This window comes from Vibrio sp. 1557, assembly GCF_033340175.1.
GTDB classification, from domain to species: domain Bacteria; phylum Pseudomonadota; class Gammaproteobacteria; order Enterobacterales; family Vibrionaceae; genus Vibrio; species Vibrio alginolyticus.
Genome location: NZ_JAWOVZ010000002.1, coordinates 1 through 57,671, shown reverse-complemented (window position 1 = coordinate 57,671; position 57,671 = coordinate 1). Strand labels below are relative to the sequence as shown.

The following is a 57,671-nucleotide window of genomic DNA, read 5'->3' as shown; positions in this document are numbered from 1 at the left end:
ATCACTTGTGCTTTAGTTGAAAAGCTTAAAGTGTTTGGCTACGGCGCAAAGCTTCCTAACAACGTTCGTCAGATCCTCGTCGATTTTGATCGTGAAGAGCGTAAAACGCGAACAAATCAAGATGTCGCAAAACTCTGGGTTCAAGGTCTTATTGCGGTTTGGTTGATAGTCGCACTCGCTTTGCACTTAGCGGCTGTCGGCTTAATTGGCCTTTCTGTGATCATTTTAGCGACCGCATTTACTGGTGTCATTGAAGAGCACTCCATGGGGAAAGCGTTTGAAGAGGCCCTGCCCTTCACTGCACTGCTTGCAGTATTTTTCTCGATCGTTGCTGTAATCATTGACCAAGAGCTGTTTAAACCAGTCATCGATGCGGTGCTTGCCGTTGAAGATAAAGGTACTCAGCTAGCTCTGTTCTATGTGGCGAATGGCTTATTATCTATGGTGTCGGATAACGTGTTCGTTGGTACGGTTTACATCAATGAAGTAAAAACTGCACTCATTGAGGGTCTCATTACTCGTGATCAATTCGACTTACTGGCGGTGGCAATCAATACTGGTACTAACCTGCCTTCTGTTGCTACGCCAAACGGTCAAGCGGCATTCCTATTCTTACTCACATCGGCTCTCGCTCCATTAATTCGTCTGTCTTACGGGCGAATGGTTATCATGGCGCTGCCTTACACCGTCGTTCTTGCGATTGTCGGTCTAATGGGAATCATGTTCTTCCTAGAGCCTGCAACAGCTTCTTTCTACGAAGCTGGTTGGATTTTACCTCATAGTGGTGATCTGACTCCCGTAGTATCCGGTGGTCACTAAAATTTGAGTTGATTAGGAAACTTATCCACGATAAAAAGCTCTGAGTATTCAGAGCTTTTTCTATTTCAGACAGGAACAAAAACGTGACTATTTTAAATTCACTTAACCAGTTTTCAAAGGGACGTTTATCGTGGCTACTGCTTCTGCTATTCGTCGTTTTCTTTGAAGCATGTGCCCTCTATTTTCAGCACGTCATGATGCTTGCACCATGTGTCATGTGTATTTATGAAAGAGTCGCGATGATGGGAGTGGGCGTCGCTGCAATGGTTGGTATATTGGCACCCAAGAACCCAATTTTCCGCTGGCTAGGTTTGATAGGCTGGGGATTAAGTGCTTACAAGGGTTTGTTACTTGCGATGCAGCACGTTGACTACCAGTTTAATCCATCACCATTCGCGACTTGCGATTTATTCGTCACATTCCCTAGCTGGGCTCCGCTCAATCAGTGGGTTCCTTGGATGTTTGAAGCATATGGTGATTGCTCTAAGGTTGTATGGCAGTTCCTTGATTTATCAATGCCACAATGGTTAGTCGTAATTTTTGCAGGCAATTTAATCGCTTTGGCATTAATTGTAATTGCACAATTCTTCCCTGCAAAACGCGTTAATCCAATTCGTTAATCCTACTGACGCGTAAAAATTAACAAAAAGCCGACCATCTGGTCGGCTTTTTGTTAAGTGGATAGCGCGGCGATTCGACTTAGCCGCGTGATTGACCACAGCACTGCTTGAATTTTTTTCCGCTCTCACAAGGACAGAGATCATTGCGCCCGATACCTTTGAATGGGTTTAGGCTTTGAGCTTTATTGCCTACCATCAACTCATCCGCGCCCAGCGCGACTTCACCGACCATTAAATCAAGCTGGTCGACTAAATCTGTCAGGGCCGGTGGCGTTTCAATACCTGCGTCGCGCATCTGTTGCTGCGTTGCTGGCTCATCGATCGCCAGCATCAAAGTGGTCAGTAATGCTTGCAGCATACGCTGTAATCCATCATTGAGCTCAACGTCTTGCCACTGTTCTTCAATCATTGGCCAAACAGACATAAAGCCTTCGGCAAAATCAGCAAGTTGTTCAGGTTCTTTGCCTGTTAGCTCTAGCACGGAATATTCGTTTCGTTGAATTCGGTTATGCTGCTTGTGAATTTGCTCTTCCACAGCTGGTTGAATCGCTTTGAATCCCTCACCTAATAGCGGCTCTAACCACTTTTCAGGAGCGAGTGGTTTTGTCGTCAGATTCGCAGCTAACACTGCGCCTTCGATAAATAGGCAAGATTCATCGACGTGAACTTCACCTTTTTCAATCAATGTGTATTGCATGACATCTGGTTTCCCATAAATTTGGCGGCATTATACCTCAGAGCTCAAAAGCACGTAACCTAACGTTGTGTGTTTGACTGCATTGGGCGCTTCGACTCTTTTAATGACAAACTTAACTTACATCGCTACAATCGCCCTCCTTTTTACCACCAAACTGTATTAGGCAAGCTATGCGAGTTGTACTAGGCCCAATGGAAGGCGTTTTAGATCATTTGATGCGCCAAATCCTGACCGAGATAAACGACTATGACCTGTGTGTTACGGAGTTTGTTCGCGTAATCGACCAGCTATTACCCGATCATGTGTTTCACCGTTTATGCCCAGAGCTGTTGCAAGGTTCTCAGACTGCATCTGGTGTGCCAGTACATGTGCAATTGTTGGGACAAGAACCAAACTGGATGGCTGAGAACGCAATTAAAGCGGCAAATCTTGGCGCCAGAGGTATTGATATAAACTTTGGTTGCCCAGCCAAAATGGTCAACAAAAGTAAAGGTGGAGCAGCGCTACTCCAACATCCAGAGCTCATTCACCGTGTTGTTAAAGCTTGTCGAGAAGCAGTTCCAGAAGCCATTCCCGTAACTGCAAAAATTCGTCTTGGCTGGGAGAACCCTGAAGATTGCTTTGAAATTGTCGATGCCATTCAGTCTGCTGGCGCAAATGAACTGACCGTACACGCACGTACTAAACAAGGTGGTTATAAAGCTTCTGAGATAAAATGGGATTACATCAACCAAATTCGTGAACGTTTTGATATCCCACTGATTGCGAATGGCGAAATTTGGAATTATGAAGACGGTCAACGTTGCATTGAAACGACTGGCGTTAGCTCTTTGATGGTGTGCCGAGGCGCTTTCAATATCCCTAACTTAGGCAATATGGTAAAACATAACCACCAGCCAATGTCATGGCCCGAGGTGGTTGAGTTGCTCATCTATTACTCCAAGTTTGAGATGAAAGGCGATAAAGGCTTGTATTACCCAAACCGCGTAAAACAATGGTTCTCTTACTTACGTCAGGCTTATCCTGAAGCAAAAGACCTATTTAGAGAAATCAGAACGTTCAACAAAGCCGCACCAATTGTTGAGCATATTCAACGCTACCGCGATGACTTAAACTCTCAGGTTGCATAACTCCCGAACACAAAAAAGGACGAATATCTCGTCCTTTTTTGTATCTAAATCCTAGTAACAGATCTTATTTTTGCCGGTACTTTTGGCTTGATATAACTTTTCATCCGCCGCTTTAAACAATTCATCAAAGTTTTCTACTCGGCTCTCTTTACTAAACACCACACCGCCAGAGATCGTAAAGCCTTCTTTCGTTACGCGTGTCGAGCGCTCATCTATGGCCTTTTTTACTCTGTCTAAAATGAGTTTAATGCCCTCTGAATCTTCGTCATAAATCGCTAAAACGAACTCTTCGCCACCAAACCTTGAGGCAACATCGGTATGGCGAATATTTTCACGTATACATTTTGCAACAAGCTGAATTGCAGAATCACCGACATCATGACCATAGGTGTCGTTGATCTTCTTGAAGTTATCAATATCGAACACTGCTAAAGCAACCTGTTTTTTTGTCATCTTATTACGCCACACGGTTTGCATACCTCGACGATTCAATAAACTGGTCATTGGGTCTCTTGCTGCCAGTTCTTTAAAGTAACGTCGCTCGCTATGCATATTCACATAGAACAAGACGACGGTACTCAGCACGTAAATAAATAGTGCGACAATAAGGCTGTATTTTTCAAAAACCGCTAGGTTCTTAGCTTCATCCCAAAGGTTGTACTCGTAGTACATGCTGTGATTCGCACTCAATCGCTCTAATTCGACTGGTTTGATTCGTGTACTGTTTGAAGGAATGGATTGTAAATTGGAAACCAAATGAAACTGACCAACAAGACCTAGCGACGAAGCCATGAGCGTATTGATGTCAAAATCAATAGACAAAACACCTTGGTGTTCTCCTTTCTCATAGACGGGTACCGTCATACTAATGACTTGACCTTCCATCGAGTCCAACACTGGCCCTGGTCCAGCCAAGGTAATGTTCACTTTATCTTGCGCGGTTTTTTGCCAAAAAGGTCGGGCTTTTAGCGTTGACAAAAGTTCTCTCGTGAAATTTTTTGCGTAGGTATCGGGTGAGGAGATAACGTAACCGCGTTTGTCAATGTAATGGATTCCAACAATGTGCGATTCAATATCGTGCAGAAATGACAAGGACGGCGCAAAACCCGCCTTTTGTTCAGCTAACTGGTTAATCGTTGAACCTTGCTGGCATAAGCTTTCGTCCCCTACGATCATATAATCAAGGTCAACCGCAGGTAACCCTTCACTATAAACACTTTCGAGTAATAACACATCTATAGGCCAAAGATAACAAAGCCCTTCTTTGACTAAAGAATTATGTTCTTCAAACAGTGGGTTAGCGTAATTGGTATAGTTGGTGAAGCTGTAATCTAAAGCCGTGAGTACTTTAATACCGCGAGACATTGCACGCTCGATACGCGAATACTCAGAATCGATATAGCGGTTAACCGCATCATAGTAATTTTTCGTTGTCACGAGTAAAACCACTACAAATAACGCCAGAGGAAAAAAGATGACAAATGAGAGGCTAAATCGCCTTTGGTTTACCATTGAGTACCATACATATGAAAGGTCAATAGTCTCTTATGACTGCTATTAAATTGATACTCGTTATCTGGTGACGCATGCAATGCAGCACCAGATAACAAGAGACCAAACAAATGTGTGCGCGCTGTTTGAGACCGTTTATATATTAAAGGAGTTTAATCAATATAGAGTGTGGTGTCACTTTAGTCGCCATAATTTGCAGCTCTGTGCAGACATATTGACAGAGATATGACCTTTATAATCAACCTGTTCTGTGTCATCTAACAACGATATAACTTGGCTAACCTCCAAGCCCAGTTGCCACATAGGTAAATCGATTGAACATTCATTACCACTGAGATTAATCATTACAACGACTGCTTCACGACCCAGTACACGTGCGTACGCCAACTGGTTGTTAGTACAATGAAGCCATTGAATACAGCCCGACTGTAAAGGCTTACATTGTTTACGTATCTTGATCCATTGTTGGTAAAGCGATAGCCATTGTGAACTTTCAATTTCATTCCAAGGAAAACAACGACGATTATCCGGGTCTAGCCCTCCTTCTAGACCGACCTCACTCCCATAGTAAATACAAGGCGTGCCAACGTAAGTCATAAGCATTGCTAGCGCGATGTTCATTTTACGCTTATCACCATCAACCAATGTGATAAACCGAGCAGTATCGTGACTATCGAGTTGATTTAGCTGCGATAGCTGATTCGAAAATGGGATTTTTGCTCTGGCTTCGTCCAACCATACTTTAAACTCCAAACCATCAATGTTGATTGGATCGTACATAATGTCTTGTCGTGCGATAAAAGCTCGGACTGGATGAGCAAAACCGTAGTAGTTCATCGCCCCATCCTCTTGATCACCTTGCAACCACTGCGTTGCTTCAAAAAAGTGCTCACCTAACACATAAGCATTCGGGTTTACCGACTTAGTTGCATGACGAAACGCTGCCACATAATGAGCATTGTTTTTCGCGCCGTCCCCTTCGCCAAGCATATGGATTACATCAAACCGCCAGCCATCAACCAAGTACGGTGGCTTCAGCCAATACTTGATGACAGAATCTTCACTTTGGTAGATGTAGTCGCGCACCTGTTCATTTTCGAAGTTCAGAACCGGTAAGTTACCAATGCCTTTCCAACCAATGTAGTGATTGGTTTCGCCTTCGAAAAAGTAGTAATCACGGAGCTTTGACTGCGGATTGCCATATGCTCCTTCTCCTTTTTGTTGGATATCAAACCAAGGATGATGCACTGACGTGTGGTTAAACACCGCGTCTAAGACAATCTTCATATTCTTACCACGGATTTTCTCACACAGTTCAGCAAACTGATCGTTGGTGCCGAACATAGGGTCAACAGTGAAGTAATCAGTGGTGTCGTATTTATGATTACTTGGTGAAGAAAAGATCGGATTAAAATAAAGCGCAGTAACGCCGAGCTGTTCAAGATAGTCCAACTTTTGCTCCACACCTTTGAGGTCGCCGCCAAAGAATTCACGTGCCCCGGTATTTTGGTGAGAGCCTACCGCGTCTCCCCACGCCTTGACGACCGATGCAGAATCATACTGAACATAAGCGTGGCGAATATCAGACTCACTTTTACTAGCAGAAAAACGGTCAGGAAAGATTTGATAGAAAACTTGCTCTTGGACCCAGCTTGGTGGTTGATGCTCTACATTCAACTTAAAGTGGAACTCTTTGGGTGGAATACGCTTTTGTACGCCTCGTGCATCGAGCCAGTATTGCTGTCCGTCTTTGAGGAGCTTAAACACATAATGTGTGACATCTCGATCTTGATTTGGTCGAAACGATGCCTCCCATAGTAATAATTCACCAGCTGTTCCTACTTGAGCCATATCGACCAGATATTCTTCATTGTCCGGCTCAATACGCACATAGACGGAATCAAAATCCAATGTCTCGGTTTTCAGTCTGACTGTAACTTGCTCGTCATTAAAAGCTAAACCATCAATAGTTTGACTATGAAAAATAAATGGCAGGTTCATTATGGGCACTCCTCGTCATCGGATATGCCACTATGTTATTGAAGAATTAGAGACAAGAAATCCTCCCTGCGAGTTGACATATCAGCCAATTTTCGCAAGGAGGATCACACTTAGTAGGCGTAGTGACTTGTCGGATACCGCTTAGTTCAACAAAAGACTGTCATCTGCCAGCTCTTCACCACGCACTTTGGAGAACATATCCAACAAGTCTGGTACTTGCATGTTAGCGCGCTGCTCTCCAGCCACATCAAGCACAATTTCACCTTGGTGAAGCATTACGGTCCTATCGCCACATGCTAATGCGTCTTTCATCGAATGCGTCACCATCATCACGGTTAAATCGAACTCATCGACAATACGTTTAGTTAAGTCGATAACAAACGCCGCCATACGAGGATCAAGCGCAGCCGTGTGTTCATCAAGCAACAACAACTTACTCTCCGATAACGTCGCCATCACAAGGCTAACGGCTTGTCGTTGTCCACCAGACAGCAACCCAATGCTATCGCCCAAGCGGTCTTCTAAACCAAGACCGAGGATGCTAATTCGCTCTTGGAACAGCTTGCGACGTTTGGTAGAGAGCGCCAACCCCCAGCTGCGTTTTTTACCACGCATGTGCGCGAGAGCCATGTTCTCTTCTATCGTCAGTTCACCACAAGTCCCGGCCAATGGATCTTGAAACACTCGGGCGCATTGCGTTGCACGTTGGGCAACCGTCTGCTTGGTGACGTCTTTGCCATCAATGATCACCTGACCACCTATCATCGGCGTCTCACCTGTCACCGCACCAAGCAACGTCGATTTTCCTGCGCCATTAGAACCAATCACGGTAAGAAATTGATGCTCTGGAACCTCTAAAGAGACGCCTTTCAATGCACGATTTTCCAAAATCGTCCCAGGGTTGAACGTGACCTGAATATTATTTAGTTCGATCATAATGCCTCCCCAGAACCATTTTTTGATGCCGCTTGTTTAGCATCAGTAACGCGTTGTTTCGCTCTCATGCTCTGTTTTAGCTTTGGAGCAATAAGCGCCACAGCCACCAATACTGCGGTAACCAGGTTGAGGTCTGAAGCTTGTAAACCAAACATGCCAGAGCTCAAAGCGAAAGCCACTGCAAGGCGATAAAGTACCGAACCGATGATGACAGCAAATACCGCAACCCAAATTTTTCGCCCCGGAATGAGGGTCTGGCCCAAAATCACAGCAGCCAAACCAACCACAATGGTGCCCACGCCAGAGGTCACATCTGCAAAGCTGTTCGTTTGTGCAAACAACGCGCCTGCGAATCCGACAAAACCGTTAGATAAAGCCAAGCCAAAGTAGGTATAAAAGCCAGTGCTCGCCCCTTGCGCAGAAACCATACGCGCATTCACACCCGTGGCTCGTAAACCAAGACCAAAGTCGCTGTTCAGCAGGCGAATGACAAAGAAAGCGGAAAGAAGAACTAAGACCCCAACAACCAGAGGGCGAATAAACATCGCATCGCCCAATGCTTCAAACGGAGTGAGAATCGTATCCTCTCCAAGCAACGCCATATTAGGTTTGCCCATAATACGAATATTAATTGAAAATGCAGCGATCATGGTAAGAATGGAAGCTAACAGGTGTAAAATACCACACCGAACAGCCAGAAAAGCGGTTACCCACCCCGTCATACTACCAGCTATCATCGCCATTATTGTCGCAAGCCAAGGATTAATACCTGCGACAATCGCCGTTGCAGCCACCGCAGCTCCCATTGGAAAGCTGCCATCCACACTCAAATCGGGGAAGTCGAGAACACGGAACGTAAGATACACACCCAGAGCGACTAGGCCATAAATCAAGCCAATTTCGAGTGCACCAAAAAAAGCAAATGCAGACATAACTGCTCCTTTCTGCATGCTCAGGCTGGCTAATACCAACCTGAACGTAAGACTTCTAACGTATACTCCCCTTCTTCTCTAGCAGAATGCTCTACACGAGAAGTCTGGCGAGTATCAATTTTGGGGCAAGCCTCTACCAACCAGCGTGACGGTCTTTACCCCAAAAGAACGTTACTTATTGCATGCTTGTCGCACGTTCAACCACAGAACTTGGCAGCTTGATACCGAGCTTAGATGCTGCGCTTTCATTAATTACAAGGTCAGAACCCGTCGCGACTTTTACATCCAGCTTGCCTGGTTCTTGACCATCAAGAATCGCCGCCACATAATCCGCGGTTTGTACACCAACCTGGTAGTAGTCAAAACCTAAGCCTGCAATTGCACCCTTTTCGACATACGACGTCGCGCCACCAAATACAGGTTTCTTCGCTTGATTCGCTGCCACAATCATCCCTTCAATCGCACTTGCAACTGTATTGTCTGTTGGGGCGTAAAGAATGTCTGATTTCGCTGCAATCGCTTGAGTCGCAGACTGAACATCAGCACTTTTTAGTGCGGTCGCTTCAACCACTTGTATGCCTTTTGCTTTTGCGCTTTCTTTTAGTAATTCAACTAAAGTCACGGCATTAGCTTCACCGGGATTAAATACAACCCCGATGCTTTTCACCTGAGGAAGAATTTCTTGGATGAGATCGACATGCTGAGCAACGGGTGAAAGATCAGACAGGCCAGTTACGTTTTTACCTGGTTGTTCCATCGACTTAACCAATTTCGCACCAACCGGATCTGTTACCGCAGTAAAGACAACAGGAATAGAGCGAGTAGCCGACACCAAAGCTTGTGCCGAAGGTGTCGCGATGCCAACTAACACATCAGGATTTTCGCCGACGTACTGACGGGCAATTTGCACCGCAATCGCTGGATTACCCTGTGCGGTCTTATAATCAAATTCTAGATTTTTGCCTTCTTCGTAGCCTTTCGCTTTCAAACCATCAAGTAACCCTTGGCGCGTCGCGTCTAACGCCGGGTGTTCGACAATCTGTGAAACTGCGACAGTTGCAGTGGCGGCCAGTACATTGGTAGAAGAGAAAATAGCAGTAGCTGATAGAACGGCAGTGGCTAATAAACGTTTCGTTTTCATCATAACTCCTTGATGTGACTTCGTCCTTGTTTCACGAGCTTTCAATATGTGTATCGACTCGTGAATTCAAATGTTTGAAGGCGGTATTGTTGTGTTCATATAACTGTGCACTTCTTGCGCATCTTGTTTTTATTATTACTACTAAGTCTTAGTAAAGAAAAGAAAGATTTAACACTAAAGCAACATTTGTGATCGGGGGGACTTCTTCATCCGGAAAGAATCTTTGGTAAACAAAGCTTCGCTCGCTTCATCAACGACCGTCAAAGTAGGTAATAGAGGCAGGATCAAAAATGGAGCGGCCAGTGCACACTCCATTTCAAACAATTTAAATTAGAACCAACGCTCTAATGACGATTTATCGAGCTGGCGAAACGCTCGGTTCAATATTATCGCAAGCTCTTTGTAACGAGGGCGAGCTTTGACAGGCTCTAATGCAAAACCTGTTTCCACAATTTTTTGATGCAACTCCCGATACCAAGAGGCCAAAGAAGGCGGCAATTTCGTGTTGGATCGAGCACCAAGCCACCAAATGCCTTGAAGTGGCAAGCTAATCGCAAACAAGGCGACAACAATGGATTGAGGTAACGCGTGGTAATTGTTGAATGCCATTTGAGTGAGTACGCTGATCGCAGCAACGGCCGGCATGACTTTAATGCCAAAGCGAGTCGCCTTAATGATACGCTGTTCCGGAAATATGGCGCTTAGCTCTTTACGAACCGGCCAGATCTCCATGTAATTCTGGCCATCTTTCAGGCTATGGATCAATCCGACTTTATTACTCATACCGTTCTCTCACTAAAAAATAGTTGAACATTTCAACTGAAGGTACAAAAAATTGATGAAAGTTAATATTCTTTCAAATTTTTTTTGTTATCATTGCTTATTATCGCTATCCTTTGCAGACCCTCAATCTCATTGTTGCTGTTATTTACAATTTAAGCAACTCCGAGATATCTATCTGCACGGATCGCATCATAGTGATGGAAGGGTTCATCACTATTTCTTTATATGGAATTAGAACAATTTTTGACCAGGATTAGTACGCAGCCTTCTGGGTATCGGCTATTCTTGTGATTAATTTTTCATTCTTTAACTGATTTTTTTATCAGACGAATAACAGGTAGTCATACATGTCTAAGCTAGTTTTAGTTTTAAACTGCGGTAGTTCTTCTCTTAAATTTGCCGTTGTTGATGCCGAGAACGGCGACGAGCACTTGTCAGGTCTTGCTGAGTGTCTTCACCTTCCTGAAGCTCGCATCAAGTGGAAACTTGATGGCAAGCACGAAGCTCAACTAGGCAATGGTGCAGCTCACGAAGAAGCACTAGCGTTTATGGTAGAAACTATTCTTGCTTCTAAGCCAGAGCTTAAAGCTAACCTAGGCGCAATCGGTCACCGTATCGTTCACGGCGGCGAGCAGTTCACTCAATCTGCACTAATTACTGATGAAGTTCTAAAAGGTATTCAAGACGCTGCAACATTTGCACCTCTTCATAACCCTGCTCACATCATCGGTATCGAAGCGGCTAAGAAAAACTTCCCAGAGCTGAAAAACGTTGCTGTATTTGACACTGCGTTCCACCAAACTATGCCTGAAGAGTCTTACCTATACGCTCTTCCATACAACCTATACAAAGAACACGGTATCCGTCGTTACGGCATGCACGGTACTTCTCACTTGTTCATCACTCGTGAAGTTGCAGGCCTACTAAACAAACCAGTTGAAGAAGTAAACATCATCAACTGTCACCTAGGTAACGGCGCATCTGTATGTGCGATCAAGAACGGTCAATCTGTAGACACGTCTATGGGTCTTACTCCACTTGAAGGTCTGGTAATGGGTACTCGCTGTGGCGACATCGACCCTGCTATCGTCTTCCACCTACACGACGCTCTAGGTTACTCTGTTGATCAAATCAACACGATGCTAACTAAAGAGTCTGGTCTTCAAGGTCTAACCGAAGTGACTTCTGACTGTCGTTTCGTTGAAGACAACTACGGTCAAAAAGAAGAAGCAACACGCGCAATGGACGTGTTCTGCCACCGTCTAGCTAAATACGTTGCTGGCTACACTGCTTCAATGGAAGGCCGTCTAGACGCAATCACTTTCACTGGCGGTATCGGCGAGAACTCTGGCCCTATCCGTGAAATGGTTCTAAACCGTCTTGGCATCTTCGGTATCGAAGTAGATAGCGAAGCTAACCTTAAAGCTCGCTTCGGCGGCGAAGGCGTTATCACGACTGAAAACAGCCGTATCCCTGCAATGGTTATCTCTACTAACGAAGAGCTAGTCATCGCTGAAGACACTGCTCGCCTGACAGGTCTTTAATTGAATTCCTGGCTAGCCACTCGGCTAGCCAGATTTTCATTCAAACGAATTTCTTAGGGGCTCAACTCCTATTCTTCGAGCTTCATGGAATAAGAGTTGAGCTTTTATCCCCCAAATAGCTAAAGGTACTCTACGAATGTCTCGTACTATTATGCTTATCCCTACTAGCGCAGGCGTTGGCCTAACAAGCGTTAGCATGGGTGTTCTTCGCGCTATGGAGCGTAAAGGCGTTAAAGTTTCTTTCTACAAGCCAATCTGTCAGCCACGTTCAGGTGGTGATCAGCCAGATCTGACTTCAACTATCGTTGGTCGTAACAGCGATATGAAGATCGGTGAACCAATGGCGATGTCTGTTGCTGAAAGCCTAATCGGTAACGACAACATGGACGAGCTGCTAGAAACCGTTGTTGAACGTTACAACCAAATCAACAAAGACGCAGACGTTACGCTAATCGAAGGTCTTGTACCTACTCGTAAGCACCCATTTGCAAACCAAGTAAACGCGGAAATCGCGGCAACACTTGGTGCAGAAATCGTGCTAGTTGCGACTCCAGGTACTGATAACCCTGCGCAACTGAAAGAGCGTATCGAAGTAGCATGTTCTAACTTCGGCGGCACTAAAAACAAAAACATCTCTGGTGTTATCATCAACAAGCTAAACGCTCCTGTTGACGAAGCTGGCCGTACTCGCCCTGACCTATCTGAAATCTTTGACGATGCAGACAGCGCGAAACAAAACGAATTGAAAGTGATGGAAATTTTCAACACTTCTCCAATTCGTGTACTAGGTTGTGTGCCATGGAGCATTGATCTGATTGCGACTCGTGCAATCGACATGGCTAAACACCTGAAAGCAGATATCATCAACGAAGGTGACATCAACACTCGTCGCATCAAGAGCATCACTTTCTGTGCACGTTCTCTGCCAAACATGATTGAGCACTTCAAACCGGGTTCTCTACTTGTTACTTCTGCAGACCGTCCTGATGTTATCGTTGCTGCTTCTCTTGCTGCAATGAACGGTGTGGATATTGGTGCAGTACTGCTAACTGGCGGTTACGATATCCCTAGCGAAATCGAAGGCCTATGTAAACCAGCATTCGACACTGGTCTACCTATCTTCAAAGCACAAGGTAACACTTGGCAAACGTCTCTAAACCTACAGAGCTTCAGCATCGAAGTACCTGCAGACGATAAAGAGCGTATCGAGTTCATCAACGAACACGTTGCTGGCCACATCGACGGTAACTGGATCGAGTCTATGACTGAAGGCACTCAGAAGTCTCGTCGTCTAAGCCCACCAGCGTTCCGTTACCAGCTAACTGAACTTGCTCGTAAAGCAGGTAAGCGTATCGTTCTTCCAGAAGGTGACGAACCACGCACAGTTAAAGCAGCGGCAATCTGTGCTGAACGCGGCATTGCAGACTGTGTACTTCTAGGTAACCCAGATGAAATCCGTCGCGTAGCGGCTCAACAAGGCGTTGAGCTAGGTACTGGTGTAACCATCATCGATGCAGATGCTGTTCGTGAAAACTACGTTGCTCGCCTAGTTGAGTTGCGCGGTGCGAAAGGCATGACTGAAGTTGTGGCTCGTGAGAAGCTACAAGATTCAGTATTCCTAGGCACAATGATGCTTGAGAACGACGAAGTTGACGGCCTAGTTTCTGGTGCTGTTCACACTACGGCGAACACTATCGTTCCTCCGTTCCAAATCATCAAGACGGCACCAAATGCGTCTATCGTATCTTCAGTATTCTTCATGCTTCTGCCTGATCAAGTACTGGTTTACGGTGACTGTGCAATCAACCCAGATCCAACTGCTGAACAGCTTGCTGAAATCGCTATCCAATCTGCCGACTCTGCAGCAGCATTCGGTATCGAACCACGCGTTGCAATGATCTCTTACTCTACTGGTGAATCTGGTAAGGGTGCAGACGTTGATAAAGTACGTGAAGCAACAAAACTGGCTCAAGAGAAACGTCCTGATCTTATCATTGACGGTCCTCTACAGTACGACGCTGCTATTATGGAAAACGTTGCTGCTTCTAAAGCACCAAACTCTCCAGTTGCAGGTAAAGCGACAGTATTTGTATTCCCAGACCTAAACACGGGTAACACAACTTACAAAGCGGTACAACGTTCAGCTGACCTAGTATCTATCGGTCCAATGCTGCAAGGTATGCGTAAGCCTGTAAACGACTTGTCTCGTGGCGCGCTAGTAGACGACATCGTGTACACCATCGCTCTAACAGCTATCCAAGCAGACCAAGAAGCTAAATAATAGCTTCTTACATCTAGTTGGATATAGATACAAAGCCCTCGATTCGTCGAGGGCTTTTTCTATTGCTGGCCAGAACACTTATTTATTTTTTATACCAATCACTGCACAACCTATAATTACTGGTGCACAAAGCTTTTCTCCCTATCGCCCTCCATACCTAATCGACATTGCTCGTGCTTGTTCTTACACCGATTGACCCACTCCCCAAAATGCATTGGCTCCAAAGCAGCACGGTCCCTGTTCAATTTATCGACATTATTTACGTTTTAGCTAAACTTTTTTGCTAGGAAATACGTAAAAGCTACTGCAATGCACAAACTCATTGACTGCTAAGGAATATATATGAAGGATTTCATCAATACATCACTGATAAAGTTTGGTTTAGCTGCGTTTCTGATTAGTTTTTCTTCATTCAGCTTTTCCGCCCCGAGTATTAAAGGCGTCGATCAAGATATGTCCGGAGGAACGGTGACCGCTGAAATGGCTCATGCTGATGACAATGGGTGGATGGTTGTCCACCGAACAGACGAATCAATGAAGCCTGGTCCTGTTATCGGCTACGCTCCGTTAAAAATGGGAAAGAATGAAAACGTAAATGCAATTTTGATGGAACCAGTAGAATCAGGCGATATGCTGATGTTAATGGTCCACGGAGAGAAAGGTGGCATGAAGACTGGTGTGTTTGAGTATACGCTCGGCGCTAAAGAGGACGGTCCTGTAAAAGTGGACGGAAAGCTAGTGATGGACATCGTACGCGCTAAGTAGGGTGGCGATGAATGAAAAAGTAAACTTCCTACTCCCGGTATTTAGATGACACAAAAGTACTCAACGGCATTGCTAACCGTTAAGTACTTTTTCATTTGCGATGGAAGCAGCAAACTAGCCAATCCTTTCTCTTCCATGAGGAGTATTTAGGTCTAAATCAGGCCCTTTTGGTACAACTTGCGTCGGATTAATCCCAGTGTGGCTGAAGTAGTAGTGGCGTTTAATGTGATAGAAATCCGTCGTGTCTTCAACGCCTTCAACTTGATACAACTCTTTTAAGTAGCCTTGTATATTTTCGTAGTCTGCGATGCGCTGCTTGTTACACTTGAAATGCCCCACATACACCGCATCAAAACGAATAAGAGTCGTAAACAAACGCCAATCAGCCTCAGTAATTGTGTTCCCTGCTAAGTAACGATGCGTCGCTAAGTGAGCATCGATTTTATCTAACGCATTAAACAAAGAATCAAACGCTTCTTCATACGCCTCTTGTGTAGTCGCGAAGCCACAACGATACACTCCGTTGTTGACATTCGGATAAACAAAATCGTTCCACTCATCAATAACGTGTTTTAGATGATCTGGATAGTAGTCGTCGTGATTCCCTGTTAACGCATTGAATTCCGAATTGAACATGCGAATGATCTCTGACGACTCGTTTGACACAATAGTATTGGTCTTTTTATCCCAAAGTACAGGCACGGTTACGCGGCCCGTGTAATCGGGTTTGGCCTGCGTGTAAATTTGATACATGCGCGTGTGACCAAACAATGGCTCAGGAAGCCCCATTTGCCAACCTTGGCTGAGCATATCAGGGCAAACGACCGTGACATCAATATGTGGTTCTAAACCTTTCAGCTTGCGGAAAATGAGGGTTCGATGTGCCCACGGACAAGCAAGAGAGACATACAAATGGTATCGACCGGACTCTGGTGTAAACTCCGCATCAGGGTCGTTTTTAACCCAGTTACGGAATCCGGCATCTTCGCGCACAAATTTGCCACCATTTGATTTTGTGTCATACCAGACATCTTGCCAAACACCTTCAACCAACTTACCCATGATTGCTCTCCTCTCGTTCTGTTTGTGTCTATATTAGCGTTTCCTATCAAACAGAGAATCATCGAACTTAGGACATCATGTTCAAGAAATTCGAATGTATAAATCAGACACATAAAAAAAGCGCGACCCGATGAAGGTGTCGCGCTTAAGCCCGTCACAGGCTGAATTTATACACTAACGTGTAAACAAGATACCGCGTGAACGTCATTACCTAAAATGGTTGGCTTTGTCTTCGCACACTCTTCGGTTGCTTGTGGGCAACGAGTGCGGAATACACAACCCGACGGTGGGTTGATAGGTGAAGGAAGATCACCCTCTAGCATTTGGATTTTCTTATTGCGCTCAATATCCGGGTCCGGGATCGGAACCGCAGACATCAGCGCACGCGTATATGGGTGCTTAGGATCAGCAAACAGAGCCTCGGCCTCGCCAAGTTCCACGGCATTACCTAAATACATAACTAAAACGCGATCTGAAATGTGTTTAACGACAGACAAGTCATGCGCAATGAATACCAGAGAAAGCCCTAACTCTTTTTGAATCTCTTTAAGTAGGTTAACCACCTGAGCTTGAATAGATACATCAAGCGCCGATACTGGCTCGTCACAAATGATCATCTTAGGCTTAAGGATAAGCGCACGCGCTATCCCGATACGCTGACACTGACCACCCGAGAACTCGTGTGGGTAACGGTTAATCACGTTAGGTAATAGGCCAACTTTCGCCATCATCTCTTTAACGCGATCTTTCACTTCCTGCTTAGACAGTTCTGGATAGAATGTCTCAAGAGGTTCAGCAATGATATCACCAACAGTCATACGCGGATTCAGCGATGCCAATGGGTCTTGGAAAATCATCTGAATTTCTTTACGCGTCTCACGGCGCTGAACGCTTTTCATTTTAGTAAGGTCTTGACCCAACCAAACTACTTGGCCGTCAGTAGCTTCAACCAGACCAATGATGGCACGAGCAAACGTCGATTTACCACAACCTGATTCACCTACTACACCAAGCGTTTCCCCTTCGTATAGTCGAACGTTCACGCCATCTACCGCTTTCAGGCTCGAAGGCTTTGACCACGGCCATGCCGACTTTGAGGCAATGCTGAAGTGAACTTTCAGCTCAGAAATGTCCAGAATTAGTTTTTTGTCTACTGCGTTCATTTGTTCCAAGCCTCCCATTCAGAAAAACATGCACGCTGACGACCATCACCAAATGGTGTCAGAATTGGCGCCTCGCGCTTACAACGATCCATCACACGGTGACAGCGCTCTTGATAAGGGCAGCCCGGCGGTAGACGAAGCAAGTTTGGTGGATTACCAGGAATGGTCGGCAGAATTTCACCCTCAGTATCGAGGCGAGGAATCGCCTTCAGCAGCCCCTCCGCATAAGGATGGCTTGGATTGTAGAAAATTTCGTTTACGTTGCCGTACTCCATAGTACGGCCTGCATACATCACCAGCACCTTGTCACACGAACCTGCAACCACACCAAGGTCGTGCGTGATCATGATGATCGCTGTGTTGAACTCAGATTTCAGCTCATTCAACAAGTCCATGATCTGTGCTTGTACCGTCACATCAAGTGCTGTTGTTGGCTCATCGGCAATAAGCAGTTTAGGACGACATAACAACGCCATCGCGATCATTACACGCTGACGCATACCGCCTGAAAACTCATGCGGGTACATCGTGATACGCTTACGCGCTTCAGGGATTTTTACCGCTTCCAGCATGCGTACTGATTCTTCAAATGCTTCCGCTTTGCCCATGCCTTTGTGCAGCATAAGCACTTCCATCAACTGATCACTCACTTTCATGTAAGGGTTCAGTGATGTCATTGGGTCTTGGAAGATCATTGCGATCTGTTCCGCACGCACTTTGTTCAGTTCTTTTTCTGGTAAGTTTAGGATTTCTTTGCCTTCAAACTTTGCGCTACCAGAAATAATACCGTTCTTAGCCAAAAGGCCCATGATTGCGAATACGGTTTGAGATTTACCTGATCCCGACTCTCCAACGATACCTAAGGTTTCGCCTTGGTTGAGAGAGAAGTTCAAATCGTTTACTGCGGTTACGATACCATCTTGCGTGGTGAATTCGACGCGCAGATCTTTGACATCTAATAAGCTCATCATTGCTTCCTTAATCTTATCTTTTAATTATCTGTCTTTTGGATCCAGCGCATCGCGCAGGCCGTCACCAACGTAGTTGAAGCAGAATAGCGTCACAACCATGAACACTGCTGGGAATGCCAGCTGCCAGATTGCTACTTCCATTGTCTGTGCACCTTCTTGTAGAAGAGCGCCCCAACTTGTCATTGGTTCCTGAACACCAAGACCAAGGAATGATAGGAATGATTCCGTTAGAATCATACTTGGGATAAGCAGCGTAGAGTATACCGCTACAATACCCAGTACGTTAGGTACGATATGACGAGTAATGATTTTCCAGTTGCTTACACCACACACATGTGCCGCTTCGATAAACTCCTTGCTACGTAGACTAAGAGTCTGACCACGTACGATACGCGCCATATCTAGCCATGCGATAGCACCAATCGCAACGAAGATCAGCATGATGTTACGACCGAAGAATGTTACCAGTACAATCACCAGGAACATAAACGGTACCGCGTATAAAATTTCTAGAATACGCATCATTACGCGGTCAACTTTACCGCCGATGAAACCAGATGCTGCGCCGTAGAGCGTACCAATCAGTACCGCTACAAATGCACCCATAACACCTACCATCAACGAAATACGACCTCCAATTAGCGTACGCACGTATAAATCACGGCCTAAGCTGTCAGTACCAAACCAATGGTCAGCATTCGGTGCAACGTGCATCGCGTACCAGTCAGTATCATCAAATGTGTACGGTGCGATCATTGGCAGGATAATAACGGCCAACGTCATTAGAACAAGAAGGAATAAGCTCACCATCGCCGCTTTGTTGCGCATGAAACGGATACGAGCATCTTGCCAAAGACTGCGACCTTCAATCTCCAAGTTTTCGGAGAATTTCTCAATCGCTTCTAGGTTTTCTTTTTTCGTTAACATAACCAAACGTCCCTGTTAGTAGCGAATTTTCGGGTCAATCATTGCAAGTAAAATATCTACAATCGCGTTGAATAGAATGAATAGGAAACCAATCAGAATGGTTACCCCCATTACTAGCGAGTAGTCACGGTTAAACGCAGCGTTAACGAATAGTTTACCAATACCAGGCAGACCAAAAATGGTTTCGATAACAACGGAACCGGTGATGATACCTACGAAAGCTGGACCCATGTAAGAAACAACAGGGAGAAGTGCCGGCTTAAGAGCGTGTTTGATAATGATATAACGGTAACTTAGACCTTTAGCACGTGCCGTACGAATAAAGTTACTGTTTAGGGTTTCGATCATCGAACCACGCGTAATACGAGCAAAGGTAGCAACATACAGTAGCGACATACCAATAACAGGAAGCACTAAATACTGCCAGCTACCATCTTGCCAACCGCCCGCAGGGAAGATATTCCAGTGAAGCGAGAATATGTAGATAAGCGCAGGCGCTAATACGAAGGATGGCATTACGACACCAAGCATCGCAGTCGACATAATGGTGTAATCAATCCAAGTATTTTGCTTGAGCGCAGCAATGGTACCGACGGTAACCCCCATTATCAAAGTAAAGATAAAGGCGATGAAGCCCACTTTAGCCGAAACAGGTAAGGCAACCGCGATCAGCTCGTTTACTGAGTAATCAAGGTATTTAAATGACGGTCCGAAATCGCCTTGGATAACATTGGTCAAATACGTGGTGTATTGTTCAAATACAGGTTTATCCAAGCCATATTTAGCTTCGATATTTGCCATTACTTCGGGTGGCAATGGACGCTCTGTCGAGAAAGGGTTTCCCGGTGCAAAGCGCATAAGAAAGAAAGATACGGTGATCAAAACCAACATTGTTGGGATCGCCTCAAATATCCTTTTTGCGATGAATTTAAGCATAAACTCACTCTTTCAGTCTGTGACAGTTAAATTAAAGAAGTCGTCCAATTCTTTTGGACTAAAGATAGGCGCTACATGCAATTTCTCACATGTAGAGCCTCATTTTTATAGTTCTATCGAGTTACGAATTACTCTGTGATGTAGAGATCTTTAGAGTAAATCTTGTCTTCCGCGTTATTTACTGGGAAGCCACCAACTTTCGGTGATAGTAGACGTGATTTCACGTACTGGTAGATAGGTGCGATTGGCATATCTTTTGCCATCAACTTCTCTGCTTCTAGGTAAAGCGCTTGACGCTCTTCGTCAGAAGTTGAAGCAAATGCTTTGTTCATGATCGCATCGTACTCTTTGCTGTCGTAGTGAATACCACCAGTAGTGTTATTACTCATCATCAGCGTTAGGAAAGATGAAGCTTCGTTGTAGTCGCCACACCAACCTGCACGAGCAACCTCAAAGTTGCCAGAATCTTTGGTAGATAGGTAAGTTTTCCACTCTTGGTTTTCTAGCGTAACGTCTAGACCAAGTGTCTTCTTCCACATTGAACCCAGTGCAACCGCAAGTTTCTTGTGGTTCTCTGATGTATTGTATAGAAGGTTAAATTCAAGAGGGTTGTCTGCGCCGTAACCCGCTTCTTCCAATAGACGCGCAGCTTCTGCGTTACGCTCTTCTTGCGTCATTTTGCCGTATGCAGGAATTTCTGGGTTGAAACCTGCCGTAATTTCAGGTGTTAGGAAGTAAGCTGGCTTTTGACCTTGACCTAAAATCGCATCGGTCACAATGTTACGGTCAATCGCATAAGAAATCGCTTTACGCACACGAACATCATCAAACGGCTTTTTCTTCGTATTGAAGATGTAGTAGTAAGTACATAAGTTACCGGTTACAGACACTTCTTGTGGGTGCTCTTTCTTCAGACGCTTGAAGTGCTCTGTAGGCAGCTCGTTCGTGAAGTCGATTTCACCCGCTAGGAAGCGGTTCATTTCCGCTACTTGGTTCTCGATTGGTAGGAAAGTAACTTGGTCAAGCGTCGTGTTTTCGTTGTCCCAGTACTGTTCGTTACGTTTTAGAACCAAACGCTCGTTTACAACCCAGTTGTCAACAACATAAGCACCGTTACCTACAAAGTTCTCTGGCTTCGTCCATTGATCGCCGAACTTTTCAACAGTTGCTTGATGAACAGGTTTCACTGTCGTGTGGCCCATCATCATTACAAAATATGGTACTGCAGTATCTAACTCAACCACTAACGTGTGATCGTCAACCGCTTTAACACCTAACTCGCTCTTATCTTTTTTACCCGCAACAATGTCTTTTGCGTTCTTCATCTTGGTGTATTCCATGTACCAAGCATATGGAGAGGCGGTTGCTGGATCGACTGCGCGTTGGAAGCTGTAAACGAAATCACCTGCAGTGACAGGATCACCGTTTGACCATTTTGCGTCTTCACGTAAGTGGAAAGTGTATGTTTTGTTGTCTTCAGTTTCCCAAGATTCTGCAACACCAGGGATAGTGTTACCGTCCGCATCTTGGTTTACAAGGCCTTCAAGAAGATCGCGAATCACGTGGGATTCTGGAACACCTTGAGATTTATGAGGGTCTATTGTCGCAACTTCTGTACCGTTACCACGCACCAATTCTTGAACAGCAGCAAGTTTTGGCTCTTTAGAATCAGATTTAGCTTCAGGGGCTGGAGCCGGAGCAGGCTCAGCAGCTTGTTTCTCCGCAGGCTTTTCACCACAACCAGCTAGAGCGAGAGAAAGACCAGCACCAATAAATAAAGCGCGCGTGATTTTATTCTTATACATGCGTAAAACTCCAAATTTTTTCGTTAGCATCCATGACTTCTTTGTAAGGGCCTGGAACGGTCAGAGTTTTAGATTTTTTTAGTGCACTTTCTGAGCACAAAAGTCTAAAACCTTACAAAGACTGCGGCACACATTAGCAATCATTGAAGTAATTTGCCATAAAAATGTAGCAAAAAAACCAATAATGCTGACTAAACCACACATATCTAGCAGTAAACTCCAACCCCAAAGCATTCACCAGCCAAATAAAGACCAGAAGCGACATTTAACAGGCGAAACTTTCGATTAATCTGAGTTTAAACCATTTACTAGCATCTTATGCTAGATATTTACACATCATTTAACATTTATGACAAATCAAGTCTAACAAATAATTGTTTATATATTGGGCAAAAAACTTTTATTGTGAAGAATATCACCAGACAAAAGATAGGAAATATTGAAACAAAGTGAGCAATACAATGAAGATAAATACAAAAAAAGCTAAGTACCATTAGCACTTAGCTTTTTTCACTAGAATGCGGGTTAGTTCTATTTTTCCCAACGCTGTGCAGCTTGATGATCGGTGTCGCGCGACTCAACCCAACGATCTTCATTCGTCGTACGCTCTTTTTTCCAAAATGGAGCTTGGGTTTTCAGATAATCCATGATGAACTCGCACGCATCAAATGCCGCGCCGCGGTGCGCACTGGAGACGCCCACAAATACAATTTGGTCACCGCTATCCATGTCTCCGACACGATGAATCACGCGTACACCTAATAGTGGCCAGCGAGACTCAGCTTGATCGCAAATGTAGCTCAAGCTCGTCTCTGTCATCCCCGGATAGTGCTCTAGATGTAAACCAATGACATTATCCCCAAGGTTCATATCTCGAACTTTACCAACGAATGTAACGACAGCGCCGGCAGCCGTCCCTTCAGATAGACGTTGATATTCTTGCTCAACCGAAAAGTCTTCAATTTGTACAGAAACACGAGAATCCATCTTAACCCCCAGTTACCGGCGGGAAAAACGCAACTTCGTCACCTGCTTTTACTTGTGTATCCAGAGGGACGATAGATTGGTTCACTGCAGCAAGTAGCTTTCCTGGCTCGAGTGCTAAATCCCACTTGCCATCTTTCTCAGTGCCTTCTTCCACTAGATGTGCACGAATTGATTCAACCGTTTCAAACGGCCCGTCTAACTCAACACTGTCGATGCCAATCAGCTCGCGAGTTTGAGCAAAGAAAAGTACTTTAATCATGATTCCACCTTAAAGTGACCAGATTTACCACCCGTTTTCTCTAATAGACGAACTTGACCAATGACCATGTCTTTTTGTACTGCTTTACACATATCGTAAATCGTTAGAGCAGCAACGGAAGCTGCCGTGAGCGCTTCCATTTCCACACCAGTTTTACCCGCAAGTTTACATACTGATTCGATGCGAACTTTGTTTTCTGCTTCGATAGCTTCCAGTTGAACTTCAACTTTAGAGAGTAGTAGCGGATGACAAAGTGGAACCAAATCCCAGGTTTTCTTCGCAGCTTGAATACCAGCAATACGAGCCGTCGCAAATACATCACCTTTGTGGTGCTGGCCAGAGACAATCAGTTGAAGTGTTTCTGGGGCCATGTGAACAAATGCTTCAGCACGAGCTTCACGAACCGTCTCCGTTTTTGCTGACACGTCAACCATGTTTGCTTCGCCAGAAGCATTGATATGTGTAAATTGGGTCATTGTTTTTCCTTCGCTTTTAGGAAAGGTTATACAGATAGGTGTGGCATGAAGTTACAAGGGCGATGACTTGCATCCAACTGCTGTTTAATAATTTTTGTCCAGCCTGTGCGGCACGCACCAGTTGAACCTGGCATTGCGAAGATCACGGTGTGGTTAGCAAAACCTGCAATCGCACGAGACTGAATAGTTGACGTACCGATCTCTTCGTACGACACCATACGGAACAACTCACCAAAACCTTCAACTTCTTTATCAAATAGAGGCTTAAGTGCTTCTGGCGTGCTATCACGTGAGGTGAAACCTGTACCGCCAGTAATCATGATCGCTTGTACGCTTTCATCAGCAATCCATTGAGAAACAATCGCGCGGATCTTGTACATATCATCAATAACAATTTGCTTGTCTACTACGTTGTGACCCGCTTCTTGAGCATGTTCAGCAAGGTAACGACCAGAGGTATCGTTTTCTTCAGTACGAGTGTCAGATACCGTTAGAACGGCAATATTTGCAGGTTGGAATTTGCTTTCAGCGTGACCCATTTGTTCACCTATTCTCTTAATTAGCTTTGATACGCTTGGTATCGATTCGGAAAAAGTTAGAGCCAGCTTATCAGTGAACTCGCTCTAAAAATTGAATGAAGTTAGCCGCCGATAGACGCGAGGTGTGGCGTCATACCAGTATTGCCATCATGCAAGAAATGGCTTACCGACTTGGTTTGTAACTGCGCCTGGATACGTTCAATAAGCTCACTCTCTTGCTCATCACGTTCCAAAAGATCACGCAATTCTACACCGTGGTCTCCAAACAGACATAGGTGCAGCTTACCCATCGCAGAAACGCGCAGTCGGTTGCAGCTTTCACAAAAGTCTTTTTCATAAGGCATGATAAGACCTATTTCACCCTTGTAATCAGGATGAACAAATACTTGCGCAGGACCATCATTATGCGAGCGCACTTTCAGCAACCAACCATTTGCAATTAGCTGGTTACGAATTGCCACTCCGGATACATGGTGCTTATTAAATAGCTCATCCATCTCACCCGTTTGCATCAACTCAATGAAACGCAGTTGGATTGGACGATCTTTTATCCAGTTAAGAAACGCTGGCAGCTCGTGATGGTTCAGATCTTTCATCAACACCACATTAACTTTTACTTGCTCATAACCGACCTCGAACGCACGTTCGATACCATTCATGACTTCAGTAAACTTATTTTCACCTGTGATTTGATGAAACATACGCGGGTCAAGGCTATCCACACTGACATTAATGTGGGTTAAACCCGCTTCACGCCAATCTGCGACTTGTTTTGCCATGCGATAGCCATTGGTTGTCGTTGCAACTTTTTGAATGCCAGGCGTCGCCGCTACTGAATGGATAATGTCGGTAAAATCTTTGCGTAAGCTAGGCTCACCACCAGTGATGCGCACTTTTGACGTGCCACAATCAGCGAATGCTTTTACGACCCGTTTGATTTCAGGGAGAGATAAAAAAGACGAGTTTTTATTGCCCGAAGGCTTATAGCCATCAGGAAGGCAATAGGTACATTTGAAATTACATACGTCGGTCACAGACAGACGCAAGTAATAAAACTTACGATGAAATTTGTCTTCGAATTGTTGCGCCACGGAACACCTTTCCAAACACGGGAGGCATGGCCATTTCCAATCATGCCCTTGTGACAGTATGCCACTGGCTCAAAACGCTTATCCAAGGACTTAGCAATAGTGAGCTCGGAGTTATGGCAACCAGAGATATGAAATCTCTGATAGCTTTGCGGTGTAAAATACTTAATATTTGTAATGGAATCCAGACTTGAGTGATAAAAAACTCTCTAGAGACACAATTTACCGCTAAGTGAGTACCTTTAAGACACTCCTTAAGATAAATTGTAGCCGTTTTTTATTAGATTATTAGAAGAACATAATGAATATCTACACAGATAAAAAAGTGGTCGCTGTTGGCGGTGGTCATGGCTTAGGTCGAATGCTGGCCGCATTACGAGATTTTGGCAGCAATGCAACTGGGATTGTTGCCACGACTGACAATGGTGGTTCAACAGGAAGAATTCGTCACTGCCAAGGAGGAATCGCTTGGGGAGACACACGTAACTGTATTAATCAGCTCATTACAGAGCCTTCGATCAGTTCTATGATGTTTGAATATCGCTTCAAAGGCACTGGCGAACTTGATGGTCATAATCTTGGTAACTTGATGCTTACTGCACTCGATAACTTATCGGTCAGACCTTTAGATGCCATTAATCTGATTCGCAATATGTTAAAAGTCGACGTTAACATCCTTCCTATGTCCGAACACCCTTCGGATCTTTCCGCGTTATCCGTAGATGGGAAGTGGGTTACGGGAGAAACAAATGTCGACGAAATGAAAGCAGACTTGCGACGTTTGGATCTTTCACCAGAAGTGCCTGCTACCAAAGAAGCCATCACAGCTTTGGCGGAAGCTGACGCGATTATTCTTGGCCCTGGCAGTTTTTTAACTAGTATCATGCCTCCTTTATTGCTGCCTGAACTCGGCAAAGCGATTGCAGCAAACACAAAAGCAAAAGTCATTTTTGTTGCTAACCTGAGTCCAGAATACGGCCCAGCGGGACGAATGACGATGGCTCAAAAATTAGAATGGTGTGAACGTGCCTGTCAAGGAAGAAAAATAGACGTGGTTCTAGCAGAGAAAACCGAGCAAGACGTCTTAAGTCAATGGAATGTAGTGACGGAGTCACTCGCCTCCTCTAACCGAGACTGGCGTCACGATAGAAACAAGCTCAAACTAGCGATTGAAAATCAGCTACAACTTTCTATTTAAGAGCACGTTACCTGGCTAGCGCCCTCTTTTAAGGTGTTTATTGATAATGAAAACCCTTCTGTCATCGAAGGGTTTTAGTTCAGGCATCCAGTAAAAACAGATGTTTACTAAGAAAAAATTGTTAATAGAAAAAATAGCTACTGTCGCCAAGAGCGATAAGCATCTCGAGTTTCGTGCAAAAGATCGAACATAGCCTCTAACTCCTCAGACTCCGCAGTCAACTCACCGGCTTTCGCTTTTTTGTCTATGGACATAGCCAGTTCACAAAGGCGATCTGCCCCAAAGCTCGCAGCACTACTTTTCAACGCGTGGCTGATTTCTTTTGAGTAAGCTAATCGCTCTGCCCCCTGCAGTTGGGATAAGTTCTCGATATAGGTATCCATTTCTCCTAGGAAGATATCGAACAGTACAGGTACGTTGTCACTGCCAATTTCCATCGACAGTTCATCTATTTTTTGCTGATTTAATACATTTACACTCATACTTTTTGCCGCTCTTCCTTGCCGTTCCATGCCTGTAACTTGCGGTAAATCGTCGACGGACTGACATCAAGGTATCCCGCCGCTCGAGGAATATTGCCATCACATGCTTCAATCGCTTGCTCGATTGCCATTTTTTCCGTCATCCATAATGGCATAATCTCAGATGCGGTCATCGCTTTCGGCTCAATTAATTTAGCCACAGACGACGGACGGTCAAGCGGTTGATTCAACGGTGGCGGTAACATGTCCAACGTAATCTCTTTACCGTTGTTTAGAACAACGATATTGCGTAGCACGTTTTGTAACTGACGAACGTTACCCGGCCACTCATAGCTGTTGAATCGCTCGATGACATCAGGCGCAAAACGTATGAAGCTTTTTCCTTCTTCGTGTGACATGTAACCTAGCAGTGAGTATGCAATTTCAATAACATCTTCGCCTCGTTCGCGTAAAGGCGGTAAATGCAAAGGAATGACATACAAACGATAGTACAAATCTTCACGGAATCGACCTTCTTGTACCTCTTTCCAGGGATCACGGTTAGTGGCACAAACAAAGCGCACATCCACGCTCTTCATTTTTGAGGAACCCACTTTTTGGAATGTGCCCGTTTGAATAAATCGTAGCAACTTGGTTTGTAAATCCAAGTCCATCTCACAAAGCTCATCTAGAAAAAGTGTGCCGCCATCCGCTAACTCAGCTGCCCCTTGACGATCATTCGCAGCGCCAGTAAAGGCCCCTTTTACGTGACCAAACAGTTCACTCTCAATCAAATCTTTTGGAATTGCAGCACAGTTAATTGCAATAAAAGGTTTGTCACCACGTTTACTTGCTGCGTGAATAGCCTCGGCACATACCTCTTTACCAGTACCACTTTCACCTGTGATAAAAATACTCGCTTTACTGCTCGCCGCTGAATCTATCGTACGGTAAACCTGCTGCATGGTTTGGCTACTGCCGATAAACCCCTGATAGCTCTGATTGCCTGGATTATCGGCTTCATTTTTTAGCTTGGTCGCTTTACGAATTGCATTGTTAACCGTGACACGTAAACGGTCCGCTTCACACGGTTTAATTAGAAAGTCTTGTGAGCCATGACGCATGGCCTCGACAGCGGTATCGATAGAACCGTGAGCGGTCATAAAAATTATAGGTACGTCGGGATGACTCTTTTTAACGGCATGTAAAACGTCCATCCCCGTCATATCTGGCAGACGGAGATCGAGTAAAATAAGATCTGGAATTCGATGATTTAGGCTCTCAATGGCATCCCTACCTGTGCCGACAATATTGATATCTATGCCAAGCGGTGTCAGGTATGAGCGGTACAGAGCCGCAACAGATGCGGTGTCCTCGACCATTAAAAGGTAACGAGACTTTGGGCCTTCGGGTTTTTGTTGCATAACCTAGCTATTATTTTGTTGTGTTTTAAACAATAATCGCATTACGCTTTGCATTTTGCAAATAACATTAGCTAAATTATGGGCAAAGGAAAAAATTCAAAAATAATATCAATTATTTAAAAAGTGGCACAAACCATGCTGTAACGATAGTGACCCCTCGGGTCACCTAGCCAACTGACGTTGTTAGTGAACGATATGTTCACAAAACAAGCCAATAGACCCGACTGCCTATTGGCTTCTTTTTTTTTACAAGCGACCTAAAATGCTTGGATAGTTAAATCGGTAAGTTTGTTCAACTATTTGCGATGAACTGCGCTCGTAGTTTTTCAATCTCGTCACGCTTTTGTGCCGCTAACTCAAATTCTAAATCTTGCGCATGCTGATACATCGCTGCCTCCAGTCGACTGATTTCTTTTTCTAGCTGCTGAGGGGACAGTGCCTCGTAAGTTTGCGAAGGCTCCGCCACTTTCGATAATGGTACCTGTTTAGTGTTACGCTGGCGTTTAGACTTAGTGATATCGCCAAGTTCCATGATGTCTTTGATATTTCGTTTGAGCGCTTGTGGCGAAATACCCATTTCTTCGTTGTACGCTTCCTGCTTCTCGCGACGACGGTTAGTTTCATCCATCGCCTTTTTCATTGAGTTGGTGATTCGGTCAGCGTATAAAATCGCCTTACCTTCGATGTTTCGTGCAGCACGACCAATGGTCTGAATGAGTGAGCGTTCAGACCGCAAGAAGCCCTCTTTATCCGCATCCAAAATTGCAACTAACGAGACCTCTGGCATATCCAGGCCCTCTCTCAATAAGTTTATTCCCACCAGCACGTCAAATTCCCCAAGACGAAGGTCACGGATAATTTCCACACGCTCAACAGTATCAATGTCTGAGTGTAAATAACGTACCTTAACATCATGTTCGTGAAGGTATTCGGTGAGATCTTCAGCCATTCGTTTGGTCAGTGTTGTAACCAGAACTCGTTCATCTTTAGCAGCGCGAATACGGATCTCAGACAATAGGTCGTCGACTTGGGTCGCCACTGGGCGAACTTCCAACTCAGGGTCAAGCAAGCCTGTAGGACGAACGACTTGATCCGCCACATCACCCGCCGATTTTTCTAGTTCGTAATTTCCGGGCGTAGCAGAGACGAAAATCGTTTGTGGCGCTAGTGCTTCAAACTCCTCAAACTTCAGTGGACGATTATCCAAAGCTGAAGGTAACCGGAAACCAAACTCCACCAGCGTTTCTTTACGCGAACGGTCGCCTTTATACATGGCACCTATCTGCGGTACTGTCACGTGAGATTCATCGATGATCAACAAGCCATCATGAGGTAAGTAGTCAAACAGGGTTGGTGGCGGCTCACCTTCCGAGCGTCCACTGAGATAACGAGAATAGTTTTCGATACCGGAGCAAAAGCCCAACTCATTCATCATTTCGATATCGAATTGAGTGCGCTGGCTAATTCGCTGCTCTTCCAGTAGCTTGTTGTTATCTAGAAGCTGCTTTTTGCGCACTTCTAGTTCGACTTTAATATTTTCAATCGCTTCAAGAATGCGATCTCTTGGCGTGACATAGTGCGTCTTGGGATAGATGGTATAGCGCGGCAAGTCTCGTTGTTTCACCACGCCTGTCAATGGATCGAACACACTGATGCAATCCACCTCATCGTCAAACATCTCAACGCGCACAGCGTCTTGGTCTGATTCGGCTGGGAAGATGTCAATCACTTCACCTCGAACACGGAATTGGCCACGCTCAAATGCAACGTCATTGCGTGAGTATTGCAGCTCTGCAAGACGGCGTAGCATATCGCGCTGGTCAATCACATCACCGCGACGTAGGTGCAGCATCATTTGTAGATACGATTCAGGATCACCCAAGCCATAGATAGCCGATACCGATGCAACAATAATGGCATCTTTACGTTCTAGTAGTGCTTTTGTAGCAGACAAACGCATTTGTTCTATATGCGCGTTAACTGAAGCGTCTTTCTCTATAAAGGTATCCGTGGTCGGAACGTACGCTTCAGGTTGGTAGTAATCGTAGTAAGAAACAAAATACTCAACCGCATTATTAGGAAAGAATGACTTCATCTCACCATATAACTGAGCAGCAAGCGTTTTGTTTGGCGCAAGTAATATTGCAGGTCGTTGGGCTTGAGCAATCACATTCGCTAGTGTGAAGGTTTTACCTGAGCCTGTGACCCCCAACAAGGTTTGATGTGCTAGCCCAGCATCGAGCCCCTCAAGCAACTGATTGATCGCTCCTGGTTGATCGCCCGACGGCTGATAATCGGAGACCAATTCATAGACTTTACTCATACCCTTCCTCAATTTTACTGCGCTTTGGCTGTATATATATACACCTTAGCTAATGAAATCTACGTCTATCGAGAATTTAACCATCATTGTTAATAAATTTTCTTGTTTGTCTAGAATGCTATAGCCATACAAAAGTGACTCTGATATAGTACTTCGCCCTAGTTGAAGAGCTACACACATTCTTCACATTATAGTTTCCACAACTTTTCCCCAAAAATTAGCTTAAAACTTTCTTATCCCCAAAAGATTGATTTTTATCCACTTTGAATACCTTTTGATTAACATCGATAAACCTCTGTTTTATTTGCTTATTTTACGCATAACTCTGACTAAAGATTCATTAAATAAAAACTTAGTTGCATATCAATTTTCTTTACCCAGATCTCATCAACATACTTATCCACAAATTTAGTGGATAACTAACCTCGAGCCTTTACTGGCAAGCCATACAGAAAAGTAAAGCCCTTAACTCAATATTTTTTTCTAAAAATGTATTTTTTTACTGTTGACAGTAGTTTGAGTGCTCGGTAAGATTCGTCCCGCTTTCAAGCAAAGCAATTCCTCCTTAGCTCAGTTGGTAGAGCGACGGACTGTTAATCCGCAGGTCGCTGGTTCGAGCCCAGCAGGAGGAGCCAGATTATAGAAAAGCCGTGTCGCAAGACACGGCTTTTTTTGTATCTTAATCGCCATGAAATCTAAGCCAATCTAGGCGTCATAAAATCACACCGAAATAAGTTCAAATTACAGAACTCATAACATTGTCATAGATAGTGTTCTCACAGTACCACACATTTAATTCTGTCTCTTTTCTAGCAAAAAACAATCATAACCAATTGAATCTATTATTAATGCAATTTAATCATTGAAAAAATGAAAAGCATTCATTTTACTCATACCAAATAAATCCATACGATTAAAAGGGTTAAGAATGGTTCCGTCCTACTCGTCGCCTCCATTCTAATTATCAATAACTTAGGGATTTACTTATGACTATTCCGACAACTGACATGCTAGATGCATGGGCTGGATTTACTGCTGGTGAATGGCAAAACTCTGTCAACACTCGTGACTTCATCCAAAAAAACTATACACCCTATGAGGGAGACGAGTCTTTCTTAGCCGAGGTTAGCAAATCCACTTCAGCATTATGGAACCAAGTGCTTGAAGGCATAAAACAAGAAAGCCGCACACACGCCCCTATTGATTTTGACACAGACTTGCCCTCAACAATCACTTCCCACGATGCAGGCTACATCAACAAAGATCTGGAAAAGATCGTTGGCTTACAAACTGATCAACCGCTAAAACGTGCAATCATCGCCAATGGCGGGATTCGCATGGTAAAAAACTCGTGCGAAGTTTATGGCCGCGAATTGGATCCAACGGTTGAAAAAATCTTCACTGAATACCGTAAAACTCACAACAAAGCGTGTTTCGACCTTTACACCAAAGAAATTCTAGCCTGTCGTAAATCCGGCATCATCACGGGCCTTCCTGATGCTTATGGCCGTGGTCGTATCATTGGTGACTATCGCCGTCTCGCCCTATACGGTATCGACTTCTTAAAAGCAGACAAAAAAGAACAATACAATTCAACACAAACGTTCTTAGAACAAGGCAACGATCTTGAGAAAACACTTCGTCTTCGCGAAGAAATAGCCGATCAAGTTCAAGCACTTGAAGACATTCGTCAAATGGGTCTGAAATACGGCATTGATATGTCGCTACCTGCAAAAACAGCACAAGAAGCGATCCAATTTACCTACTTTGGCTACCTAGCGGCGGTTAAATCGCAAAACGGCGCAGCAATGTCACTGGGCCGTACTTCGACTTTCCTAGACGTCTATCTAGAGCGCGATATCGCAAACGATTTGATTGATGAATCACAAGCGCAAGAAATGATTGACCACTTCATCATGAAGCTACGCATGGTTCGCTTCCTACGCACACCAGAATACGATTCATTGTTTTCTGGCGACCCAATCTGGGCAACCGAAGCCATGGCAGGTATGGGTGTTGATGGCCGTACACTAGTATCTAAAACGACATTCCGATACTTACATACGCTACATACTATGGGCCCTGCTCCTGAACCAAATATGACGATTCTTTGGTCAGAGCAATTGCCTGAAGCGTTCAAACAATATGCTGCAAAAGTGTCGATTGATACCTCTTCGGTTCAATACGAAAACGACGATCTAATGCGTCCTGATTTCGACAATGACGACTACGCGATTGCCTGTTGTGTGAGCCCGCAGGTTGTTGGTCAGCACATGCAATTCTTTGGTGCACGTGCCAACCTTGCAAAAGCACTGCTTTACACCATCAATGGTGGTATCGATGAAAAATCGAAAGCGCAAGTGGGTCCGGTAGTGGACAAAGTTCAAGATGAAATTCTCGACTTTGACGCTTTGATGCCTCGTTTCGACAATATGTTGGAGTGGCTAGCAACGCAATACGTCACAGCGTTGAACATCATCCATTATTCGCATGACCGTTACCGCTACGAAGCATCACTGATGGCATTGATGGATCGCGACGTGCACCGCACGATGGCGTGTGGTATTGCAGGTCTGTCTGTTGTTGCAGACTCTTTAGCAGCAATTAAATACGCAACCGTGAAACCCGTTCGTGATGAAGATGGCATCGCCGTTGATTTTAAAATCGAAGGTGATTATCCAAAATTTGGTAACAACGATGCCCGTGTTGATGACATCGCTTGTGATCTAGTTGAGCGCTTCATGAAGAAAATTCAGAAGATGCACACCTACCGCGAAGCAGTGCCAACTCAATCGATTTTAACAATCACATCTAACGTGGTTTACGGTAAAAAAACGGGTAATACACCAGATGGCCGTCGCGCAGGTATGCCTTTTGGACCGGGTGCAAACCCAATGCACGGTCGTGATGAAAAAGGGGCGGTTGCGTCTCTGGCATCGGTTTCTAAATTACCGTTCGCTTACGCTAAAGATGGTATTTCTTACACTTTCTCAATTGTGCCTAACGCATTGGGTAAAGATGACTTGAGTCAGAAGAAGAACCTAGCTGCGCTAATGGATGGTTACTTCCATCACGAAGCAAGCAACGAGGGCATTGCGATTGAAGGTGGTCAACACCTTAACGTCAACGTTCTAGACCGAGAGATGTTATTGGATGCGGTTGAACATCCAGAGAAATACCCTCAGTTGACGATTCGAGTGTCTGGTTATGCGGTACGTTTTAACTCTCTAACGACAGAGCAACAGCAAGACGTCATCACTCGTACCTTCACGAGTAAGATATAAACACAGTCCATCAAGCACTCAGAAAGTTTAAATAATTAGCTTGTAAATATACATTGCCCGCCTCTCTTTTCTACCTGGGAGAGGCGGGCTTTTTTTAAAATCACACATTAGATGAAAATTAATAGGTAGTATCCTCTCGCTAACAATACATTCAGCAAACGATTCAATTTCTTATTGATTCATCAAAATAGATCAAATAGACGACTATTTTTCCATCGTGTATGTAAAACCACATCGTTCACTGGTTGTTATTGGTGTCACAAAACACGATAATATCAAGATCGGATTTTAAGAACGTAATAACTATGACCGAATATGTTTTGTTGTTGGTCGGCACTGTGCTGGTGAACAACTTTGTACTGGTGAAGTTTTTGGGCCTATGTCCTTTCATGGGTGTGTCCAAAAAACTGGAAACAGCAATAGGTATGGGCTTAGCGACAACTTTTGTGCTAACGCTCGCGTCAGTGTGTGCGTATTTAGTGGAAAGCTACATCCTTCGTCCACTAGGTATTGAGTACCTTCGAACCATGAGTTTTATTTTGGTGATAGCCGTTGTGGTGCAGTTCACCGAAATGGTTGTGCACAAAACCAGCCCGACGCTTTATCGCTTGCTTGGCATTTTCTTACCGCTGATCACAACAAACTGCGCAGTATTGGGCGTGGCACTTCTTAACATTAATGAAAACCATAACTTTATTGAATCGATCATCTACGGCTTCGGCGCCGCTGTTGGTTTCTCATTGGTGTTGATACTTTTTGCATCCATGCGAGAGCGCATAGCCGCCGCCGACGTTCCTGTACCTTTTAAAGGTGCATCAATAGCAATGATTACAGCAGGTTTAATGTCACTCGCCTTTATGGGCTTTACAGGTTTGGTGAAGTAAGCGATGAGTACGATTTTAATTGCGATTATCGCGTTAGCGGTTCTGGCTGCGATTTTCGGCGCGATACTTGGTTTTGCTTCTATTCGCTTTAAAGTTGAAGCGGACCCTATTGTGGATCAAATCGACGCCATTTTACCGCAAACTCAATGCGGTCAATGTGGCTACCCTGGTTGCCGTCCTTATGCTGAAGCAATTGCAAATGGCGACCACATCAACAAATGTCCCCCTGGAGGCCAGGCAACAATCGAAAAGCTCGCCGACTTAATGGGTGTTGAGCCAGAAGAATCTGCGCACGATCTCGACAGCAAAATTCCAACCGTTGCGTTTATTCATGAAGACATGTGTATTGGCTGCACTAAGTGTATTCAGGCGTGTCCGGTGGATGCAATTGTAGGCGGAACAAAGGCGGTCCATACCGTAATCAAAGACGAATGTACGGGCTGTGACTTGTGTGTTGCCCCATGTCCGACTGATTGTATTGAAATGATTCCTGTGGCAACGACCACAGAAAGCTGGAAGTGGCAACTTCACTCCATTCCAGTACTTAACATTACGGATGCTGCCGACAATGCAGCGAACGTGAAAGATTCAATTAAGTAAGGTTTCACATGTTGTCTTTGATTGAACAAATTCGTACAGGCGCGCTTTGGGATTTCCCAGGTGGTGTGCATCCGGCAGAAAATAAAAAGCAGTCCAACAAAACTGAACTCGCTCATGCGGCTATCCCGTCAGAAATTGTATTGCCGCTAAAACAGCACATTGGTAAAGCGGGTAACCTACTGGTTGCCGAAGGTGACTACGTATTAAAAGGTCAGCCATTAACGCAATCGGAGACCGGCTTTACGGTTCCAGTGCATGCTCCAACATCAGGTACGCTCACCGCGATTGAGCCACGAACTGTCGCGCACCCTTCTGGGTTAAGTGAGTTGTGCGCAGTCATCACGCCTGATGGGAAAGATGCATGGTGTGAAAGAAACCCCGTCGCAGATTACCAACAAGAAACCCCTGACGCACTGATTGATATTATTCGTCTCGCTGGTATTTCTGGTATGGGTGGCGCAGGCTTCCCTACTGCAAAAAAAATCCAATCAGGTTTTGCTCGTACCGAGATTCTTATCGTTAATGCAGCAGAGTGCGAGCCATACATCACGTCTGATGACAAGCTCATGCAAGAACATGCCGAAGAGCTTATTCAAGGTATCGAAATTGTCGAACATATCCTGACACCAAAGCTCACGATTATTGGCATTGAAGACAACAAGCCAGAAGCAATCAAAGCGCTAGAAGCTGCGGCTATAAACAAAGATATCGTTATTCGCGTTATCCCGACTAAATACCCTTCTGGCGGTGAAAAACAGCTGATCAAAATTTTAACCAATAAAGAAGTACCAAGTGGCGCGATTCCAGCCGATATTGGTATTTTGGTTCAGAATGTTGGTTCTCTTTACGCTATAAAACGCGCAGTCATCGACGGTGAACCGATGATAAAGCGCATCGTGACTCTCACTGGTAAAACCTTCAAACAACCACGCAACGTTTGGGCATTGTTAGGGACACCAGTACAAGCACTGTTGGATGAGTTTGGCTATAAAGCAGATAAGAAGTTACAGCGTTTAATTATGGGTGGGCCAATGATGGGCTTTACCCTTCCTCACTCCCAAGTGCCGATTACCAAGACAGCAAACTGTATCCTTGCTCCGACTCGTCGTGAGATCTCTCCGCACCAGTATGAGATGGAATGTATTCGCTGTAGCCAATGTGCAGAAGCGTGCCCTGCTTCGCTGCTGCCTCAACAACTGCAATGGCATGCAAAAGCTGAAGAGTATGACAAACTCGAAGAATTAAACTTAAAGGATTGTATCGAGTGCGGCGCTTGTGCGTTTGTATGTCCAAGTGAAATTCCGCTCGTACAGTACTACCGCCAAGCGAAAGCAGAAATTAGAACTAGAACACAAGAAGCGGAAGCTGCAGAGCGAGCAAAAGTGCGTTTTGAAGAGAAAAAAGCGCGTATGGAACGCGAAAAAGCAGAACGTGAAAATCGCTTCAAGAAAGCTGCCGATCAGCGCCGTAAAGAGATGAAGTCTTCTGGCGGCGATGATGCGATAGCAGCAGCAATCGCACGAGTGAAAGCTCAAAAGACAGAAACCACAGAAAAAACAGAGCCAGCAGTAAAACCAGCCGTAGCGGCAGCCATTGCCAAAGCGAAGGCGAAACAAGCGGCAGCAGCTAAAGCAGGCTATAGTGAACCTGATAACTCAGAAATGGCAAAACTGCGCGAAGAGCGCAAACGTCTTGCTCGCGAACGGAAAGCGCAAAAAGAACAAGGCGAAACGCCAGACAATAACGCTGATGATAAAAAGTCGGCAGTTGCGGCCGCCATCGCCCGAGCTAAAGCGAAAAAAGCACAACAAGAAGATTCAACTGAATCTGTAGAATCGGAAACGTCTGCACTGCAAGACAGCGATCCGAAGAAAGCCGCGGTTGCTGCTGCCATTGCACGTGCCAAAGCACGTAAAGCGAAGCAAGCAGACTCAACTGAAGCGGAAGAAGCTGACGCACCTGATGAGCAAACCGACGATCCGAAAAAAGCCGCAGTTGCCGCTGCAATTGCTCGAGCCAAAGCGCGCAAAGCTAAGCAAGCAGACTCAACCGAAGCGGAAGAAGCTGACGCACCTGCCGAGCAAACCGAAGATCCGAAAAAAGCCGCCGTGGCTGCTGCGATTGCACGTGCCAAAGCACGTAAAGCGAAGCAAGCAGACTCAACTGAAGCGGAAGAAGCTGAAGCACCTACTGAGCAAACCGACGATCCGAAAAAAGCCGCCGTGGCTGCTGCGATTGCACGTGCCAAAGCGCGAAAAGCGAAGCAAGCAGACTCAACTGAAGCGGAAGAAGCTGACGCACCTGCCGAGCAAACCGACGATCCGAAAAAAGCCGCAGTTGCCGCTGCAATTGCTCGAGCCAAAGCGCGCAAAGCGAAGCAAGCAGACTCAGCTGAAGCGGAAGAAGCTGAAGCACCTGCCGAGCAAACCGACGATCCGAAAAAAGCCGCCGTGGCAGCTGCCATTGCACGTGCCAAAGCACGTAAAGCGAAGCAAGAAACGCAAACTGAGCCTGTTGAAGACGCAACTTCTGAAGAACCAGAAGTGGATCCGAAGAAAGCCGCGGTTGCCGCAGCAATTGCGCGCGCGAAGGCTCGTAAAGCGAAACAAGCAGACTCAACTGAAGCGGAAGCAGCTGAAGCACCTGCCGAGCAAACCGAAGATCCGAAAAAAGCCGCCGTGGCAGCTGCCATCGCTCGAGCCAAAGCGCGCAAAGCGAAGCAAGAAACGCAAACAGAGCCTGTTGAAGAAGCAACCTCCGAAGAACCAGAAGTGGATCCGAAGAAAGCCGCGGTTGCCGCAGCAATTGCGCGCGCGAAGGCACGCAAAGCGCAACAAGAAGCTAATAAAAATAATACTGAGGAGAACGAGTAGTGTCGTTTTTTATTGCCAGTTCACCGCATACCCACAGTCGTCGTAATACGCCAGACTTAATGAAATGGGTGGCACTTTGCGCACTTCCAGGTTTAGTAGCTCAAACCTACTTCTTTGGCTGGGGTACGCTGATTCAGCTGATTTTTGCCATTGCAGTCGCTGTATCCCTTGAAGCCTTAGTCATGATCTGTCGTAAACGCTCACCAATGAGAGCGCTACGTGATAACAGTGCAATAGTTACCGCTTGGTTGTTAGCCGTTGCTATACCACCATGGTCTCCGTGGTGGATTATGGTGATCGGGCTTATTTTTGCGATAGTAATCGCTAAACACCTCTATGGTGGCCTTGGACAAAACTTATTCAACCCTGCAATGGTCGCTTATGTGGTCTTGTTGATCTCTTTCCCAGTACAAATGACGAGTTGGAGTGCACCGACATCACTCATACCTGATCATGTAAATTTTGCAGATACACTCTCTTTAATTTTTACGGGCTATGATTACGACGGCTTATCACTTCAGCAAGTTCGCTCAGGTGTTGACGGTGTGACAATGGCGACACCACTTGATGCATTTAAGACTGGCATTCTTACAGGTGCCACTCCAAGCGAAGTAATGTCGCAGCCGATATTTGATGGCTTAGGTGGTATTGGTTGGCAATGGGTAAACCTTGCTTACCTTCTTGGCGGCATAGTCATGATCAAAAAGCGTATCATCCAATGGTATATTCCAGCAGGTTTCCTTGCGAGTCTGACTCTGTTTAGCCTAGTGTTCACGTTGCTGACGCCAGGGGAAACTGCGTCGCCAATTTTACACTTGTTATCTGGTGCAACCATGCTTGGCGCATTCTTTATTGCAACCGATCCCGTTTCGGCGTCTACCACCGTCAAAGGACGTTTAATCTTCGGTGCGCTTATTGGTGCTTTGGTTTTTATCATTCGCAGTTGGGGCGGTTTCCCAGATGGTGTTGCATTTGCAGTGTTGCTTGCAAATATGTGTGTGCCACTGATCGATTACTACACCAAACCTAGAACTTACGGTCACTGAGGTAAACATGTTAACCGCTATTAGAAAAAATGGTCTGACACTCGCGATATTTGCATGTGCAACAACCGGATTAGTCGCCCTTACTCAGTACCTAACAAAAGACCAAATCAAGGTACAAGAGCAAAAACAATTACTTTCTGTTTTGAATCAAGTCATTCCAGAAAACATGCATGACAACGCACTCACGCAAGCTTGTACAATGGTCACGTCTCCAGATCTGGGGACATTACGTGCGATGCCAGCCTACCTCGCCACGAAGAATGGTGAACCAACAGCAATCGCAATAGAATCTATCGCGCCAGATGGCTACAATGGTGAGATAAAAGTGATTACTGGGATTGATAATCAGGGCAATATTTTGGGGACACGCGTCCTAAACCACCAAGAAACCCCTGGTCTGGGCGATAAAATCGATCTTCGTGTCACCGACTGGATCCTGAGCTTTACAGGAAAACAAGTCACGGAAAACAATTGGAATTCGTGGAAAGTTCGTAAAGATGGCGGCGATTTCGATCAATTTACTGGTGCAACGATCACGCCAAGAGCCGTCGTAAAAGTGGTGCGAAATACCGTTAACTACGTAAACCAATCTCGTGAAGACATTCTTAACCAGCCGTTAGGCTGTGAAGGAGAGCAGTAATGAATGAGAATAAATTACTGATGAAAAACGGTATGTGGAGTAACAACCCCGCTCTCGTACAACTGCTGGGCTTATGTCCACTGCTAGCGGTTTCTTCCACGATAACCAATGCATTAGGTCTTGGTATTGCAACCTTACTCGTGCTAGTTGGATCCAACGTAACAGTTTCTCTTATTCGTAACTATGTGCCAAAAGAGATCCGTATACCTGTATTCGTTATGATCATTGCCTCACTCGTTACCTGCGTTCAGTTGTTAATGAATGCCTATGCGTACGGTTTGTACCTGTCTCTAGGTATCTTTATTCCTCTGATTGTAACGAACTGCATTATTATTGGCCGAGCAGAAGCTTACGCGTCAAAAAATGATGTTGCACCCGCTGCGCTAGATGGTTTGTGGATGGGCCTTGGTATGACGAGCGTCTTGGTTGTTTTAGGTGCCATGCGCGAATTGATTGGTAATGGCACACTATTCGACGGAGCAGACCTTCTCCTAGGAGACTGGGCTTCAGCTCTACGGATTCAAGTTTTCCAATTTGACAATAGCTTCCTGTTAGCGCTTCTCCCACCTGGTGCATTTATCGGTGTTGGGCTGTTGATAGCGCTCAAAAATGTCATAGATAATTCAATTCAGGCACGTCAACCAAAAGAAGAAAAACCAACCATAGAACGTGCTCGCGTCACTAACGCATAACAAGATAAGGCTCTGTCATAGGAGCCTTTTTCATAAACCGCAGAGACGGTATTGGAAGTCAGCAATGAACAAAATAAAAAGAATCGAAATTCTTGAGCGATTACGAGAAAACAATCCGAATCCTCAAACTGAGCTTAACTGGAGCTCCCCTTTTGAGCTGCTAATCGCTGTATTACTATCAGCTCAAGCAACCGATGTAAGCGTCAATAAAGCCACCGACAAGCTTTTCCCTGTAGCGAATACACCTCAAAGCATTCTTGATTTGGGAGTCGATGGCTTAAAAGAATACATAAAGACCATCGGTTTGTTTAACTCAAAGGCAGAAAACACAATCAAGACTTGTAAGATCTTGTTGGAAAAACACAATGGTGAAGTTCCTGAAGATCGTGCCGCGTTAGAAGCGCTACCAGGCGTAGGTCGCAAGACCGCAAACGTCGTGCTCAACACCGCTTTTGGTTGGCCAACTATTGCCGTCGATACGCACATTTATCGCGTGTCGAATCGCACTAAATTTGCGATGGGAAAAACGGTTGATGATGTCGAGCAGAAGCTATTAAAAGTTGTGCCAAAAGAGTTCAAACTCGATGTGCACCACTGGCTCATTCTTCATGGTCGTTATACGTGCGTAGCAAGAAAGCCTCGCTGCGGTAGCTGTATTATCGAAGATTTGTGCGAATATAAAGAGAAAGTATACCCAGATAGCTAATGCTATTTGTAAATCAAAGCTAGGAGCAAAAAATGTCAAACGGTCGAATTCTCCACACTATGCTTCGCGTAGGTGATCTAGACAAATCCATCAAGTTTTACACTGAAGTTATGGGCATGCAGCTGCTTCGTACTAACGAAAATAAAGAGTACGAATACACGCTAGCGTTTCTTGGTTATGGTGACGAATCCCAAGGTGCAGTGATCGAACTGACTTACAACTGGGGTAAAACTGAGTATGACCTAGGTACTGCTTTTGGTCATATCGCCATTGGTGTTGATGATATCTACACAACTTGCGACGCTATCAAAGCGGCGGGCGGTAATGTGACGCGTGAGCCAGGTCCAGTAAAAGGCGGAAGCACGCACATTGCATTCGTAAAAGACCCAGATGGTTATATGATTGAGCTTATTCAAAACAAGCAAGCTTCATCAGGTCTTGAAGGCTAAGCGGCACTTCTAATAATCACTTGTACTGCAAGTTGAACTCCGATTACAGGCAGGTCTGCGATCTGCCTGTCCTTTTATAAACAAAACCCTTTACTTGATAATAGTTATCGTTTAGATTTATCCGCAACTTCGATATGCGGGATTACGATAATGATCAGTGAATGGGAAAAACACACACTTCTAGCCGATACGGCACTTCAACTAGATGACCCTGTTCGCAGCATTCTTCATTACCAGCAAGCCCTAAGCCTGAGTGAAGATATCAGCGAATGTGTGGAAATTGAGGCGGACGAGCGATTATTAATTTCTGTGATTTCTTGTCATAACTTAGCTCAGTTCTGGCGTTGGGCTGGAGATACTGACTATGAACTCAAATACCTTCAACTGGCCTCTGAGAAGGTCTTAACACTTATCCCACAATGCCCAAATAAAGAGTGTGCAAGCTTTATCGACTCGATAGGATGCTGTACTAAGGCGTTGATAGACTTTATGAAGCGTCACCCTAATCCGGCTATTGCCAAACAGGTTGAAAAAATCGATACCGCCACCAATTGCGAAGTCATTGCCAAATTCCGCTTAAACTAACATTCAAATTATACAGCAGGAATCACCGAAACGTGCTTGGCAAAATACCACTAAAATATTATTAACAACGTCAGTAAATCAAAAATGCCGAAGCTTTCAGCTTCGGCGTTTTTATATGCATCACACTTGGGTTCGCCCTAGAGATATCACGACTCGGCGGTTTTTGTCTTTTCCTATTGGCGAACCGTTATCTGCAATAGGACGACGCTTGCCGTACCCTTGCACTTGAATTCGATCTTCCGGTAGCCCTAGAGACTGAAAATAGTCACGAAGTGACTCTGCACGTCGCTCTGATAAACTTTGACTCGCACTTTTACCATCGGTTGAATCTGTGTACGTCGCCACCAGCACGAGATCGATATCTTGATTATGTCGGATATAATCTGCAATTTGTGATAAACGCTTTTTAGAAGCCTTGGTTAACTGATCACCTTGTCTTTCGTAGTGCAAAATCGTAAAAGCAATGTCCTCGAAACTGTATTTCAATAAGTTGGAAATACAGTCGCTAAACGCGTTGTACTTGTTTTGAAACAGTACTGATGACAATGCGACTTCAATTCTCTGATCTCGGCTCTGCCAATCTTGGTAACTAAAAGTCGGATAACGGCCTTTTTCCAGCTCAGACAAAATGCCCCATGCTGTTTGCCCTCCGACATAACCATCAAACTGTTTAAAAAACTTTAAGTTTGTAATTCGATCGGCGTGTTCACCTGGTCGCCAAGGTGGCGGCATAGAAATGAGACTGACGTTACGTGTTTCTCCCATCGGGCGACGCATTTTTAACTCAAAGTCTAAATTGATTTTTTTATTTGCACGAGATGAAAATACCGCATCTCCAAAGCTTGGAATGGGGTGTACAAGCTGACATTCTAATGGTGTATTGACCACCATTTCCCATTGAGATTGCTGTGGAGTTGCAGCATAACGTTTGCCCATCAAAGCGAAGCTGCTTGTGCTAAACAACGAAAATACAACACCACTGGTAATCAGCCATTTCTTCATCTAATACTGTCTCTTAAACGGCAGTCTGTTGCCGTCAATTTGCATCAATAAAATTACTTCAACCGGCATGCAAAAATCTCGCCAATATAGGGTTATCTGTCACACTGCCATTAATGTGAGCCACCGTGTTCCAATCACCTTAACCGCCACTTAGCGTTTTACTTCCTCATGTTTTATCGGTTTACATGATGCAAAGTATGGCGAATAAACGTCTACATAATATGCAATACAAACTTATTGATTGGATGCAAAATAGAATTCCGGTTTTCTCTTAAATTGCGGTTTTTCTCATCGGTATAATCTGCAATAATGCAGCCTTCGTCACACAAAAATAAGCCAACATGACACTAGAAAATGAAGCTCTAACCTTGAAAAAACGCTTTCGTGGTTATTTCCCTGTGGTAGTAGACGTTGAGACCGCTGGTTTCAATGCTCAAACTGATGCACTTTTAGAAATCTGTGCCGTTACGTTGAAAATGGACGAACATGGCGTGTTGCATCCGGCCTCCACCATTCATTTTCATGTGGAGCCATTTGAAGGCGCTAACTTAGAAAAAGAAGCGCTTGAATTCAATGGTATTCGTGACCCTTTCAGCCCTCTTCGTGGTGCTGTTTCTGAGCAAGAGGCGCTAAAGGAAATTTATAAGCTTATTCGCAAAGAACAAAAAGCCGCAGATTGCTCACGTGCAATTATGGTTGCTCATAACGCAGCATTCGACTTGGGTTTTGTAAATGCAGCAAATGAACGCTGTAAACTAAAAAGAGTCCCTTTTCATCCCTTTGCTACTTTTGATACGGCTACATTAAGTGGCCTTGCTTATGGCCAAACAGTTCTCGCTAAAGCATGCAAAACAGCCGGGATGGAATTTGATAACCGTGAAGCACACTCTGCGCTTTACGATACACAAAAAACAGCAGAATTATTCTGCGGTATTGTCAACAAATGGAAGGCCCTCGGCGGTTGGCCGCTTGTCGACGAAGAATAATAAGTAAACACAACATATTAGGAAAAGTATGAATCCTGTCGTTATATCAGTGTGCGTCATGCTCGTGTTAGCATTGATGCGCGTAAACGTGGTGGTTGCCCTCACGTTTAGTGCCATCGTAGGCGGCCTAGTCGCAGGCATGAGCCTTGGGGATACGGTTGCCGCATTTGAAAGTGGTCTAGGTGGCGGTGCAACTATCGCGCTAAGCTACGCCATGTTAGGTACTTTCGCTGTTGCCATCTCGAAATCAGGCATCACGGATCTACTGGCCAAAAGTGTTATCAAGCGCTTAAATGGTAAAGAAAACTCCGCTTCCATTACTGGCTTAAAGTACGCCGTGTTGGTGGCGTTAGTGCTTGTCACGATGTCATCTCAGAACGTAATTCCGGTCCATATCGCCTTTATTCCAATTTTGATTCCACCTCTTTTGGGCGTATTCGCGAAACTTAAGCTCGACCGACGTTTGGTCGCGTGTGTTCTTACCTTCGGTTTGATCACACCTTACATGATCTTACCTGTTGGTTTCGGCGGTATTTTCTTAAACAACATTCTATTAAAGAACCTACATGACAACGGTTTGGAAAACGTGGTTGCAGGCCAAGTCCCAACCGCCATGTTACTGCCAGGTGCAGGCATGCTGTTTGGTCTATTACTGGCTATCTTTGTTAGCTATCGTAAACCGCGTGTCTACAAAGAAACTGAGTTGACTGTCGTTGACGAAACCGATCATGTCATCAATAAAAAGCACATCTTGGTTGCGGCACTTGGTATTGTCGCTGCATTGGGTGTTCAGCTTTACACGGGTTCAATGATTATCGGTGCTCTAGCTGGCTTTATGGTGTTTACTTTCGGCGGCGTTATTGCATGGAAAGAGACACACGACGTGTTCACTAAAGGTGTACACATGATGGCAATGATTGGCTTCATCATGATTGCAGCGGCAGGTTTTGCAGCAGTAATGAAGCAAACTGGCGGTGTTGAAACACTAGTACAATCGCTATCAACCAGCATCGGTGACAATAAGCCTCTAGCTGCACTACTGATGCTGATCGTTGGTCTATTAGTAACAATGGGCATTGGTTCATCGTTCTCTACGATTCCAATCCTTGCAACTATCTATGTGCCTCTTGCGCTAGCATTCGGTTTCTCGCCGATGGCAACGATTGCACTGGTAGGTACTGCAGCGGCGTTAGGTGATGCAGGCTCTCCAGCTTCTGACTCTACATTAGGCCCTACATCTGGTCTAAATGCCGACGGTCAACATGAGCACATTTGGGAAACAGTCGTTCCAACCTTTATCCATTACAATATCCCTCTAATCATCTTTGGTTGGATTGCAGCAATGGTGCTTTAATACTATTGTTTGGATGGATATACATTTAGTTACGAAAAAGCCGCTCAATGAGCGGCTTTTTGTTATTCATAACTGTGGTTATTGCGCTGGCATATTGTCAATAATACGCTCACGAATCAGCTTCAAGGTTGGTTCTGTCGAAAGGTAATCGATGGCAATCGGAAAATAAGCGTCGTTAATTTTAAGAACCAAGCTAGGGTAAGAGCTCACACCTAGGCTCTTTGCAAGGCTCAATTGATCTTCGAACACACCTTCTAAGAAAGAGCCATCCATGTCATTCTTGAATTGCTGAACATTCAAGCCAATTTCTCTCGCTAGTTGCAAGTGAGTGGCTTCTTCATGAGGAGGCATCGCACGTAAGTAATACGCATGCTGAATCGCTTCTAGCATCTGCTCATAAGAGTCTTGAAAGCCCGCTGCAATAACCGCACGACAAGATTGGTAAGTGCTTCTAACTGGCGTACAAAGCTTCCAGAAATCGTAGTTAAACTTAGTGCCTAACTGGCGCTCAATCTGCTTCCAAATACCTTCGAGTTTTTGTTGCATCTCGGGCGGCATCGGTAAATTAGTATCTGGCGCAAGACCACCAACCACATACTCAAACTGAATCACACCTGGCAGTTGCTGTTTTAGTTTATCCAGCGTTGGTTTGTAACCCCAACACCAACTGCACATTGGGTCATGCACGTAGTAAAGCTTTATGTTCATTCCACTAACCTAAAAAGAAAAAGGAGCCAGTACGGCTCCTTCGTATTCTATCGCTAAATGTGAGTATTTACGAATTACTCAGCTTGATCTTCAGCGCGCGCTGCTGCTTCTTTGATTAGAGGCTGCAGTTCACCTTTTTGGAACATTTCTAGAATAATGTCACAACCGCCGATAAGCTCACCTTCAACCCATAGTTGAGGGAAAGTTGGCCATTGCGCGTACTTTGGTAACTCAGCACGGATATCTGGGTTTTGCAGAATGTCTACGTAAGCGAACTTCTCACCACATGCCATTAGTGCCTGTGACGCTTGAGAAGAGAAACCACAGCTAGGTAGTTTCGGTGATCCTTTCATGTACAGCAGGATTGAGTTTTCAGAGATCTGCTGTTTGATTTTGTCGATAGTTTCCATCGCTTCCTCATTCATGGGTTTGAACTTTATTTATTTGCCACATTCTACTCAATAACGACAGAATAAAAACCATATAATTAATAAGGCTTAATTTTAGATTGCTCATTGGCGAGCAATGCAGCACTTCACCACTGCTAACCTCTTAAAATATTTTCATATCGGGGTTTTAATAAAGTAAAAACTTGCTAAAATACTTAGCAAGTCAGCCTTAAAGGCGACATAGCTATAAAAAAACACTGGAAGCAATCGAAAGGTCATCCTTTCAAATCAATGGAGAATCGAGTAATGGCATTTGAACTACCAGCTCTTCCTTACGCGAAAGACGCACTAGAACCACACATCTCAGCAGAGACTCTAGACTACCACCACGGTAAGCACCACAACACTTACGTTGTTAAGCTTAACGGTCTTATCCCTGGTACTGAGTTCGAAGGCAAAACTCTAGAAGAGATCATCAAGACTTCTACTGGTGGCGTATTCAACAACGCAGCGCAAATCTGGAACCACACGTTCTACTGGCACTGTCTTGCTCCAAATGCGGGCGGCGAGCCAACTGGCGCAGTTGCAGACGCAATCAACGCAGCATTCGGTTCTTTTGAAGAATTCAAAGCGAAGTTTACTGATTCAGCAATCAACAACTTCGGTTCTTCATGGACTTGGCTTGTTAAGAAAGCTGATGGCTCTCTAGAGATCGTTAACACTTCTAACGCTGCTACTCCTCTAACAGAAGAAGGTACAACACCACTTCTAACTGTTGACCTATGGGAACACGCGTACTACATCGATTACCGCAACGTACGTCCTGATTACATGAACGGCTTCTGGGCTCTAGTAAACTGGGACTTCGTAGCTGAGAACCTAGCGAAGTAATATACTTCCCCCTAAGTTCAATTTAGTCTTATTCAAAAGCTCGCTATTTAGCGGGCTTTTTTGTTTCGCCTTCCCTAGCACCTTTAAATAATTCCCTCTTTTACTAAAGTTCTTCTTATCCACGCCGTTAAAAGAGCATCGAGCGAGGAACATCATGCAAATTCATACGTTAGACAAAGCTGCAATTATCAACGAACTTCAGTTCGGTAATGGTATTAACCATGCCGTACACGAAGGTCGTCGTGCGGATTTCTCGCTGATTCTGTCTATGTTCTCTAATGATGTTCGCGATGTGGTCCCAGTTGAAGAGGTCCAGGAAGTCATCACCAGTGACAGTATTCTTCGCCAACAATTGGGTTTATCGCAACCTCAAGCTCTTCGTTCTGATAGCAGCAGCTATGAACTCGCAGCTGAACAAGCGAAACAGTTTCACGATGCAGGATTGCCTTCCGCAAAGCTGAGCCATTACCTAAAACCAGATGCGCTGACTTACCTGCCTGAAGACACATTCAACCTACCAGAGGAGGTTTATCACAACCTATCTGGTCATGAGCGACGCAGATTGGGCGAACGCAACAAACAACTGATCCCAGATGCTGGGCTATATAATCAGCTAGTGACGGCTCAACGTCAGCATCAAATTCAAGCTAAAGCATAGAGATCCGCTTTTTATCCAATAGCTTGCAATACCTACACGTCAGAAATGTGACATCTTACAAATTACCGCACAATAGTCCTCACTCGAAAGCGTTAGTTTGAAGCCTTTCACACTGAACCCAACGAATTTCAACCATGCTATTAGCACAAACCACTGGTGTATTGTTTTTCACATATGGATACAGTGAAGGTGCTATGGATATCAAAGAATCAATTATTCTCGTCACGTCTGCAGGTTCGGTTATAGGAAGAACCTGTGCAAATCACTTTGCTCACCTTGGAGCAACGTTGATTCTTTGTGACCAAAATTCTAGCGCTTTGAGAGCGAGCTATGAGCAAATCAGCGCTTTCACTGACAAAGTGTATGCGATGAATGTGTGTAGTGATAACACAACGTCCATTAACTTATTGTTTGACCAGATAGAATCACAGCTACGTGCGACACCAGATGTGATTGTTAATTGCTGGACCAGCTCCCCTATGCCTGGCTTAATGGCGCCAGAACCAATGAGTACTTACATTGATCACTTGTCGTCTGCGGCACGCTTCCTTTATACCTACGGCCAAGTAGGAGCAGAGCGCTTTCGAGCCAGAAACAAGAAAGGCGTCATTGTTAACGTCATTTCTCATGACAACCATGAAGACTTTACGGGAGTTGAAAGCATGGCGGCGTTGGTGTCAGGTTTTACTCACAGCTGGGCAAAAGAACTCACACCATTCAACATTCGAGTGGGCGGCGTTATTCCCTCGGTAAATCATACAAAAGAAGAGCTCAACGAGAGACACTGGGCTGAGATCCAAGACGAACTAGTCCGCAACACAGCATACATCGTCGCGAATGAATACTTCAGTGGCCGAGTAGTTGCGACCGAAGTGTAAGCATACACAGCAACTCTGTTTTCCCAAGCCAGATGTAAATCCTGCACCAAAATAAAAAAAGCCCCAGTCATTTGACTGAGGCTTTAACCTTTTCCCGATTAAGGTTCCGTGCTAGCGAAAACCTTGCTCACTCGATTTTTTAATTACGCGTCAGCTTTTTCTTTCTTTGCTTTAGGTGCTGCTTTTGCTGCTTCTTGGTCTGCTTTCTTCTTGATAACAGTTGTACCTTCGAAAGTTTCGCCTTCAACAAATGCTTTACCGTAGTAAGAAGCCATCAACACATCTTTAAGTTCGCTGATTAGAGGGTAACGTGGGTTCGCACCAGTACATTGGTCATCGAACGCTTCTACCGCTAGCTCATCCAGTTTCGCTACGAAATCTGATTCAGCAACACCTGCCGCTTGGATAGACATTGGGATGTCTAGGTTAACTTTTAGTTCATCCAACCATGCTAGTAGACGTTCAATCTTCTGAGCAGTACGGTCACCTTCTTGGCTTAGGCCTAGGTGGTCAGCAACTTCAGCGTAACGACGACGTGCTTGTGGACGGTCGTATTGAGAGAACGCAGTTTGTTTAGTTGGATTGTCGTTCGCGTTGTAACGTACCACGTTAGAGATAAGTAGTGCGTTAGCTAGGCCGTGTGGCAAGTGGAACTCAGCACCCAGTTTGTGAGCCATTGAGTGACAAACACCTAGGAATGCGTTCGCAAATGCAACACCAGCGATAGTAGCTGCGTTGTGTACTTTCTCACGAGCGATTGGGTCATTTGCACCGTTCGCATAGCTTGATGGTAGGTACTCTTTTAGCATCTTAAGTGCTTGAAGAGCTTGGCCATCTGAGTATTCGTTAGCAAGAACAGAAACGTAAGCTTCTAGAGCGTGAGTTACGGCATCGTAACCACCAAATGCTGTTAGAGACTTAGGCATGTTCATTACTAGGTTCGCATCAACGATTGCCATGTTTGGCGTGATTTCGTAGTCAGCTAGTGGGTATTTCGCACCAGTCTTGTCGTCAGTAACAACCGCGAATGGAGTAACTTCTGAACCAGTACCTGAAGTTGTAGTGATACATACAAGCTCAGCTTTTTTACCCATTTTAGGGAACTTGTAGATACGTTTACGGATGTCCATAAAGCGCATTGCTAGTTCTTCAAAGTGAGTTTCTGGGTGCTCGTACATTACCCACATGATTTTCGCTGCATCCATTGGTGAACCACCGCCTAGCGCTAGGATAACGTCAGGTTGGTAGCTAGCCATTTGAGCCGCACCTTTTTCTACTACAGACAGTGTTGGGTCAGCTTCAACATCGAAGAATGTTTGAACTTCCATGCCTTGAGCTTTTAGTAGGCTTACTACGTCATCTGCGTAACCGTTGTTGAATAGGAAACGGTCAGTTACTAGGAATGCACGTTTCTTACCTTCTAGGTCGCCCAGTGCGATTGGAAGGCTACCACGACGGAAGTAGATTGACTTAGGTAGTTTATGCCACAACATGTTTTCAGCTCGCTTCGCTACAGTTTTCTTGTTGATTAGGTGTTTAGGACCTACGTTCTCAGAGATAGAGTTACCACCCCAAGAACCACAACCTAGCGTTAGAGATGGCGCAACGTTGAAGTTGTACAAGTCACCGATACCGCCGTGAGTAGTCGGGATGTTGATTAGGATACGAGCTGTCTTCATCTTGTCACCGAAGTAACGGATACGGTCAGCGTTAGTATCTTGGTTAGTGTAAAGACCAGATGTGTGGCCGATACCACCAATCTCAACCATAGTTACCGCTTGAGCAACCGCGTCTTCGAAGTTGTCAGCACGGAATAGACCTAGAGTTGGAGATAGTTTCTCGTGAGCGAATGCGTCATCGTGAGATACTTTGCCCAGACCTTCACCAACAAGAACTTTAGTGTCTGCTGGAACTTTAACGCCTGCCATTTCAGCGATTGCTGCTGCTGGCTGACCTACGATTTTCGCGTTTAGCGCGCCATCGATAAGAAGCACTTTACGAACTTTATCAGCTTCTGCTTTGCTTAGGACATAAGCTTTGTGAGAAGCAAAACGCTCTTTCACTTCGTCGTATACTTCATCAACTACGATTGCAGCTTGCTCAGAAGCACATACTACCCCGTTGTCGAAAGTCTTAGACATAAGGATAGAAGCAACAGCACGTTTGATGTCTGCTGTTTCATCGATAACAACCGGCACGTTACCTGCACCTACACCGATTGCTGGCTTACCAGAAGAGTATGCTGCTTTAACCATGCCTGGACCACCAGTTGCAAGGATAAGCGCGATGTCATCGTGTTTCATTAGAGCGTTTGAAAGCTCAACAGAAGGCTGGTCGATCCAACCGATGATGTCTTTTGGTGCGCCTGCTGCTACTGCTGCATCTAGAACGAGTTTAGCTGCATCGTTAGTTGAGTTTTTCGCACGTGGATGTGGTGAGAAGATGATACCGTTACGAGTCTTCAAAGAGATTAGAGATTTGAAGATCGCTGTAGAAGTTGGGTTAGTCGTTGGTACGATACCGCAGATGATGCCTACAGGCTCAGCGATAGTCATAGTACCTAGGTTGTCATCCTCTTCTAAGATGCCACACGTTTGTTCGTCTTTGTATTTGTTGTAGATAAACTCAGAAGCAAAGTGGTTCTTGATTACTTTATCTTCAACAATACCCATACCAGATTCTTCTACCGCTTGTTGAGCTAGCGGGATACGGGCCTGGTTAGCTGCAAGCGATGCTGCACGAAAGATTTTATCTACTTGCTCTTGAGAGTAAGTAGCGAACTCTTCTTGCGCTTTCTTAACGCGAGCAACCATTGCATCTAGTTCAGCCATATTAGTTACAGGCATAGGGAATCTCCTAAAATTAACAAATATTAAAAACTTTTTACTAAGGCTATTACTTATCGTTTTTACTGTTTATCAGTCACTTAGAAAACAAACGTCTTAGTAAATTGCTTTCAGGACTGAGTATAATATTTCAGAGTGTGAAAAAAATTGACTTGGATCAGTTCTCACCACCTAAATACTACCAAAGTGGTGCCTCATCACACCAAAATGACATAAATCACTGATAAACAAATAAATTAACTTTCATTTTTTATTGAGTAAAAAAGAAGCAAATGGACAAATAAATAAAAGAAACTACAACAACCTGTAAAAAAGTTTCATTTTTGACCAACAAAATTACATGTAGGCCCAATTCTTTGTGCTACTGAGAGTATATCGAACCGAATACATCTCTCTACAAACCACCTTGGTTTTTATCAAAAATGTGCGAATGTTAACGTTTATGTAAAACAGTGCAATTTATCAGCAACTTTATACGTAACATTTCCTTTCCAGATTAGATACAGTTTATTAAAGAATTAGTTTTTCTCACTTAAATGGCAGGGAATGCGTTAGTTTTTTTCATTTCTTACAACCTAACTTTTGCCTTACATTACGCCCAAATTACCCCTTCTCCTTTTCACTAATGTGAACTTTGATGAGTACGCAACATGCAAACTTTTGAACTTGCTATCTTCTTGCAGTTTTTTCTCGGTTTGGTCGCCGCAGTAAACCCTGTTGGTATCATGCCTGTGTTTGTGTCACTAACCGGGCATATGACACCAGACGAAAAGCGCAATACGGCAACAACAGCAAATGTGGCTGTTGCGATCATCCTGATCATTTCGCTTTTTGCTGGTCAGTTACTGTTAGACATGTTCAGTATTTCTCTGGATTCGTTTCGTGTCGCTGGCGGGTTGCTATTACTTAGCATCGCATTCTCGATGATGAGCGGTAAACTGGGGGAAGATAAGCAGAACAAACAAGAGAAAACGGAATACGTCAGTCGTGAACAGATTGGTGTGGTCCCTCTTGCAATGCCTTTAATGGCAGGTCCTGGTGCAATCAGTTCGACTATTGTTTATGGTGCACGCTACCCAAGCATGTTCGATACCGTGGGCATTAGTATTACGATTGGTTTGTTCTGCCTTTGTTCATGGCTATTGTTCCGCTCTGCCCCATTGATCGTACGATTTTTAGGTCAAACTGGAATCAACGTCATTACTCGTATCATGGGTTTGATATTGGGCGCGCTTGGCATAGAGTTCATTGCGAATGGCTTACGCAACTTATTTCCAGGATTAGCCTGAGTTTCTATAAAATTGTATGATAGAGCGATTCAACAATGGATCGCTTTGTCATGACGACTGACTCTCTTAAACATACTCTATATGTCACCATTTTTGGTACTCATACCAAAGCTGGTAAAACGTTCGATATTGCTCTCATTATCGCGATCATCAGTTCGTTAATCGTACTGGTGTTAGATTCGATACCCTCCGTTCGGGCCGAGTGGGAAAAAGAGCTGAAGTTTATTGAATACACATTTACTGGCCTATTCACGATTGAATACCTTCTAAGGCTTTATTGCTCTCCTAAACCTGCCGCCTACGCAAAGAGTTTTTATGGTGTCGTCGATTTACTTGCGATTTTGCCCACCTATTTAGCACTCTTCTTCCCATCCGCTTCGTTTATGGGTGTGATCAGGGCGCTGCGAGTGATGCGAATATTCCGCATACTCAAGTTAGTCCGATACCTCCAAGAGTCCAATATCCTCTTACGTTCACTGCTTATGGCGCGCAGAAAGATTTTTATCTTCTTTAGTTCCGTCGCCATTATGGTAACGATTTTCGGCTCATTGATTTTTATCATTGAAGGACCTGAAAACGGATTTACTAGCATTCCTAAAAGTATTTATTGGGCGATCGTGACCATCACAACGGTTGGTTATGGTGACTTGGTCCCTCAAACAGACCTAGGTAAAGGGCTTGCATCACTCACCATGTTACTGGGTTATTCCATTTTGGCGGTACCTACAGGTATTTTCACTGCCGAATTACACCAAGAGATGCAATCGCACAAAGTATTGGTGAAATGCCCAAACTGCTCCCACGCAGGGCACGACTCTGACGCAATTTACTGTAAACATTGTGGTAGTGAACTGGCCGATCCAGACAAAAGAGTCGTTCGAACGGAAGACGACGCATGAAAAAAGAGCTCCCTAAGGAGCTCTTTTATTTTGTCATCAAATAAAGGATTGATGTGATTATGCTTTCTCAGACAGAATAATTCGCAGAGTACGACGCAATGGCTCCGCAGCACCCCAAAGCAGTTGGTCACCAACAGTGAAAGCATTTAGGAAATCATCACCCATTGCCATCTTACGTAGACGACCCACTGGTACAGACATTGTGCCCGTAACTTTTGCCGGCGTTAGCTCTTGAGCAGTGATGTCACGGTCGTTAGGAATCACTTTCACCCAATCGTTATGAGTGGCGATGATTTCTTCGATTTCGTCCATTGGTACATTTTGTTTAAGCTTGATAGTAAGTGCTTGAGAGTGACAACGCATCGCGCCAATACGCACACAAGTACCGTCAATTGGAACAGGTGAACTTTGAGAACCCAAAATTTTATTCGCCTCAGCGCCCGCTTTCCACTCTTCTTTACTCTGACCATTATCGCGCTTCACATCGATCCATGGGATCAACGAACCAGCTAGTGGCACACCGAATTTATCGGTAGGGAAAGAGCCGCTGCGCATTGTATCCGCAACTTTCTTATCAATATCTAGGATAGAGCTTGATGGGTTTGCAAGTTCAGAGCTCACAGAGTCATTGATAACGCCCATTTGCGAGATCAACTCACGCATATTTTGCGCACCAGCACCAGATGCGGCTTGATAAGTCATTGCGCTTGTCCACTCAACAAGGCCTTTCTCAAATAGACCACCTAGCCCCATTAGCATTAAACTAACCGTACAGTTACCACCGACAAATGTGTTCGTGCCACCGTGGATGCCTTGTTGGATTTGCTTTAAGTTCACTGGATCAAGTGTGATGATCGAATCTTCAGCCATACGTAGCGTAGAGGCCGCGTCAATCCAGTAGCCTTTCCAACCAGCCTGACGAAGTGCAGGGAAAACTTTTTCTGTGTAGCTACCACCTTGACAGGTGATTACCGCATCAAGCTGTTTTAAGCTTTCAATATCATATGCGTCTTGCAGTAAGCCTGCGTCTTTTCCTAAGTTAGGAGCAGGAATACCAACTTGAGAAGTACTGTAGAATACTGGTTCGATTAGGTCGAAGTCTTTCTCTTCAACCATACGCTGCATAAGGACTGAACCAACCATACCGCGCCAACCAACTAAACCAACTCTCATCGTATTAACTCTCCATGTATTAAAAAACCTACCCCATAGTTAATTTTTCACAGCAAAATCTCAACCCCTATTTTGTAAATAAGCGCGTTTTTTAACCTTTTCCTCTGAAAAACCGGGTTACACGAGATTTTTTAGTGTTTGGTTTGCGGTTTTAACCATTTTTCAAGTAGGGAAAGCACTTTAGCCCCCTAATTGGTCTTACCACTCAATGAGAAAATAACACATGAAGCACAATAATTTCACATTACACAACATTTAAAACCAAAAAAGTTAAAACAAACTAACAGTTAATTTCACAAGCAAACGTTTTTACCGACGAACATCAAGATAAAACACCAAATGTTCGAAATATAATTTTTGTTAATGTATGTTATGCGCGATTACAACAAGGAGCGCCTTCCTCTATTGCTCCAAGATTGACAGAGGCACATATGAAGCAAGTTACACCACGCCTACCAAGCTTGATACAGGTATTTATCTCGCTCGGTTTATTTCTCCTGCTGGCATTTTCGTTCACAGCCAAGCTAGACCTACCGATTCAGCTAGCGCTATACATCGGTTGGTTCATTGTCATGATATTGGGCATAAAGCTTGGCCATCAGTATAAAGATCTGGAAAAAGCAGCACTAAATGGCATTTCCAATGGACTTGGAGCCGTTTTAATCCTTTTGGCCGTTGGCGCGCTTGTAGGTACTTGGATCTCTGGTGGTATTGTTCCAACCATTATTTACTACGGCCTTAAAGCAATCCACCCTTCCATCTTTTTGCTCGCGACCATGATCATCTGTTCATTGACTGCGCTAGCGACTGGCACATCTTGGGGTGCGGCTGGCACGGCAGGTATTGCAATGATGGGCATCGGTCAAGGTCTTGGTGTTCCTGCGCCAATCACTGCAGGTGCCGTACTTTCAGGCTGTTACTTTGGTGACAAAATGTCGCCTCTATCGGATTCAGTAATCCTTGCTTCATCTATGTCTAACGTTGAAGTGATGGAACATATTAAAGGCATGTTGCCGATAGCACTCATTAGCTACATTATTACAGGCATTATGTTTACTGCATTTGGCTTCCACTACGCAGGTCAAGTTGACATGAGCCAGGTAGACTCTGTCATTAAGGCGATGGAACAGCAGTTCTACATCACCCCTTACTCATTTGTTCCTGTGGTCATCGTATTGTCACTTCTAGCGATGCGTATGCCTTCATTCCCAGTGATCAGTTTTGGTTCTCTGCTAGGTATTATTTGGGCAGTGATGATCCAAGATGTCGATTTCCTAACCGCGTTCAACACGGCTTGGGCTCCGTTTGCAATCTCATCTGGCGTAGATTTCATTGACTCAATCCTTAACCGTGGCGGCATGTCTTCAATGCTTGGGTCGGTAGCGGTTATCGTATTCGGCCTTGGTTTTGGCGGTCTACTAGATAAAGTAGGCGTGCTAGAGACTATCGCGAAGCTGTTTGAAAAACGCGTTCAAAGTGCAGGTTCATTGGCAACAAGCACAATTGGTACGGCCTTTATGGGCAACGTATTTGGTTCAGCGATGTACGTTTCACTTATCCTGACCCCAAAAATCTGTGCGAAGAACTATGACCGTCTAGGCTACAAACGTAAGAATTTGTCTCGTAACGCAGAATTTGGCGGCACGCTAACCTCAGGTATGGTCCCTTGGAGTGACAACGGTATCTACATGGCCAGTATTTTGGGTGTTGCTACACTGTCTTATGCCCCGTTCATGTGGCTGAGTTTTGTATGTATCATCGTAACGATCTTCACTTCTTACATGGGTTGGTTTGTTGATAAGTGCGAACCAACAGCAGAAGCAGTTGAAGAAGCTGAAGGCGAATTAAAGCAGCAAACCGCTTAACTTCGCAGAGATAGGAAGAACCTCCCTTCCGAATTCAATACTAAAAAAGAGCGCTTTAAAGCGCTCTTTTTTTATTTCCTGTGCCGTCCTAAATAAGGTTGACACTTTCCCCCCCAAAAAATTGGAGAGTGTTATGAAATCAACAACTAAAAGAACTCAGCGCGATTACTCCCTCGCTTTTAAACTCACTGTAG

General features: G+C 44.7%; 51 protein-coding genes, 1 tRNA gene and 1 riboswitch (1 of these 53 running past the window's edge). Of the genes, 26 read left to right on the top strand and 26 right to left on the bottom strand.

The window, feature by feature from the left end; genetic code table 11:
• Together nhaB and dsbB are read left to right on the top strand one after the other, a co-directional pair.
• A protein-coding gene (gene nhaB / locus R7070_RS03525) for a Na(+)/H(+) antiporter NhaB (protein WP_005380822.1) crosses the window boundary here: on the top strand, nt 1-819 show its 3' portion. 768 nt of this gene lie to the left of the window's left edge; only the last 819 of its 1,587 coding nucleotides appear in the window; the start codon falls outside the window, past its left edge; it ends in the stop codon at nt 817-819.
• An 83-nt stretch (nt 820-902) separates the two neighbouring features.
• Nucleotides 903-1,439, top strand: a complete 537-nt coding sequence (dsbB, locus tag R7070_RS03520) for a disulfide bond formation protein DsbB (RefSeq protein WP_017821379.1) — start codon at nt 903-905, stop codon at nt 1,437-1,439.
• 79 nt (nt 1,440-1,518) lie between these two features.
• Here dsbB and R7070_RS03515 read toward each other — a convergent pair whose 3' ends face one another.
• Entirely contained in the window at nt 1,519-2,136 is a 618-nt protein-coding gene (locus R7070_RS03515) for a YecA family protein (RefSeq protein WP_132936844.1), read from the bottom strand.
• A 170-nt stretch (nt 2,137-2,306) separates the two neighbouring features.
• Here R7070_RS03515 and dusC point away from each other — a divergent pair, with 170 nt between their 5' ends.
• Entirely contained in the window at nt 2,307-3,266 is a 960-nt protein-coding gene (dusC, locus tag R7070_RS03510) for a tRNA dihydrouridine(16) synthase DusC (protein WP_005380816.1), read from the top strand.
• 51 nt (nt 3,267-3,317) lie between these two features.
• Here the strand turns inward: dusC and R7070_RS03505 are convergent, their stop codons facing one another.
• The 6 genes from R7070_RS03505 to yfbV all read right to left on the bottom strand — a co-directional run bounded on the left by R7070_RS03505 (nt 3,318) and on the right by yfbV (nt 10,571).
• Nucleotides 3,318-4,778, bottom strand: a complete 1,461-nt coding sequence (locus tag R7070_RS03505) for a sensor domain-containing diguanylate cyclase (protein WP_005380815.1) — start codon at nt 4,776-4,778, stop codon at nt 3,318-3,320.
• 174 nt (nt 4,779-4,952) lie between these two features.
• Nucleotides 4,953-6,779, bottom strand: coding sequence for a maltodextrin glucosidase (malZ, locus tag R7070_RS03500; RefSeq protein ID WP_054729779.1), 1,827 nt, complete (start codon nt 6,777-6,779; stop codon nt 4,953-4,955).
• 141 nt (nt 6,780-6,920) lie between these two features.
• The gene (locus R7070_RS03495) at nt 6,921-7,715 is read right to left on the bottom strand and encodes an ABC transporter ATP-binding protein (RefSeq protein WP_005387275.1); all 795 of its coding nucleotides are present in this window, start codon (nt 7,713-7,715) and stop codon (nt 6,921-6,923) included.
• The gene (locus R7070_RS03490) at nt 7,712-8,647 is read right to left on the bottom strand and encodes an ABC transporter permease (protein ID WP_012841584.1); all 936 of its coding nucleotides are present in this window, start codon (nt 8,645-8,647) and stop codon (nt 7,712-7,714) included. The genes R7070_RS03495 and R7070_RS03490 overlap by 4 nt, the downstream gene beginning before the upstream one ends.
• A gap of 175 nt (nt 8,648-8,822) precedes the next feature.
• A complete protein-coding gene (locus tag R7070_RS03485) occupies nt 8,823-9,788 on the bottom strand; it encodes an ABC transporter substrate-binding protein (RefSeq protein WP_017633858.1) in 966 nt (321 codons plus the stop codon).
• A 330-nt stretch (nt 9,789-10,118) separates the two neighbouring features.
• Nucleotides 10,119-10,571 carry a terminus macrodomain insulation protein YfbV gene (yfbV, locus tag R7070_RS03480; protein WP_005380809.1) on the bottom strand — a complete coding sequence of 151 codons (453 nt, stop codon included), beginning with the start codon at nt 10,569-10,571 and terminating at the stop codon, nt 10,119-10,121.
• A 347-nt stretch (nt 10,572-10,918) separates the two neighbouring features.
• On the opposite strand from yfbV, the gene R7070_RS03475 reads away from it, so the two are divergent.
• From R7070_RS03475 to R7070_RS03465, 3 genes are all read left to right on the top strand, one after another.
• A complete protein-coding gene (locus R7070_RS03475; protein WP_005380807.1) occupies nt 10,919-12,115 on the top strand; it encodes an acetate kinase in 1,197 nt (398 codons plus the stop codon).
• A 136-nt stretch (nt 12,116-12,251) separates the two neighbouring features.
• Complete coding sequence (pta, locus tag R7070_RS03470; protein WP_005380805.1) at nt 12,252-14,396, top strand: phosphate acetyltransferase; 2,145 nt, start codon at nt 12,252-12,254, stop codon at nt 14,394-14,396.
• 342 nt (nt 14,397-14,738) lie between these two features.
• Nucleotides 14,739-15,161, top strand: coding sequence for a hypothetical protein (locus tag R7070_RS03465; RefSeq protein WP_005380804.1), 423 nt, complete (start codon nt 14,739-14,741; stop codon nt 15,159-15,161).
• Nucleotides 15,162-15,275: 114 nt separating this feature from the next.
• Here R7070_RS03465 and R7070_RS03460 read toward each other — a convergent pair whose 3' ends face one another.
• From R7070_RS03460 to moaA, 11 genes are all read right to left on the bottom strand, one after another.
• Nucleotides 15,276-16,223 (bottom strand): glutathione S-transferase family protein, encoded by a 948-nt coding sequence (locus tag R7070_RS03460; protein ID WP_005380796.1) that lies wholly within the window; start codon nt 16,221-16,223, stop codon nt 15,276-15,278.
• Between the two features lie 167 nt (nt 16,224-16,390).
• Nucleotides 16,391-17,404, bottom strand: a complete 1,014-nt coding sequence (oppF, locus tag R7070_RS03455) for a murein tripeptide/oligopeptide ABC transporter ATP binding protein OppF (RefSeq protein ID WP_005387265.1) — start codon at nt 17,402-17,404, stop codon at nt 16,391-16,393.
• Nucleotides 17,383-18,354, bottom strand: coding sequence for an ABC transporter ATP-binding protein (locus R7070_RS03450; RefSeq protein ID WP_005380792.1), 972 nt, complete (start codon nt 18,352-18,354; stop codon nt 17,383-17,385). Before R7070_RS03450 ends, oppF begins: the two co-directional genes overlap by 22 nt.
• Nucleotides 18,355-18,381: 27 nt before the next feature.
• Nucleotides 18,382-19,284, bottom strand: a complete 903-nt coding sequence (gene oppC, locus R7070_RS03445) for an oligopeptide ABC transporter permease OppC (RefSeq protein ID WP_017633861.1) — start codon at nt 19,282-19,284, stop codon at nt 18,382-18,384.
• A 15-nt stretch (nt 19,285-19,299) separates the two neighbouring features.
• Entirely contained in the window at nt 19,300-20,220 is a 921-nt protein-coding gene (gene oppB, locus R7070_RS03440; RefSeq protein WP_005380786.1) for an oligopeptide ABC transporter permease OppB, read from the bottom strand.
• A 128-nt stretch (nt 20,221-20,348) separates the two neighbouring features.
• The gene (locus R7070_RS03435) at nt 20,349-22,025 is read right to left on the bottom strand and encodes an ABC transporter substrate-binding protein (protein ID WP_017633862.1); all 1,677 of its coding nucleotides are present in this window, start codon (nt 22,023-22,025) and stop codon (nt 20,349-20,351) included.
• A gap of 531 nt (nt 22,026-22,556) precedes the next feature.
• Nucleotides 22,557-23,012 (bottom strand): molybdopterin synthase catalytic subunit MoaE, encoded by a 456-nt coding sequence (gene moaE / locus R7070_RS03430; protein ID WP_318141094.1) that lies wholly within the window; start codon nt 23,010-23,012, stop codon nt 22,557-22,559.
• 1 nt (nt 23,013) lies between these two features.
• The gene (moaD, locus tag R7070_RS03425; RefSeq protein ID WP_017636051.1) at nt 23,014-23,271 is read right to left on the bottom strand and encodes a molybdopterin synthase sulfur carrier subunit; all 258 of its coding nucleotides are present in this window, start codon (nt 23,269-23,271) and stop codon (nt 23,014-23,016) included.
• Nucleotides 23,268-23,747 carry a cyclic pyranopterin monophosphate synthase MoaC gene (gene moaC / locus R7070_RS03420; protein ID WP_053304226.1) on the bottom strand — a complete coding sequence of 160 codons (480 nt, stop codon included), beginning with the start codon at nt 23,745-23,747 and terminating at the stop codon, nt 23,268-23,270. The genes moaD and moaC overlap by 4 nt, the downstream gene beginning before the upstream one ends.
• 26 nt (nt 23,748-23,773) lie before the next feature.
• Nucleotides 23,774-24,286: a molybdenum cofactor biosynthesis protein B gene (gene moaB, locus R7070_RS03415; RefSeq protein WP_005388935.1), complete on the bottom strand. Its 513-nt coding sequence runs from the start codon at nt 24,284-24,286 to the stop codon at nt 23,774-23,776.
• A 101-nt stretch (nt 24,287-24,387) separates the two neighbouring features.
• Nucleotides 24,388-25,377: a GTP 3',8-cyclase MoaA gene (moaA, locus tag R7070_RS03410; protein ID WP_017636052.1), complete on the bottom strand. Its 990-nt coding sequence runs from the start codon at nt 25,375-25,377 to the stop codon at nt 24,388-24,390.
• A riboswitch (molybdenum cofactor riboswitch) is annotated at nt 25,366-25,500 on the bottom strand. (Overlaps the previous gene by 12 nt.)
• Before the next feature lie 175 nt (nt 25,501-25,675).
• Here moaA and R7070_RS03405 point away from each other — a divergent pair.
• Nucleotides 25,676-26,572: a YvcK family protein gene (locus R7070_RS03405; protein ID WP_005388931.1), complete on the top strand. Its 897-nt coding sequence runs from the start codon at nt 25,676-25,678 to the stop codon at nt 26,570-26,572.
• A 137-nt stretch (nt 26,573-26,709) separates the two neighbouring features.
• On the opposite strand, the gene luxU is transcribed toward R7070_RS03405, so the two are convergent.
• The 3 genes from luxU to uvrB all read right to left on the bottom strand — a co-directional run bounded on the left by luxU (nt 26,710) and on the right by uvrB (nt 30,780).
• Nucleotides 26,710-27,054 carry a quorum-sensing phosphorelay protein LuxU gene (gene luxU, locus R7070_RS03400; RefSeq protein WP_017636054.1) on the bottom strand — a complete coding sequence of 115 codons (345 nt, stop codon included), beginning with the start codon at nt 27,052-27,054 and terminating at the stop codon, nt 26,710-26,712.
• Nucleotides 27,051-28,457 (bottom strand): quorum-sensing sigma-54 dependent transcriptional regulator LuxO, encoded by a 1,407-nt coding sequence (gene luxO, locus R7070_RS03395; protein ID WP_005380768.1) that lies wholly within the window; start codon nt 28,455-28,457, stop codon nt 27,051-27,053. Before luxO ends, luxU begins: the two co-directional genes overlap by 4 nt.
• Before the next feature lie 292 nt (nt 28,458-28,749).
• Nucleotides 28,750-30,780 carry an excinuclease ABC subunit UvrB gene (uvrB, locus tag R7070_RS03390; protein ID WP_017636056.1) on the bottom strand — a complete coding sequence of 677 codons (2,031 nt, stop codon included), beginning with the start codon at nt 30,778-30,780 and terminating at the stop codon, nt 28,750-28,752.
• Nucleotides 30,781-31,339: 559 nt separating this feature from the next.
• Between uvrB and R7070_RS03385 the strand changes: the two genes are divergently transcribed.
• The 11 genes from R7070_RS03385 to R7070_RS03335 all read left to right on the top strand — a co-directional run bounded on the left by R7070_RS03385 (nt 31,340) and on the right by R7070_RS03335 (nt 42,539).
• A tRNA-Asn gene (locus R7070_RS03385) sits at nt 31,340-31,415 on the top strand.
• A 351-nt stretch (nt 31,416-31,766) separates the two neighbouring features.
• Nucleotides 31,767-34,064 (top strand): formate C-acetyltransferase, encoded by a 2,298-nt coding sequence (gene pflB / locus R7070_RS03380; RefSeq protein ID WP_318141093.1) that lies wholly within the window; start codon nt 31,767-31,769, stop codon nt 34,062-34,064.
• A 305-nt stretch (nt 34,065-34,369) separates the two neighbouring features.
• The gene (rsxA, locus tag R7070_RS03375; RefSeq protein ID WP_005380762.1) at nt 34,370-34,948 is read left to right on the top strand and encodes an electron transport complex subunit RsxA; all 579 of its coding nucleotides are present in this window, start codon (nt 34,370-34,372) and stop codon (nt 34,946-34,948) included.
• A gap of 3 nt (nt 34,949-34,951) precedes the next feature.
• Nucleotides 34,952-35,548 carry an electron transport complex subunit RsxB gene (rsxB, locus tag R7070_RS03370; protein ID WP_005380760.1) on the top strand — a complete coding sequence of 199 codons (597 nt, stop codon included), beginning with the start codon at nt 34,952-34,954 and terminating at the stop codon, nt 35,546-35,548.
• A gap of 8 nt (nt 35,549-35,556) precedes the next feature.
• Entirely contained in the window at nt 35,557-38,421 is a 2,865-nt protein-coding gene (gene rsxC, locus R7070_RS03365) for an electron transport complex subunit RsxC (protein ID WP_213917063.1), read from the top strand.
• Nucleotides 38,421-39,467 carry an electron transport complex subunit RsxD gene (gene rsxD / locus R7070_RS03360; RefSeq protein ID WP_033907336.1) on the top strand — a complete coding sequence of 349 codons (1,047 nt, stop codon included), beginning with the start codon at nt 38,421-38,423 and terminating at the stop codon, nt 39,465-39,467. The genes rsxC and rsxD overlap by 1 nt, the downstream gene beginning before the upstream one ends.
• Before the next feature lie 7 nt (nt 39,468-39,474).
• Complete coding sequence (gene rsxG, locus R7070_RS03355) at nt 39,475-40,107, top strand: electron transport complex subunit RsxG (protein WP_047103464.1); 633 nt, start codon at nt 39,475-39,477, stop codon at nt 40,105-40,107.
• Nucleotides 40,107-40,799, top strand: coding sequence for an electron transport complex subunit E (locus tag R7070_RS03350; protein WP_005380745.1), 693 nt, complete (start codon nt 40,107-40,109; stop codon nt 40,797-40,799). Before rsxG ends, R7070_RS03350 begins: the two co-directional genes overlap by 1 nt.
• Before the next feature lie 64 nt (nt 40,800-40,863).
• The gene (gene nth, locus R7070_RS03345; protein WP_005380743.1) at nt 40,864-41,505 is read left to right on the top strand and encodes an endonuclease III; all 642 of its coding nucleotides are present in this window, start codon (nt 40,864-40,866) and stop codon (nt 41,503-41,505) included.
• A 32-nt stretch (nt 41,506-41,537) separates the two neighbouring features.
• Complete coding sequence (gene gloA / locus R7070_RS03340) at nt 41,538-41,954, top strand: lactoylglutathione lyase (protein WP_017635317.1); 417 nt, start codon at nt 41,538-41,540, stop codon at nt 41,952-41,954.
• 150 nt (nt 41,955-42,104) lie between these two features.
• The gene (locus R7070_RS03335; RefSeq protein WP_005384886.1) at nt 42,105-42,539 is read left to right on the top strand and encodes a DUF2753 domain-containing protein; all 435 of its coding nucleotides are present in this window, start codon (nt 42,105-42,107) and stop codon (nt 42,537-42,539) included.
• Between the two features lie 120 nt (nt 42,540-42,659).
• Here R7070_RS03335 and motY read toward each other — a convergent pair whose 3' ends face one another.
• Nucleotides 42,660-43,541 carry a flagellar protein MotY gene (gene motY / locus R7070_RS03330; protein WP_005384887.1) on the bottom strand — a complete coding sequence of 294 codons (882 nt, stop codon included), beginning with the start codon at nt 43,539-43,541 and terminating at the stop codon, nt 42,660-42,662.
• A 341-nt stretch (nt 43,542-43,882) separates the two neighbouring features.
• Here motY and rnt point away from each other — a divergent pair, with 341 nt between their 5' ends.
• Nucleotides 43,883-44,527, top strand: a complete 645-nt coding sequence (gene rnt / locus R7070_RS03325; protein WP_005384888.1) for a ribonuclease T — start codon at nt 43,883-43,885, stop codon at nt 44,525-44,527.
• Between the two features lie 28 nt (nt 44,528-44,555).
• Nucleotides 44,556-45,881, top strand: a complete 1,326-nt coding sequence (locus tag R7070_RS03320) for a Na+/H+ antiporter family protein (RefSeq protein ID WP_256900111.1) — start codon at nt 44,556-44,558, stop codon at nt 45,879-45,881.
• A 78-nt stretch (nt 45,882-45,959) separates the two neighbouring features.
• Here R7070_RS03320 and R7070_RS03315 read toward each other — a convergent pair whose 3' ends face one another.
• Complete coding sequence (locus R7070_RS03315; RefSeq protein WP_132936849.1) at nt 45,960-46,589, bottom strand: DsbA family protein; 630 nt, start codon at nt 46,587-46,589, stop codon at nt 45,960-45,962.
• Nucleotides 46,590-46,663: 74 nt separating this feature from the next.
• Nucleotides 46,664-46,999: a Grx4 family monothiol glutaredoxin gene (locus R7070_RS03310; RefSeq protein WP_017635833.1), complete on the bottom strand. Its 336-nt coding sequence runs from the start codon at nt 46,997-46,999 to the stop codon at nt 46,664-46,666.
• Between the two features lie 285 nt (nt 47,000-47,284).
• Here R7070_RS03310 and sodB point away from each other — a divergent pair, with 285 nt between their 5' ends.
• From sodB to R7070_RS03295, 3 genes are all read left to right on the top strand, one after another.
• Nucleotides 47,285-47,869: a superoxide dismutase [Fe] gene (gene sodB, locus R7070_RS03305; protein ID WP_005396533.1), complete on the top strand. Its 585-nt coding sequence runs from the start codon at nt 47,285-47,287 to the stop codon at nt 47,867-47,869.
• 154 nt (nt 47,870-48,023) lie between these two features.
• The gene (locus R7070_RS03300) at nt 48,024-48,527 is read left to right on the top strand and encodes a VC2046/SO_2500 family protein (protein WP_033907342.1); all 504 of its coding nucleotides are present in this window, start codon (nt 48,024-48,026) and stop codon (nt 48,525-48,527) included.
• A 134-nt stretch (nt 48,528-48,661) separates the two neighbouring features.
• Complete coding sequence (locus tag R7070_RS03295; RefSeq protein WP_005380732.1) at nt 48,662-49,405, top strand: SDR family oxidoreductase; 744 nt, start codon at nt 48,662-48,664, stop codon at nt 49,403-49,405.
• Nucleotides 49,406-49,548: 143 nt separating this feature from the next.
• On the opposite strand, the gene adhE is transcribed toward R7070_RS03295, so the two are convergent.
• Nucleotides 49,549-52,251, bottom strand: coding sequence for a bifunctional acetaldehyde-CoA/alcohol dehydrogenase (gene adhE, locus R7070_RS03290; protein WP_005380731.1), 2,703 nt, complete (start codon nt 52,249-52,251; stop codon nt 49,549-49,551).
• Nucleotides 52,252-52,901: 650 nt separating this feature from the next.
• On the opposite strand from adhE, the gene R7070_RS03285 reads away from it, so the two are divergent.
• A complete protein-coding gene (locus R7070_RS03285; protein WP_005380729.1) occupies nt 52,902-53,540 on the top strand; it encodes a YchE family NAAT transporter in 639 nt (212 codons plus the stop codon).
• 35 nt (nt 53,541-53,575) lie between these two features.
• Nucleotides 53,576-54,439, top strand: a complete 864-nt coding sequence (locus R7070_RS03280; RefSeq protein WP_005380728.1) for an ion transporter — start codon at nt 53,576-53,578, stop codon at nt 54,437-54,439.
• 57 nt (nt 54,440-54,496) lie between these two features.
• Here the strand turns inward: R7070_RS03280 and asd are convergent, their stop codons facing one another.
• A complete protein-coding gene (asd, locus tag R7070_RS03275) occupies nt 54,497-55,612 on the bottom strand; it encodes an aspartate-semialdehyde dehydrogenase (RefSeq protein ID WP_005380727.1) in 1,116 nt (371 codons plus the stop codon).
• Nucleotides 55,613-56,043: 431 nt separating this feature from the next.
• Here asd and nhaC point away from each other — a divergent pair, with 431 nt between their 5' ends.
• Nucleotides 56,044-57,477 (top strand): Na+/H+ antiporter NhaC, encoded by a 1,434-nt coding sequence (gene nhaC / locus R7070_RS03270; RefSeq protein ID WP_206954792.1) that lies wholly within the window; start codon nt 56,044-56,046, stop codon nt 57,475-57,477.
• Nucleotides 57,478-57,671 lie beyond the last annotated feature (194 nt).

Coding starts and splice junctions, on each gene's coding strand:
- R7070_RS03515 (WP_132936844.1), bottom strand. CDS start 2,136: ATGCAATACACATTGATTGAAAAAGGTGAAGTTCACGTCGATGAATCT.
- dusC (WP_005380816.1), top strand. CDS start 2,307: ATGCGAGTTGTACTAGGCCCAATGGAAGGCGTTTTAGATCATTTGATG.
- R7070_RS03505 (WP_005380815.1), bottom strand. CDS start 4,778: ATGGTAAACCAAAGGCGATTTAGCCTCTCATTTGTCATCTTTTTTCCT.
- malZ (WP_054729779.1), bottom strand. CDS start 6,779: ATGAACCTGCCATTTATTTTTCATAGTCAAACTATTGATGGTTTAGCT.
- R7070_RS03495 (WP_005387275.1), bottom strand. CDS start 7,715: ATGATCGAACTAAATAATATTCAGGTCACGTTCAACCCTGGGACGATT.
- R7070_RS03490 (WP_012841584.1), bottom strand. CDS start 8,647: ATGTCTGCATTTGCTTTTTTTGGTGCACTCGAAATTGGCTTGATTTAT.
- R7070_RS03485 (WP_017633858.1), bottom strand. CDS start 9,788: ATGAAAACGAAACGTTTATTAGCCACTGCCGTTCTATCAGCTACTGCT.
- yfbV (WP_005380809.1), bottom strand. CDS start 10,571: ATGAGTAATAAAGTCGGATTGATCCATAGCCTGAAAGATGGCCAGAAT.
- R7070_RS03475 (WP_005380807.1), top strand. CDS start 10,919: ATGTCTAAGCTAGTTTTAGTTTTAAACTGCGGTAGTTCTTCTCTTAAA.
- pta (WP_005380805.1), top strand. CDS start 12,252: ATGTCTCGTACTATTATGCTTATCCCTACTAGCGCAGGCGTTGGCCTA.
- R7070_RS03465 (WP_005380804.1), top strand. CDS start 14,739: ATGAAGGATTTCATCAATACATCACTGATAAAGTTTGGTTTAGCTGCG.
- R7070_RS03460 (WP_005380796.1), bottom strand. CDS start 16,223: ATGGGTAAGTTGGTTGAAGGTGTTTGGCAAGATGTCTGGTATGACACA.
- oppF (WP_005387265.1), bottom strand. CDS start 17,404: ATGGGAGGCTTGGAACAAATGAACGCAGTAGACAAAAAACTAATTCTG.
- R7070_RS03450 (WP_005380792.1), bottom strand. CDS start 18,354: ATGAGCTTATTAGATGTCAAAGATCTGCGCGTCGAATTCACCACGCAA.
- oppC (WP_017633861.1), bottom strand. CDS start 19,284: ATGTTAACGAAAAAAGAAAACCTAGAAGCGATTGAGAAATTCTCCGAA.
- oppB (WP_005380786.1), bottom strand. CDS start 20,220: ATGCTTAAATTCATCGCAAAAAGGATATTTGAGGCGATCCCAACAATG.
- R7070_RS03435 (WP_017633862.1), bottom strand. CDS start 22,025: ATGTATAAGAATAAAATCACGCGCGCTTTATTTATTGGTGCTGGTCTT.
- moaE (WP_318141094.1), bottom strand. CDS start 23,012: ATGGATTCTCGTGTTTCTGTACAAATTGAAGACTTTTCGGTTGAGCAA.
- moaD (WP_017636051.1), bottom strand. CDS start 23,271: ATGATTAAAGTACTTTTCTTTGCTCAAACTCGCGAGCTGATTGGCATC.
- moaC (WP_053304226.1), bottom strand. CDS start 23,747: ATGACCCAATTTACACATATCAATGCTTCTGGCGAAGCAAACATGGTT.
- moaB (WP_005388935.1), bottom strand. CDS start 24,286: ATGGGTCACGCTGAAAGCAAATTCCAACCTGCAAATATTGCCGTTCTA.
- R7070_RS03405 (WP_005388931.1), top strand. CDS start 25,676: ATGAATATCTACACAGATAAAAAAGTGGTCGCTGTTGGCGGTGGTCAT.
- luxU (WP_017636054.1), bottom strand. CDS start 27,054: ATGAGTGTAAATGTATTAAATCAGCAAAAAATAGATGAACTGTCGATG.
- luxO (WP_005380768.1), bottom strand. CDS start 28,457: ATGCAACAAAAACCCGAAGGCCCAAAGTCTCGTTACCTTTTAATGGTC.
- uvrB (WP_017636056.1), bottom strand. CDS start 30,780: ATGAGTAAAGTCTATGAATTGGTCTCCGATTATCAGCCGTCGGGCGAT.
- pflB (WP_318141093.1), top strand. CDS start 31,767: ATGACTATTCCGACAACTGACATGCTAGATGCATGGGCTGGATTTACT.
- rsxA (WP_005380762.1), top strand. CDS start 34,370: ATGACCGAATATGTTTTGTTGTTGGTCGGCACTGTGCTGGTGAACAAC.
- rsxB (WP_005380760.1), top strand. CDS start 34,952: ATGAGTACGATTTTAATTGCGATTATCGCGTTAGCGGTTCTGGCTGCG.
- rsxC (WP_213917063.1), top strand. CDS start 35,557: ATGTTGTCTTTGATTGAACAAATTCGTACAGGCGCGCTTTGGGATTTC.
- rsxG (WP_047103464.1), top strand. CDS start 39,475: ATGTTAACCGCTATTAGAAAAAATGGTCTGACACTCGCGATATTTGCA.
- R7070_RS03350 (WP_005380745.1), top strand. CDS start 40,107: ATGAATGAGAATAAATTACTGATGAAAAACGGTATGTGGAGTAACAAC.
- nth (WP_005380743.1), top strand. CDS start 40,864: ATGAACAAAATAAAAAGAATCGAAATTCTTGAGCGATTACGAGAAAAC.
- gloA (WP_017635317.1), top strand. CDS start 41,538: ATGTCAAACGGTCGAATTCTCCACACTATGCTTCGCGTAGGTGATCTA.
- R7070_RS03335 (WP_005384886.1), top strand. CDS start 42,105: ATGATCAGTGAATGGGAAAAACACACACTTCTAGCCGATACGGCACTT.
- motY (WP_005384887.1), bottom strand. CDS start 43,541: ATGAAGAAATGGCTGATTACCAGTGGTGTTGTATTTTCGTTGTTTAGC.
- rnt (WP_005384888.1), top strand. CDS start 43,883: ATGACACTAGAAAATGAAGCTCTAACCTTGAAAAAACGCTTTCGTGGT.
- R7070_RS03320 (WP_256900111.1), top strand. CDS start 44,556: ATGAATCCTGTCGTTATATCAGTGTGCGTCATGCTCGTGTTAGCATTG.
- R7070_RS03315 (WP_132936849.1), bottom strand. CDS start 46,589: ATGAACATAAAGCTTTACTACGTGCATGACCCAATGTGCAGTTGGTGT.
- R7070_RS03310 (WP_017635833.1), bottom strand. CDS start 46,999: ATGGAAACTATCGACAAAATCAAACAGCAGATCTCTGAAAACTCAATC.
- sodB (WP_005396533.1), top strand. CDS start 47,285: ATGGCATTTGAACTACCAGCTCTTCCTTACGCGAAAGACGCACTAGAA.
- R7070_RS03300 (WP_033907342.1), top strand. CDS start 48,024: ATGCAAATTCATACGTTAGACAAAGCTGCAATTATCAACGAACTTCAG.
- R7070_RS03295 (WP_005380732.1), top strand. CDS start 48,662: ATGCTATTAGCACAAACCACTGGTGTATTGTTTTTCACATATGGATAC.
- adhE (WP_005380731.1), bottom strand. CDS start 52,251: ATGCCTGTAACTAATATGGCTGAACTAGATGCAATGGTTGCTCGCGTT.
- R7070_RS03285 (WP_005380729.1), top strand. CDS start 52,902: ATGCAAACTTTTGAACTTGCTATCTTCTTGCAGTTTTTTCTCGGTTTG.
- R7070_RS03280 (WP_005380728.1), top strand. CDS start 53,576: ATGGATCGCTTTGTCATGACGACTGACTCTCTTAAACATACTCTATAT.
- asd (WP_005380727.1), bottom strand. CDS start 55,612: ATGAGAGTTGGTTTAGTTGGTTGGCGCGGTATGGTTGGTTCAGTCCTT.
- nhaC (WP_206954792.1), top strand. CDS start 56,044: ATGAAGCAAGTTACACCACGCCTACCAAGCTTGATACAGGTATTTATC.